Genomic DNA, 57108 nt, shown 5'->3' on the forward strand with positions numbered 1-57108 from the left:
ATTGAAGACTTGCATTGCTCGTATTGGCAAGATTTTGGTGGCGGTCTTCACAATGAAAAATCAGCTCAGTCGTTTCTAAAACTATTGGCTGATATTATTAATTTTGAGCATTGGGGCGTCGCTAAAACGCGACGTCAATTTATAGACGAGGCTTTCCCCGGGGTTTTGTCTGACGACGCGGAAGAGTGGCTCGCGTCTATTTATTCTGTTCAGTTTTTCAATTCAGTTTGCGTGATCAGAAAGGCCGAAACGAGTCGAGTGACTCTGGGCGAGCGCATAATAGCGGGGGCCGACGAGGCTATTACTAAAGATTTCAAAAAATATAATGGGACTGGGCCACTATCTTTTGCTCAGGATGGCAATCCTTTCGCGCGTTTTCATGCATGGCGCGACGAACTTGGTGCCGTGGAAAAGAAGTTGGAGGAGGTCGAGCACGCCAGGCGCAATGAGCTAGGCGCGGCAGAGAAGAAGTTAGAGGAAGCGCAGCATGCTTGGCGTGACGAGCTTAGTGCTGTGGATAAAAAGTTGGAGGAGGTGCAGCATAAGTTGAAGAAGTCGATGGACGAATTGGCTTCATCTGAGCAAGAGTGCGAGAAGCTCCAAGGCTATGTATCTGGTTTTCGCCGTCGGCTCATTGCTAGAGATCAAGAGGTGATCTCGCGATTTAAGGTGTTCGATAAGGAATTGGAAGACAAGGACCAGCTCGTGGTCGATCTGTGCCGTCGCGCCATGGATATTCCGCCTCCGGCTGCTCATTGGTGGGAAGCGGTACTGAGCCGTCTCGGATTAAAGCGCTTGTCTCGGGCTATGTTTCCAGCTGGGCGGACAAGGCTGCTGGAGGAAATTCAGTTGATCCGTAAAAGTGGTCGGTTTGATCCCGTTTATTATTTGACTAAACATCCGGAGGCGCTCGAGGAACGTGGCAATCCGATAGCCCATTATTTAACCGTGGGTTGGCGATCCGGATATGACCCAAGTGCAGATTTCGACGGTGCCGGTTACACCCGCACTCAAGCAATTCCAATTCATCAGGCGCCGCTCCTTCATGCTTTGCTTTCTGACAAGGCTTAAATTGCTGGACGGCTTCGTCTTTTTATTCTGCTTGTTGAGGCACTCTTGATTAAGGGTAAAGAATGAAATGTGTAATTCTGGCGGGCGGCTTTGGAACACGGCTTGCTGAGGAAACATCCATCCGCCCAAAGCCTATGGTGGAAATCGGTGATCGACCTATCCTCTGGCATATTATGAAGTTCTACAGCCAATTTGGCATCAATGATTTTATTGTTTGTCTTGGCTATAAAGGCTACATTATCAAAGAATATTTTGCCAATTATTTTCTTCATAATTCCGACATAACGTTTGATTTGGCTAGTAATACAGTGAAGTATCACACGCAACGTGCAGAATCTTGGCGGTTGACGTTGGTAGATACGGGCGAAAGTAGCATGACCGGAGGGCGTCTACGACGTGTGCGAAATTATCTTGATCTGGATGAGCCATTTTGCATGACATATGGCGATGGTCTCTCCAATGTTGATATAAGGGCGGAAATTGAATTCCATCGCAGTCATGGCTTAATGGCGACTGTCGCCTCTGTGCGGCCTCCGGCGCGGTTTGGCAATCTTTTGATTGACGGTAATCGTGTGATCGAGTTCGAAGAAAAGCCACAGACAGAAAGTGGCTTTATTAATGGCGGCTTTTTTGTGCTTCAACCGTCTGTGATAGATTTAATCGCCGACGACTTCACGATATGGGAGCGTTCCCCTATGGAGGAATTGGCGCGGCGCGGTGAGTTGGCTTCGTGGAACCACGAAGATTTCTGGCAGCCCATGGATACGCTACGCGATAAAGAATTTCTCACGAAGCTCTGGGTTAGTGGCAACGCACCGTGGAAGCTTTGGCCATAATTGCCGATTAACGGATAGGGGGCGAACCTTTAGTGTCGTGACCATGTGCGCGCAAGACACGGGCGCGCAAGCGGTTCGCCTGTTATTTGCGGTAGAACGTGTATTTGGTGTGCTCCGTGTGGTAATTCGGACAAATTAGGTCGAGTGCTGGTTTTGCAATGCTCACCGAGACGTGAATTCGACGTGTCACACATCTCTGGACCTGTCACTGGGTCCAAGGTCCCGGCGACATGCCGGAAAGTGTCAAGCGATTTTGATTGTTAACTTTATAGCTGTTAGCGTGCCTTTGTACCCCCGCGCAAGAAGGTTGACACGCCGCGCAGCGGCGCAGTGATGCGCCAGGAAGTTGATGCCTTCAGCGCATCGCGCTGGTACTCGGCCTGTGCTTTCCGCGCCTCCGCGAATTCGCGTTCGTGCGTGGCAGTCGCGAGAGCCTGCAGGAGCGCACCCAACTCGTCGCGACTGCGCGCCTGTGCGGCAAGCGCAACCTCCAAGGCCGCGCCCGTCTGCTTGAGTTCGGCAAAGAGCCGCGCACATTCCCGCCCGGCTGCCGCCAGTTCACCGCGTAATTGTTGAGCAATGTGGCTCTCGTTGTCCAAACTTGCAAGCGCAGCGGCTTGCTGCGCCTGCGCGGTATAAAGCTGCTTCTGCGCGTCGTGCGTTGCGGCGCGAGCCTTTTCAAGTTCGCGCAAGAGCGCAATGCGATCAAGCGTATCGTGCGACGGAAAAGCGTCGCTCGCCAGGACGCGCGGCACCGAAGTCCTGGCCTTCCCGCTCGACACGTTCGCAAGCTCTCGCCCGATCCGTACCTTGCCGGGCGCGGCGAGTCGTGCATGCTCTGCAAGCGCGCGCTTCCTATCGACTTTGTCGCCGAGCACCGGATGGAGGCTCCTGTAGAGGTACTGCGCATCTTCTACGAGGCGCGGAAAATCTAAAAACACTACCGGCACTTCGTGCCGCACGAGGGCATGCAGTAGATGGTGAAAACCCATCGCAAGCACGCGCGCTTGATCGATCGGATTGAGTGAATACACCACACCGCCGGGCACCGTAGCCCAAGTACTCCAGTACAAGGCGTCTTCGGCCATGCCATTGGCAGCATAGCGCCCCCGCATCTCGTTGACTACGCGGCTCGTGGCGGCCTCGACCAAGCTGCGCATAGGAATAATCACTGCATCAATAGCGATATTTCGATCCCCGAGTAGCCGTTCGACAAACTCGAACAGCCAAGGCGACTTGCACACGTAAGGCGCGTTCGCTTGGCCGAGCAGTATGTCCTCCAGGCCAGCCTGAGCGTTCTCATCGTAGAGGTGGCTGTCCCCGCAGGACAGTTGCGTCTCCAAGCCGCAGGCCGCTAGATATTGCACAAGAAAAGTGGTGCCTGCACGACCTGTGCCGGCAATGAGCAAATGGTGCTTCATGTCTGCGTTTCCTGCTGTGTCGCTGATTCGCTCACCGGAGGTTCGACTAATGACAGCAGTCGCTCGATGCGTGCATAGACGTAAACCTCGCGGTATGCAGTGCCGATGATTGCGCGCGCCAACGCCCCATGGCTACGGTGCGGCGAGATGACCGACACGGTTGCCATGAGCTCCTGGCGACTCAAAACGCGCGCGCTCTCAGCAATGCGTCGGATGTTCTTGCGGCGGTCTGCTTCACCATAACCCGGGTCGCGGCTCAGCCCCCGTTAGAACTCGACCTCATCGAGTACGGCGGCCGCAACATCAAAGCCTGCCAAGCGTGCTCGTATGCTTCCCGCAAGGGTGAAACTGCCGCAATTAGAAAGTCTGGTCAACCAGATTACATGTGCTTCCATGATTGAATCCGCTAGCAACCGCGTTCGGCGGCAGCTTTGGAGTGCCGTGCTTCCAAACTGCCGACCGGATGCACCTCGTCACAAAGTTTGCGATATGTCACATGCGATTTGAGGGGCAGTGCGGGGCAGGCGCTAGCCTCCCGTACGCCAACTATGCCATGGACGTATGGCAACACAAATAGGTTGATCATGAGAGGCAGACCAAAGCAAACTTGTTCTCAGCGACGCCGAGCCCGAGCAGCTCACGCTAGAGAGCCAGCAGCGTAAGACCGCGCAGGCGAAGGCGCAGGCAATGCGTCAGATCAAGTCACTGGGTCGCGGCGACCAGCAACGGCCAGCATTCGCTCCAGCGTCTCTTCCAGCGGCGGCACATCCAGGCGAACACCGGACCTCGTCAGCAGGGCCACCAACCTCGACGGGTCGCCGCAGAGGCGATGGACTTCATTGGGCCGCACGAATTCCGGATCGACCGACACGCGTATCGCATGGCCCGTCAGCCGTGCGAAGAGATCGACCACATGCTGCAGGTTGTACGGCCGGCCTGAGCAAACGTTGTAGGTCTGTCCTGGCTCACCATGCGCCAGCAGCGAAAGATAGGCGTCGCACACCGTGCGCACGTCGTTGAACTCGCGCTCCACATGCAGGTTTCCGAGCGAGATGGCCGGCGCGTGGTGCGCAAAGTGCTTCGCCAGCTTGGGAATCAGGAAGTTCACGTCCTGACCGGGCCCGGTGTAGTTGAACGGGCGGGCGATCACCACGCGCAAGCGGTCCATGTAGGTGCGGGCCATGTACTCCATGGCCAGCTTGCTCATGCCGTAGTGGTTCACCGGCGCAGGCGCTTGCGTCTCACCGATGGGCGACTGCTTGCAGTTGCCGTAGACGTTCGCGCTACTGGCCAGCAGGACCATGGTCGGCGCCACCGGGAGCCGCGCCAGCGCATCGAGCAGGTTGGTGGTGCCCACGACGTTGACCGCGTAGAACGCGTCGTCGCTGGCATGCGCCACGAAGGCGATGCCCGCCAGGTGCACCACGGCGTCGGGATGGATCGTCCCGACCTCGCGTCTCAACCCCTCTAGATCCTTGAGGTTGCTGCGAAGGGGAACCACCTCGTGACCGGCCTCGCGCGCACGGGCGCCGAATGTGCGTCCGGTGAATCCGTCGGCGCCGGTGACGAGGATTCTCAAAACGAGAAACCTTGCGTGTTGCGCCGCAAGTCGGCCTCCACCATCATCTGGCAGAGTTGCTCCAGCGTGGTCTTGGGCTCCCAGCCCAGCTTGGCCTTGGCCCGGGCCGGGTTGCCGATCAGCAGTTCCACCTCGGCCGGACGGTAGAACTTGGGGTTGATGCGCATGACGGTCTTGCCGGTGGCCGTGTCGACCGCCGACTCGGCTTCGCCCGAGCCTTTGAAGTCGATCGCGATGCCCGCGCCCTTGAACGCCATCCGCACGAAGTCGCGCACGGTCTCGGTCCGGTTGGTGGCCAGCACGAAAGTGTCGGGCTCGGCGGCCTGCAGCATCAGCCACATGCCTTCGACGTATTCCTTGGCAAAGCCCCAGTCACGCTTGGCGTCGAGGTTGCCCAACTCCAGCACGTCGAGCTTGCCGAGTTTGATCTTGGCCACGCTGTCGGTGATCTTGCGGGTGACGAACTCGCGGCCGCGCAGCGGGCTCTCGTGGTTGAACAGGATGCCGCTGCTGCCGAAGATGCCGTAGCTCTCGCGGTAGTTGACGGTGATCCAGTGCGCGTACAGCTTGGCCACGCCGTACGGACTGCGCGGATAGAAGGGCGTCTCCTCGACCTGCGGAATCGCCTGCACCTTGCCGAACATCTCCGAGGTGCTGGCTTGGTAGAACTTGATCTTCGGGTTGATCAAGCGAATGGCTTCAAGCAGATGCAGCGCACCGATGGCCGTGATCTGGGCCGTGGTCGTCGGCTGGTCGAAGCTGACGCCGACGAAGCTCTGGGCCGCGAGGTTGTAGACCTCGTCCGGTTCGGCGGTCTTGATGAGGCCGAGCGAACTGCCCAGGTCGGTCAGGTCGTATTCGACGAGGTGCAGGTCGGGATTGTTCTGGATGCCGACTTCCTCGATGCGCCAGAAGTTGACTGAACTCGTCCGGCGATAGGTGCCGTAGACCACGTAGCCCTTGTCCAGCAGGAGTGCGGCCAGATAGGCGCCATCCTGGCCCGTAATCCCCGTCACTACAGCGCGTTTCTTCATTGTTGTCCTTTGATAACTGTGGCGAGTGAAGTCATAGACCAATTGGCCTATGAACCCTGCTCGGAATCAATCGATTTTGCCGCAAAGAATGCTTGGCGCGGCTGTGGGGGCAGTGCGAAACGCCGCATCGTGCCGCCCTCCGGCGACTGCGTTCACCATCTTCCGTAAACTCTCAAATCACAAATGTCGAAAGATGCACGGCGATTGTTTCTGGCATCCGGACCCGATGAGCCCGCCGACATTTGCTGCGACGAGCGTCGGCGCGGCGCAGTTCGCCACAATAGATGCGGCACGCCGCGGATCAGCCGAAAGGACGCGCCGGATCGACACGAAGGCCAAGCAAGTGCGGGGATCTTGCGACCCGGCGGGGATGACCCCCCGGGCCAACGAATGAATTGGATTGATTGAAAACGATGAGTGAATCGAACCCGCGCCTGGCCCTTGACATGTACGTACTGGCCCAAGGCGTGAAGACAGGGGTCTATCGAGTTTGTGATGAGGTCTTTCCGTTGCTGGCCTCCTCCGGGCGATTCGATACGCGGCTGTTCTATCGGGATGGCGATGAAGCACGCGCTGCGACCTATCCGAACGCGAGTCGATTGCCCGGCCCGAGCCATCAGGCCCCCGATCACCAACCCTCCGACGACGCCGACATCCTCCTCTCGCCGTTCGGCGTGGCGCCCAAGGCCTGGCTGACCGATCACCGCGTCCTGCACGCGCACATCGTCTACGACCTGATCGGCATCAATCGGCCGGAGTACTTCCCGGAAGTCGCCGCGGCCGAGGTGCGTGCCATCGTCGACAGCCTGCACGATCACACCGTCATCTTCGCGATCTCGGAGTCCACCAAGAACGACCTGCTGGCGGCCCGGCCGGACCTCAGCCCGCGGCAGGTCACGGTGATTCCGCTGGCGGCAGGCACCGCCTTCCGGCCCTGCGAAGACGAGGAAAAGAAGGTGGCGATGCGCGCCCGATACGGCATTCCCGCCGGCGTGCCCTACGTCCTGAGCCTGGCCACGCTCGAGATTCGCAAGAACCTGGAGCAGGTCGTCAATGCCTTCGTCCGCCACCTGGAGGCGGATGATGCGAGCGAGATGCACCTGGTGCTGTCGGGCATGTCGGGCTGGAAGCTGGAGCGGATGAACGAGGCGCTCTCGGCCGCTGCCAAATGGCGGCACCGCATCGTCCTGACGGGCTTTGTGGACGACGAGGATCTTTCCGCGCTCTACAGCGACGCCAACTGCTTCGTCTATCTCTCCCGCTACGAGGGCTTTGGCCTGCCGCCCCTGGAAGCCATGGCATGCGGCACGCCGGTCATCTGCTCCGACAACTCATCCTTGCCCGAGGTCGTCGGCGAGGCGGGCCTGATGTTCGATGCGGACGACGTTGCCGGCGTGGCAGACGCCATCGGCCAGATCGCGGCTTCGGATACGTACCGGCGCGAGTTGTCGCAGGCCGGCATCCAGCGTGCGCGGCTGTTCAGCTGGGCGCGCTGCGCGGACATCATGGCGGAGACCTTGAGCCTGGCCTACGCGCGTCACACGGAACGCCCCTCGAACCGGCGCCGCCACGTGCTCGCGCCCGGCGCGCTGGCCGCGCGCTATGCCCGGCCCGATGGCATCGTGGAGGCGAACATCGTCGACTATCGCAATGGCAGCCACGGCCCGCATTTCCGGCGCGTCGATCCCATGCCCGCCGCCGTAGCGGGCGGGATGTGGCCCACGTGGATCGACGCGCTGCCGGCTTCGAGCACGAAGGCGCGCGTCGAAGGCGGGCTGCGCACGCGCGGCGTGCTCAAGTCGGCCAGCGAGGATGCGCCGCTGGTGTCCTATATCACCGTGGTGCGCAACAACCCGCGCACATTGGCCAGAACCATCGAGAGCGTGCAGGCCCAGACCTATGCCAACGTGGAGCACATCGTCCTCGATGGCGCCTCGACCGACGACACGATGGAAGTCGTGCTTCGATACGCCGACAAGCTCGACTACTACGCCTCCGAACCCGACAAGGGCCTGTACGACGCCGTCAACAAGGCCATCCCGCTGGCGCGCGGCCAATTGATCTGCGTCCTCAATTCCGACGACTGGCTGGAACCCGATGCAGCCGAGATCGTGGTTCGGCGCATGGGCGACGGCTCGGGCGCGGCCATGCTGTTCACGGCGGCGCTGGTCCAGGTCGAGGACGAAGTGCGCGAATGGCACCCCGCCTTCGTCCACCCCGGCTCCTATTTCATGTGCGCGAACGATTGCCATAACGGCATCTATGCGACGCGCGGCGCCTACGAGAAATCCGGTCCCTACGACACCTCCTACAAGATTGCGGCCGACTTCAAGTGGATCATGACCTGCATGGAGGCCGCCGTGACCTTCATCTACACGCGCGAAGCGACGGTCAACTACTCGCTGGGTGGAACCTCGAGCGATGCGCGCGGGCACAGCATGGAATGCATGCGGGTGGTGGCGGAACGTTTTCCGCTGCTCTCGCCGACCGATGTGGCCGGGCTCTACCACTGCTTCTACCTGTTTGCCGGCGTGCCGGAGCTGCGGGATTATCCGACCCACCGCACCGAGTTCCTGCGCGATGTGTTTGCAAGGCATGTGTCGGATCCCGATCTCATGCAGGCCCTGGGGTGGGTGTCCTTCGAAACGCTCTGGCATCCGGCGGACCTGCAGCCCGCCACCCCCGACGCGGCCGCGCCCGCTCCCGGCGCCCGTCAACTCGTGAAGACCGCACTCAAGGACGTCCTGCGCCGCCATCCCACGGCCTTCGCATTGGCCAAGCGGCTCCATGCCTCGGTGCGAAAGTAGGCGCCATGGCCCGCGTCGCCTACGTTGACCATTCCTTCCATCGCACCACGCGCTCGACCGCGTTCCTGCCGGAGATCCTGGCCCGGCATGGCCACCAGGTCGATCTCCTGTGGGATGACGCCTGGCGCGGCGGCGCGGCCGTGGCCTGGTCGGAAGTGCAGGCGCATGACGTGGTCATCATGTTCCAGTCATATTGCCCGCCGCCGGACGCGTACTTCCGGCGGGTGCATCCCAACGTCATCTACATCCCGATGCTCGACCAGTTCGGGCTCAGCCAGGGGCCGCTGTTCAACCTGTCGAGCTTCTGGGAGCCGTTCCAGGGTTGCAAGGTGCTGAACTTCTCGAACGCGACGCACTGCATGACGACCGCATTCGGCATCGCGAGCCACCTCATCCGCTATTACCAGCCGGTCCAGGAGACCGCTGCGCCGCCGCAGCAGGGGCTGCATGGCTTCTTCTGGTTGCGTCGCGAGCAGCAATTGCCCTGGGAGACCATCCGGGCGCTCGTTTCGGGCACGGCCTTCGACAGTTTCCACATCCACCTCGCGACCGATCCGGGCACGGCGCCGCCGCAGTCGCCCTCCGCCGGGGATGTCGCCCGGCACCACATCACCACCTCGACCTGGTTCGAGGACAAGGCCGATCTGAATGCCGTGATGGCGCGGGCCAACGTCTACTTTGCGCCGCGCCTGGAGGAGGGCATCGGCCAGTCCTTCCTGGAGGCCATGGGGCGCGGCCAATGCGTGGTCGCACCGGACTTCGGGACGATGAACGAATACATCGTGCCGGGCGTCAACGGGCTGCTGTACGACCCGCGCAACCCCGGGCCGCTGGACTTCTCGGATGCGGTGGCGCTGGGTGCGCAGGCCCGACGCGGGACCGTCGAGGGACGTGCCCGCTGGGAGGCAGCCGAAGCCGATCTCGTGCGCTTCATCCTGACGCCGAGCGAGGCGCTGTATGCCGGCAAGTATCAGCACCCTCCGCTGGCACCGGCTCCGGACGGCGGCGGGAAAGGTGGCGTTCGCGCGATGGCCCAGCAGTTTGCGATCTTTCGCGCGACCCGGTTCCTTTGGCATCCTTTGCTCAGGCTGGCCCGCAAGGTGCGCGGGAACTGAGTCACTGAGTCGCTGGTCATGCTTCCATCGCAACCATTTCAAGAATCAACGGACCTCATGCAAAGAACCAAGGTATTCGTCGCGGGGCACAACGGGCTCGTAGGCTCGGCCACCCTGCTGGCGCTGCGCGCGAATCCGCGCTACGAGATATTGACCCGCAACCATGCGGAACTGGACCTGGAAGATCGTGACGCCACGCGTGCCTTCTTCCTGGAGCACCGGCCCGACCATGTCGTCATGTGCGCGGCCAAGGTCGGAGGCATCCTGGCCAACTCTACCTATCCGGTCGACTTCCTTCACAACAACCTGCGCATCCAGCTCAATGTGTTCGATGCGGCCCATGAGGCGGGGATCGATCGCATGATCTTCCTGGGCTCGTCATGCATCTATCCGCGCGACTGCCCGCAACCGATCAAGGAGGAGTACCTGTTGACCGGCCCGCTGGAGGCGACCAACCGGCCGTATGCGCTGGCCAAGATCGCGGGCGTGGAATCATGCTGGGCCTTCAACCGCCAGTACGGCACGCACTATCTCGCGGTGATGCCCACCAACATGTATGGCCCGGGCGACAGCTACCACCCCGAGAACTCGCATGTGCTGCCCGCGCTGATCCGCCGCTTTCACGAGGCCAAGATCAAGTCGGACCCATCGGTCGTGGTGTGGGGCTCGGGCAAGCCCAAGCGGGAATTCATGTACTCGCAGGATCTGGGTGACGCGGTGCGTTTCCTGCTGGAGCTGTCCGACGAGCGCTTTGCCGAACTGACGCGGCCCGATGTCACGCCGCTCATCAACATCGGCGTCGGCACGGACGTGACGATCCGCGAGGTCGCCGAACTGGTGAAGGCCACCGTCGGCTACCAGGGCGAACTCAAGCTCGATGCCACCAAGCCCGATGGCACGCCACGCAAACTGCTGGACGTGAGCCGCCTCGCGGCACTGGGATGGAAGGCGCATACCCCGTTCGATACGGGCCTGCGCCATGCCTACGAGGATTTCGTCGCGCGCCATGGTTGATAACGTATTCGCACGCTATGCGCGCCGGGCCGCCAAGGGCGCGTGGTGGCTGGCAACACCTTGGCGCATGCCCCAGCGCGTGGCCTTCCTGCGCGACCGCGCGGCCATGGAGACGCAGGCGGACGAATTGGCGGTCCTTGCCGCTCAGGAGCGCTCGCGCGCCGAACTGCGCGCAAGCGGCGCCGAGCTTCCAGCCCCCGCCGTGCTGGACCTCTTCGACGACACGGAACTGGCGCAAGGAGCCGACGTGCCTGTGGATCGCGTCGCGTGCCCACCCTGCGCGCCGGACGAGATCACCGACGCATCGAGCGCCGCGCGCTTCTGCATCGACCTCTGGCGTCGCCGCGCCGATCTCCGGCAGCGCTTTCCCGATGGCCCGGCCGGTGGTGCGAAGGGTGCGTGGGGCGATTGGGTGCTGCATGCGGGTGCAGCGGAACTTGGCCTCGACGCAGCGGCGCTGGCGCATGTCGCCAGCGTGCTGGCGAGCGATTTCTCTGCTTGCGCTCGGCAGGCTTTCCTGGGAAGCGCGGCGCTTCGCGCCGTGTTGCCTCACGGCCTGACACCGGTCGGCATGCCTGCGTTGTTCCGATGGTTCATGCGGACCGGACTGCGCCAGACCGGACTTCCACTGGAGCAACTCTGGTGGCTGCTGCTGGAAGCTGCGCACGACCCTGCGCGAGAGTTGCGACTGGCGCATGCATTCACGCCGGCTTGGCAAGCCCTGCACCCCGACGGCGGCACCCTGTTCGGCCGGGATGACCTGGCCACACGGTTCGCGGCGGAATACGGCGCCACCGGGGCCTGGCTCGACGCGCGCCATTGGCCGGAGCCTGGCGTTGCGCCCGCCGAGCAAATCCGCACGAGCTACCAGGTTCGCGAATCCTGGCGCGCGGCCCACCCCCGCGCCCTCGACGATGCGCAGGCGGCGCAGAGCCTGGTGGCATGGCTGGCCTCGCCGAAGGCGGGCCTGCCCAAGCATGTCCGCGCGTGGTGTGCGGCGCTCGACGCGCAGGCCGTCGCGGAGGCACTCGTGCAGCCGGGCGTCAACGTGATCGGCCACTTCTGCTATCCGTCCGGACTCCGCGTGTCCGTGGAATCGATGGTGCATGCGATGGAGAGCGTCGGCCTCTGCGCGTCCTTGCGCGACGTGCGCACCGACGCCAAGGACGACCCGCACCATGTCGACTTCCGCGGCATGGAGTCGCACGTCATCACGATCATCCACACGCAGCCCGAACCGTTCTTCGACGATGCCTACGCGCGTGCCGACCTGTTCGAGCGCACGCCACGTACCTACCGCATCGCCTACTGGTACTGGGAGTTCGACTCGGTGCCCGAGTCCTGGAGCGTGCAGGCGCGGCAGGTCGACGAGATCTGGGCCGCCACCGAGTTCGTGGCGCACGGCTTGCGCGAACGCTTTTCGCTTCCCGTGCGTACGTTGTTCCCCGGCGTCAAGCTGGCCCCATTCGAGCGGCGCGAGCGCACCCACTTCGGGCTGGACCCGTCGCGCTACACCTTCCTCTTCACCTTCCACATGATGAGCGTGATGGAGCGCAAGAACCCGCTGGGGCTGATCCGTGCGTTCAAGGCCGCCTTCCGGCCCGACGAAGCAGTTTGCCTGGTGCTCAAGACCTCGTTTGGTGAGCGGCATCCGCAGCAGCTCCAGGAACTGCACGACGCCGCGGCAGGCGCAAACATCCAGGTGATCAACGCGGTCTACAGCCCGGATGAAGTGCTCTCGCTCATGGAGGCGTGCGACGCGTATGTGTCGCTCCATCGCAGCGAGGGCCTGGGCCTGACCATGGCCGAGGCGATGCTGATGGGCAAGCCGGTGATCGCCACCGGCTTCTCGGGCAACGTGGACTTCATGGACGAGAGCAACAGCCTGCTGGTGCGCCATGAACTCGTGAAGCTCGGCCGCGACATCCCGCCCTACCATGCCGACCTGGAATGGGCCGAGCCTTCGACGGAGCATGCGGCCGAACTGATGCGGCGCGTGTTCGACGACCAGGAGGCGGCGCGGGCGCTCGGTGCGCGCGCCAAGGCCAGCGCCGAGGCGAACCTGTCGATCGAAGCCGCGGGCCGGCGGATCGCCCGGCGGCTGGCCGAGATCAGGGGCTGAGCCACCCCCGATGCGCCTGCAGTCCGACGAACGGGTTCCGCAGCGCACGTCCCGACGACCGCCGGTGGCGCTTGCGAAAACTCAGGCTATGCCGCGCTCAGGCTGTGTGCGCTTCGCGGCGGCGGCCTGAGCCTTGACGAAGGCCTCGACCTGCGCCTCGGTGGGCTCCACGATGCGCCCGTGCTCCAGGTAGATCACGCGATTGCACTCCTTGGCGATCAGGTCCATCGAGTGCGAGGCCAGCACCAAGATACCCGACTTGGCCACGACGTTCTTCATGCGCGTCTCGGCCTTCTCGGTGAATTCCGCATCGCCGACCGACAGCCATTCGTCCATCAGAAGGATGTCGGCCTCGATGCTGGTCGAGATCGAGAATGCCAGGCGCATCAACATGCCGGTGGAGTAGGTGCGTACCGGCATGTTGACGTAGTCTCCGAGGCCGCTGAACTCGCAGATGCCGGGCGTCAGCTCGTCGAGTTGCCGCTTGCTCATGCCCATCACCAGGCCGCGCAACATGATGTTCTCCAAGCCCGTCGCGTCGGCCTCGATGCCCAGCGCCGGGTCGATCAGGCTGGCGACGGTGCCCGTGCGGGCGAATTCGCCGGACGACGGCTCGTAGACGCCTGCCAACGTGCGCAGCAGCGTCGACTTGCCCGCGCCGTTGTGGCCGATCAGGCCGAGGCGGTCGCCGCTCTTCAATTCGAGGTTGATATTGCCCAACGCCTGGACCACGCGCACGCCCGTGTCCTGGCCGAAGCGGCCGCCCGTGACGGAGGACGCCAGCGTTTTCTTCAGCGATGCCGAGCCGGCGCCATAGATCGGAAAGTTGACCGAGGCGTCTCGGAGTGAAATGGAGGCCATGGTTCCTTACAGCCAGTAAACCACGCGACGGCGGTATTTCGAGAAAAGCAAGCTGCTGGCGACCAGGCTAACGGCGGTCCAGCCAAGAATGCCCCACCAGTTGTGCGCTTCGGCCACGCCACCCATCAGCGGTGCACGCAGCAACTCCAGCATTTGCGCGAAGGGGTTGTAGAGCACGTACTTGGCGCGCCCCGGCAAGCTCTCCGGCAGCCAGAACACGGGCGTGAGGAACATCAGCATCTGCATCAGGCTGGTCACGATCTGGGTGACGTCGCGGTAGCGTGTGCAAATGAGTCCAAGCAACAGTCCCAGCGCGTGCGCATTGATCAGCAGGATCAGGAATGCAGGCACGAACAACAGGGCTGACCAAGACAAGGAGATGCCCGCCCAGATCGCCACCGGCAGGTACAGCACGATCTGGTGCCCGAACACGATCATGTTGCGCGCCATGCCGCGCCATACGAAAAGACTGATCGGGAAGTAGCCCTGCTTGAGGTAGTTGGCCGACCCGACGAAGGTATTGCAGGCGTCCGTCACCATGCTGGAGAAGAAGCCCCAGAAGATGATGCCCAACGCCAGGTGCGGAAAGAACTTGCTCAGCTCGGTGCCGAACAGCGAGCTGTACAGCGGCCCCATGCCACCGATCATCGCGCCCATGCTCAGCGTCAGCCACAAGGGCCCGAGCATTGAGCGTCGGTAGCGCAGCACGATGTCGAACCATGCCAGCGTCCACCAGATATCGGTGCGGCGCGTGCCCTCCCACCAGTCAGCCCACGCGCTGCGATGCAAATTCGAATGTGCCTGACTCATACCCGTCCGTAAGTGTCGGCGAGACGAACGATGTCGTCCTCGCCGAGATAGCTCCCGCATTGAACTTCGACGAGGACCAGTTCGTCGTCGCCTACGTTGGTGAGGCGATGTGTTTCACCGAGAGGGATGTAGCGATACTCCCCCGGCATGGTCTTGTGTTCGACGTCGCCGACCTGCACGATGGCCGTCCCCTTGACCACCACCCAGTGCTCGGCGCGCTGGTGATGATATTGCAGGGAGAGCGATGCGCCGGGCCGCACGGTGATCCGTTTCACCTTGTAGCCGTCTTCTTCCTTGAGCGAGGCATAGGTGCCCCACGGCCGGTGCACCACCGCGGGCAGGTGCACGGTCTCATGGTGGCGCGCCTTGAGCGTGTCGACCACCTTCTTCACCTGCTGCGCACTGTCCTTGTGCGCGACCAGCAGCGCATCGGGCGTGTCCACGATCACCAGGTCCGACACGCCGACGGTGGCGACCACCTTGGGGCCATGGCTCTGCACATGAACATGGGTGCCCGTGGTGTCGATGGCGACCACGTCGGCCGGCATCGTGTTTCCGCTCGCATCGGGCGTCTGCGCCTTGGCAACAGACGGCCAGGAGCCCACGTCGCTCCAGCCGAACTTGGCCGGCACCACGTGGACGTTGTCGGCGCGTTCCATCACCGCGTAGTCGATGCTGATGTCGGGTTGCAGGCCGAAGGTATGCATGTCGAACTGCATCACGTCCTCGCTGGTCTTGGCCGAGGCCAGCGCGTTGCGCGCCGCGTTGAGGACTTGGGGCGCATGCCGCTCGAAGGCGCCGATGATCGCGTCCGCCGTGAAGCAGAACATGCCGCTGTTCCAGTAGTAGCGCCCGGTGGCGAGGTACTCCTGCGCCGTCTCGAGGTCGGGCTTCTCGACGAAGCGCTTGACCCGCTGGCTCTGGCGCGACACGTTCTCGACTTCCACATAGCCGAAGCCGGTGTCGGGGCTGGTCGGGCTGATGCCGAAGAGCACCAGGTTGCCGGCCTCCGCCAGGCGAAAGGCCTCGCTGGCGCTGGCGACGAAGGCCTCGACGTCAGGGACCAGGTGGTCGGCCGACAGCACCAGCATCACGGTGTCGCCGCCGAATTGCGCGGTGCATTGCAGTGCTGCCAGTGCAATCGCCGGTGCGGTGTTGCGGCCCTTGGGCTCCAGCAGCAGCGTGGTCTCTGGCGGGTCGGACATCTGGCGCAGCACGTCGCGGGTGAGGAACAGATGGTCCTTGTTGGTGACGATCATGAGCTTGCCGGTGCCGCAAGCCTGGCCGCGCTCGATCGCCTGCTGCAACAGCGTGGCGCCCCCCAGTTTCATGAACGGCTTTGGATAAGCCTGACGAGAAAGCGGCCAGAGTCTCGAACCTGCTCCTCCCGAGAGCACCACTGAAAGCAAACGCATTATTGTCCTTAGGATTTCATAGTTAACAATTTTACCGTCCCCCCTTTTTTGCGGGCCGGCGCTTGTGATCTCCGATTTGACCTGTGTTTCGCAGGGCTCGCCGCCTGCGCATTGCGAAGATAATCACGATCCGCTCCGCAACACTGCGGCGCCGACCGGGCCAATCCCTCCCGACCCGCCCCAGCATGCCGCCACACAAAGAAGCGCCCCACCTCCTGCATCCGAAATACCGCCCCGACATCGATGGCCTGCGGGCGGTCGCCGTGGTCTCCGTCGTCGGGTTCCATGCGTTTCCGACGGTGGTGCTCGGCGGCTTCATCGGGGTGGATATCTTCTTCGTGATTTCGGGTTTCCTGATCTCCACGATCATCTTCGGCAGCCTGGGCGGCGAGGGCTTCAGCTACCGCGAGTTCTACGAGCGCCGCATCCGCCGCATCTTCCCGGCGCTGCTGCCCGTCATGGCGGCCACCCTGGCGTTCGGCTGGTACGTGTTGCTGTCGGACGAGTTCCGGCAACTGGGCAAGCAGCTCATGGCGAGCGCGGGCTTCGTCCAGAACCTCGTGCTGTGGGGGGAGGCCGGCTACTTCGATACGGCGGCCGAGACCAAGCCCTTGCTGCACCTGTGGTCCTTGGCCGTGGAGGAGCAGTTCTACATCTTCTGGCCAGTACTCCTCGGACTGGTCTGGCGCTGGAAGGGGCCGCGCGGGCTGGTGTTCTGGATGAGCGTGGCCGCGGGGCTGTCCTTCGTGCTGAACGTGGCCGGGGTGCACCGGCATGCCGATGCGACTTTCTACTCGCCGCTGTCGCGCATCTGGGAACTGGCCGCGGGCGCCCTGCTCGCGCACGCTGGCCTGCGCCGCTTGCCGGGCACGCGGGTGCGGGGCGCGGGGCTGCGCAGCCTTGCCGGGCTGGTGCTGATCGGGCTGGGGCTGGCCATGGTCCAGAAGGGCAAGGCCTTCCCGGGCTGGTGGGCGCTGCTGCCGATCCTGGGCGCCTGCCTCTGCATCTCGGCGGGCATGGGCGCGTGGCTCAACCGCAATCTGCTGGGGTCCAAGCCTCTCGTCTGGATCGGGCTCATCAGCTATCCGCTGTACCTGTGGCACTGGCCCTTGCTGGCGTTTGCGCGCGTGGTGGAGGGTGGTGCACCGCATCTCGCGGTGCGCATCGCGGCCGTGGCGGCTTCCGTGGCGCTGGCCTGGCTGACCTATCGCTTCATCGAGCAACCCATCCGCAAGAGCAAGGGTACGGCGGCCGTGCGTGGGTTGGTGATCGGCATGCTGGTGCTGGCTGCGATGGGTGCGATCGCCTGGTCACGCCTCCTGCCGCCGCGCAACAGCGACCCGGCGCTGCAGGCGATCATCTCGGCCGGCACCGACTGGGACTATCCTGCCAGCATGAAGGAGATCGCGGTCGACGGCCAGCCGGTCTACCGCATCGGCGAGGGCAAAGGCAACGTGCTGCTGCTGGGCGACAGCCACGTCGAGCAATACGGCCCGCGCGCCCTGGAGATCGCGCGCACCGACCCGGGCCGTTTGCAGAGCCTGTACTTCGCCACGCGCGGCGCATGCCCGCCGATACCGAATCTCGTGGAAGATCGCGACCCGGGCTGCCCCGAGCGTGTGCAGATCATGCTGCGCTTCGCGCTCAGCCCGCAGATCGACACGGTGGTGCTGGGCGGCTGCTGGGCCTGCTACTTCGACGTCGGCCCGCAACCGCCGCCGCCGGATGTGCCCGCGCCCGACCATTACTACCTGCGCGAAGGCGGCTCCCGCCACATGCTGCGCGGCGGCGATGGCGTGGACCGTGCGTTCGAGGCGTTGGGCGCCAACATCCGCACGCTGAAGGCCGCCGGCAAGAAGGTGTACCTGGTGCTCAACATACCGGTCGATGGTGAGTTCGAGCCCAAGGCGCTGATCAGCGGCAGCCGCCTGGGCACCATGTCGGCCGCGCGCAAGTCGCCGACCGCGCAGGTCACCCCGTCGCAGCAGGCCATCCACGACCGGCTCAAGCGCGTGGCCGAGGACAACGGCGCCACCGTGATCGACCCGATGGCGACGCTGTGCACGCCGCAGGGCCAATGCACGCGCACCGATGCCGACGGCGTGACGATCTACAAGGACGCATCGCACCTGCGGGCGCGCTACGTGAGGCAGTCCGCTACCTTCCTCGACCCTGCCATCACGCAGCCCGCGAAATAGCCGCGTCCATCAGAGAGAACCATGGCGATGAAACGTCTAGCCCAACTGTTCCGCATTGCCGGCAAGGCCGTGCAGCATGGGCCGCGCCTCATGGGCCGCGTGCCACAGGCATGGCGGGTCTATCGCAAGGCGGGCCGCCAGGGCGTGATGTGGGAGTTGCGCCGGCGCACGCGGCCGGGCAACGACTATGCAGCCTGGGTGCAGGCGCATGACGTGCTGGACGCCGGGCAGCGTGCCGCCATCGTCGCGCGCGTGGCCGCGATGACCTCGACGCCGCTGATCTCGGTGCTGATGCCGACCTACAACCCTGACCCGGTGTGGCTGCGCGCGGCCATCGATTCGGTGCGCTCGCAGCTCTATCCGCATTGGGAACTGTGCATCGCCGACGACGCCTCGCCCAACGAGGCGGTGCGTGACGTGCTGCGCCAGTACAGCCAGGACGATGCGCGGATCAAGGTCGTGTTTCGTCCAAAGAACGGGCACATCTCGGCCGCGTCCAACAGCGCGCTGGAGGTGGTCAGCGGGCCCTGGATCGCGCTCATGGACCATGACGATCTGCTGGCCGAGCATGCGCTGTTCTGGGTCGCCGACTGCATCGCCAGCCATCCCGATGCGCGCCTGATCTATTCCGACGAAGACAAGATCGACGAGAAGGACCAGCGCTCCGACCCGTACTTCAAACCCGACTGGAACCCGGACCTGTTCCGCTCGCAGAACGTGTTCAGCCATCTCGGCGTGCTGTCCACCGAACTCGTGCGCGAGGTGGGCGGCTTCCGCCAGGGTATGGAGGGCTCGCAGGATTGGGACCTGGTGCTGCGCTGCATGGAGCGCATCGGCCCGCAGCAGGTGCGGCACGTGCCGCGCGTGCTCTACCACTGGCGCATCCATTCGGAGAGCACGGCCCGATCGATGAATGCCAAGCCCTATGCAGCCGTGGCCGGCGAGCGCGCGTTGAACGAGCACTTCGAGCGCACCGGCGTGCGCGCGACGGCCGAGTACGTGGGCTTCGGCTATCGCGCCCACTACGCCTTGCCCGAGCCACCGCCGCTGGTGTCGCTGGTCATCCCCACGCGCAACGGGCTGGCGCTGACGCGGCAATGCATCGATTCGATCGCGCGCAAGACCACCTATCCGAACTACGAGATCCTCATCGTCGACAACGGCTCCGACGATCCGGCGGTGCTGGCGTATTTCAGGGAACTGGCGGCGCGGCCCAATATCCGCGTGTTGCGCGACGACAGCCCGTTCAACTACTCGGCGTTGAACAACATGGCCGTGGCGCAGGCTCGCGGCGAGGTCGTCGCGCTGGTCAACAACGACATCGAGGTCCGTTCACCCGACTGGCTCTCCGAGATGGTGAGCCTGGCCCTGCAGCCGGGCGTCGGCGCGGTCGGCGCGCGGCTCTGGTATCCGGACATGACGCTGCAGCATGGCGGCGTGGTGCTGGGCCTGGGCGGTGGCGTTGCGGGCCATGCGAACAAGGGGCTGCCCAAGGGCTTGAACGGCTACGCCGGGCGCGCTGCGCTGATCCAGTCGTTCTCCGCGGTGACGGCCGCCTGCCTGGTGGTGCGCAAGTCGGTCTATGAAGAGGTGGGTGGGCTGGATGAAGAGCGGCTCAAGGTGGCCTTCAACGACATCGACTTCTGCCTTCGCCTGCGCGAGGCCGGTTATCGCAACGTGTGGACGCCGTATGCCGACCTGCTGCACCACGAGTCCGCCACGCGGGGCGAAGACATCGCGCCCGAGAAGCGCGAGCGCTTCCTGCGCGAAGAGAACTACATGAAGGCGCGCTGGGCCGAACTGCTTCGGCACGATCCGGCCTACAACCCGAACCTCACCGCTGACGCCGAAGACTTCAGCTACGCGTGGCCGCCGCGCGTCGAGGCGCCGTGAACCCGGCGTCGAGGCACTCATGAGCACCCCGTCGGTGTCGGTGGCCCTGTGCACCCGCAACGGCGCACGCTACCTCGCGGCGCAAGTCGAGAGCATCTGCGCACAGGTGCCTGCGCCCGACGAGATCGTGGTGTCCGACGACGAATCGCGCGACGACAGCGTGGCCATCGTCCGCGCCACGCTCGCTCGACATGGCGCAGCGGCCCCCGCACTGACCGTGCTGGAGAACCGGCCCGCCCTCGGCGTCACGCGCAACTTCGAGCAGGCCGTGCGCGCCTGCCGCTCGGAACTGATCGCCCTGTGCGACCAGGACGATGCCTGGCATGCGGGTCGGCTGGCGCGCATGGTCGATGCATTCCGCACGCGCCCGGAGTTGCTGCTGCTGCATTCCGATGCCCGCCTGGTCGACGGCGAACTGGCGCCGCTGGGCTCGACCCTTTTCGAGGCGCTGGAGGTCAAGCCCTCGGAACTGGAAGGTATCGCGTCTGGGCAGGCCTTCGCCGTCCTGCAGCGGCGCAATCTCGTCACTGGCGCCACCACCGTGTTTCGCCGGGACTTGCTGGAAGCCGCGCTGCCGTTCCCACCGGAGTGGGTGCATGACGAATGGCTCGCCGCCATCGCCGCTGCCACGGGACGCATGGACGTGCTGCCCGAGCCGCTGATCGACTACCGCCAGCACGCCAGCAACCAGATCGGCGCACGCCGGCCCACGCTTCGCGAGAAGCTGGCCAAGGCTGTCGCGCCGCGCGGCACCAAGCATGCAGAGCGCCTGCGTCGCGCCGAGGTGCTGCTCGATCGCCTCACCTCGCTGGGCCATCGGGTCACGCCGGCTTGGCTGCAGGCGCAGCGCGAAAAGGTGGCGCACCAACGATTTAGAACGGAACTGCCGGCCTCGCGACTGATTCGTTGGGCGCCGGTGCTGCTGGCCGCCGCACGCGGGCGCTACGAGCGCTTCGACCGTGGCTGGCAGTCGGTTGCGCAGGACCTGCTGGAGTCCGGCTGAGCTATGCCGGCGGCAACGCGCGATAGCGCCAGAACGCCGACGAGCTCCAGACCCTCAGCAAGCTGCCGACATGCCACTTCAGGTGCTGGCGACTGGCATGGCTTGCCCGCTGGGCTTCGTGGCGCGCGAGCAGGTTCTCGCCGACCTGCAGCTTCCAGCCTGCGAGCCGCACGCGCGCGCAGATGTCGAAGTCCTCGCCATACATGAAGAAGCGCTCGTCGAAGCCCTTGATCTGCGCGTAGGCCTGGCTGCGCAACAGCATGAAGAGGCCCGGCACCCACGCCGGGACCGCGGGGATCGCGTAACCCGGCCGCCGGCGCGTGAGGATCTCCAGCGGCGTGATGATGGCCCGGTGCTGCTCGGGCGTGGTCTTGCCGGGTTCGAGGATGCGGGGCGTCAGCAAGCCGGCGTCGGGCATGGCTTGCGCGATGAGCGGCGACAGCACGTCGTTGTCGAAGCGCATGTCGGGGTTCAGCACCAGGAACCAGTCGCTGCCGCAATGCGTGAACGCCTGGTTGTGGTTGGCGCCGAAGCCCTTGGGCGCGGCGTTGTCGATGCGCTCGACCGGAAAGCGCCACCCCATGCCCGCGGCCAGGTCCGGCTCGGGGATGTTGATCGTGAGCACGACCTTCTCGACCACGGCCGCGCTGTGGCGGTCCAATTGATCGAGCAGCGGCAGGATCAATGCCATCTGTCCGTGGCTCACGATCGACACCGTGATGGGCTTGGCTGGGCTGGAAGATGGCGTGGGCATGGTCTAATTTCGGTTGGGAATTCTAGGTTCCCCACCCACCCCAATGATTGCCCTGATCGTCATCAGCTTCTTCGTCTCGGCGATTGCCGTGCTCGCCTTCATGCGCCGGGGGCGTCGTCATGCGCGGCGCTACGGGCACGACATGCCGCAGCGCTTTCACAAGGGGCATGTGCCGCGTCTGGGCGGGGCCGGCATTTTCATCGGCACCGGCTTCGCATGGCTCGCGGCCGGATGGCCGGGAGATCCGTTCAACGTGTACTGGCCGGTGACGGGCTCCGGCCTGATGTTGCTGTGCATCGCGCCAGCGGTGATCGGCGGCATCGCGGAGGATGTGACGCAGAAGGTGCCGGTCCGCGTCCGGCTGGCCCTCACGATCGGGTCGGCGCTGCTGCTGTGCTGGCTGCTCGACCTGGGGGTCTACCGCACCGGCTTCTCCACGCTCGACGGCTGGATGCGGGCCGTGCCCTACGCCGGCATGCTGCTGGCGGCGCTGGCCATCGGCGGCTTGCCGCATGCGTTCAACATCATCGACGGCTACAACGGCCTGGCGGGCACGGTGGCGGTGCTGGTGTGCCTGGCCATCTCGCATGTGTCGCTGCAGGTCGGGGACCGGCAGCTCGCCGCCATGGTCATCTGCATGGTCGGCGCCACCCTGGGCTTCCTGATGTGGAACTACCCGCGCGGCAAGATCTTCGCGGGCGATGGCGGCGCCTACGTCTGGGGCATCGTGATCGCGGTGGCCTGCGTCTCGCTGGTGAAGCGCAACCCCACCGTCTCGCCCTGGTTCCCGATGCTGCTGCTGATCTATCCGGTGTGGGAGACGCTTTTCTCGATCTACCGCAAGCTGGCGCGCGGCCAGTCGCCCGGCACGGCGGACGCGCTGCACTTCCACCAATTGATCTTCCGCCGGATCGTGCGCGTGGCCTTTGCCGACGACGAGGCCCGCCAGCTGCTGGCGCGCAACAACCGCACGTCGCCGTACCTGTGGATGTTCGCCGCGCTGTCGGTGGTGCCGGCGGTGCTGTTCCGTAACAACACGGTCGCGTTGATGCTGTTCTGCCTGCTGTTCGTCGCGACCTACGTTTCAGCCTACCTGATGATCGTGCGCTTCAAGGTGCCGCGCTGGCTGCGGCCGTAAAGGCTGTCGCTCCTCCCCAGGTTGGCCTCACTTCGTGTAGGCCGCCCTCCCCACCGGGGGCAACGCCAGCGGCTCGGCAAAGCCGGTTCCGCGGCGTTTCACGAAATGGCTGCAAAATCCGCGCACTCCGTTTTTCAGCGAACCTCCATGACCGATCACGTCCAGAACATCCCCCCGCGCGACAAGGCCGAGATCCTGGCCCAGGCGCTGCCCTATATCCGCAAGTTCCACGGCAAGACCATCGTCATCAAGTACGGTGGCAATGCCATGACCGATCCGGAACTCCAGGCCGACTTCGCCGAGGACGTGGTGCTGCTCAAGCTGGTCGGGATGAACCCGGTGGTGGTGCACGGCGGAGGTCCGCAGATCGAGGCGGCGCTCAACAAGCTCGGCAAGAAGGGGCACTTCATCCAGGGCATGCGCGTCACCGATTCCGAAACCATGGAGGTGGTCGAATGGGTGCTGGCCGGCGAAGTGCAGCAGGACATTGTGGGCCTGATCAATCAAGCCGGCGGCAAGGCGGTCGGCCTGACCGGGCGTGACGGCGGGCTGATCCGGGCGCAGAAACTCCGGATGCCCGACCGCAACGACCCCGACCTGCATCACGACGTGGGCCAGGTGGGTGAGATCGTCGCCATCGACCCGAGCGTGGTGAAGGCGCTGCAGGACGACGCCTTCATCCCGGTGGTCAGCCCGCTGGGCTTCGGCGCGGACAACGAGAGCTACAACATCAACGCCGACGTGGTCGCCGGCAAGCTGGCCACGGTGCTCAAGGCAGAAAAGCTGATGATGCTGACCAACACGCCGGGCGTGCTCGACAAGGAAGGCAAGCTGCTGACCAACCTGAGCGCCCGCGAGATCGACGAGTTGTTTGCCGACGGCACGATCTCGGGCGGGATGCTGCCCAAGATCGAGGGCGCGCTCGATGCGGCCAAGAGCGGGGTCAACGCGGTCCACATCATCGATGGCCGGGTGCCGCACGCCATGCTGCTGGAAATCCTCACGGACCAGGCCTACGGCACGATGATTCGGGCGCGCTGAAGCACCTTTCGGGTCCAGCGCGCGAGCCGCGGTCGCGCAACGGCTCCGGATAAACCCGAAATCGGTTCTCGGTTGTGTGCAAATGTTGCAGATTGCGCACGCGGCGGTACGTTTCCAGTAGGCGCGTACTAACTACCGTGTGCGAGAATCATTTCATTACATCTTTGCTCGGCACACATGCAGCACGAAGAGTCAGGCGATCCCGGCGACACCGTTCCGGCTGAAGTCCATTCGGCCGGTCCGCGCAAGCGTCCCAAACCGGGCGAACGTCGCGTGCAGATCCTGCAGGCGCTGGCCACCATGCTGGAACAGCCCGGCGCGGACCGGGTCACAACGGCTTCGCTGGCCGCCAAGCTCGATGTGAGCGAGGCTGCCCTGTATCGGCACTTTGCCAGCAAGGCCCAGATGTTCGAAGGACTCATCGAGTTCATCGAGCAAAGCGTGTTCACCCTGGTCAACCAGGTCACCGAGCGAGACGGGACAGGGCACGAGCAGGCGGCCCGCATCATTACGCTGCTGGTCCAGTTCGCTGAAAAGAATCCCGGCATGACCCGCGTGATGGTCGGCGACGCGCTCGTCTACGAGAACGAGCGCCTGCAAAGCCGCATGAACCAGTTCTTCGACAAGATCGAATCCACCTTGCGCCAGGCCTTGCGGGGCGCGGCCGCGGCCGAAGGCTCGGCCACGCCCACCGTCGATGCGCAAGTGCGTGCGGCGGCGCTGACGGCCTTCGTGGTGGGGCGCCTGCAGCGCTACACGCGCTCGGGCTTCCGGCGCATGCCCTCCGAACACCTGGAAGCCAGCGTCGGCCTGATGCTCTGAGACTGGGAAAGTCCGCCTGCGCCACGCGGCGGCAGCCTTGAGCCCGCACGCCCTGCAGTTCGTCTCTTCACTGCCCCGCGGGGTGTTGGCGCGTTTTGGGCGGCGATGCGTTTTTCACACGCGTCGCGCGAAATTCCCGCCCGCGCGTTGAACGATCCGGACACCGGTGCTATCGTGGCTGCAAGCGCGAGTTGATCGCGCCCTTTTTGGGGGATTCCCAAGTGAGCACACGCAAGTACCCGTACGCGGTCGTCATCGGCCGTTTCCAGCCCGTCCATTTCGGTCACCAACGCCTCATCGAGGAAGCTGCGCGCGCGGCCGATCGCGTCATTGTGGTGGTGGGTTCCGACCGCACGCCGCGCAGTGCGAAAAACCCCTTCACCTTCGATGAGCGTGAGCGCATGGTGCGCGCCTGCCTGCGCAGCGCGGACCAGATGCGCGTGAGCGTCGTCGGCGTGGGCGATTCGCCCTACAACGACCAGCTCTGGATCGCATCGATCCAGTCCGCCGTCGACCGGCTCATCGTGCAGGACGGCCACAAGCCCGCGAAAGCCAGGGTTGCATTGGTCGGCCATCTCAAGGATGCGTCGAGCTACTACCTGAAGCTGTTCCCGTCCTGGGAGTTCGTCGGCCTGCATGCGGTCGAGAGCATCCACGCGACCGACGTGCGCAAGCTCTACTTCGACCCGGAGATGCGCGGGCAGCTCTCGCCGTCCGACCTGCCCGACGGCACCGCGGCGTTCCTGGAGCGGTTCACGCGGACCGAGGACTACGCGGCACTGTGCGAGGAGCGCGCTTTCCTCATCGACTACCGCGACAAGTATCGCTATGCGGGCAGCGAATTCCCGCCGATCTACACGACGGTCGATGCGGTGGTGGTCGAGGCCGGGCACATCCTGCTGGTGCAGCGCAAGTTCCACCCCGGCAAGGGGACGTGGGCCTTGCCCGGCGGCTTCGTCGGCCAACACGAGCGCTTGCAGGATGCTGCGGTGCGCGAGTTGCGAGAAGAGACGCGGCTCAAGGTGCCGGTTCCAGTGCTCAACGGCAGCATGAAGGCCAGTCACGTGTTCGATGCGCCGGACCGCTCGCAGCGCGGACGCACCATCACGCACGGCTTTTTCTTCGAGCTGTCGCACAACCAGTGGGCGGGGCTTTCGGATGTGCGTGCCGACGACGACGCGGCCGCCGTGCGCTGGTTGCCGATCGCGGAGTTCCTCGACATGCAGGAGTGCATGTACGAAGACCATTTCTTCATCGCGAACCATTTTTTGGGCGGCCTGGGCAAGAACTGAAGCCTCGGCCATTTCGTAGAAACGGCGCCTGGTTGACGGGCGCCACAGTGAAAGGAGCTTTCACATGTCTCGCAGCAGCTTCTCCCCTTCGTCGCTCGGCAGCAACCTGCTGCTGCGCACCGACTCCTACAAGGCTTCGCACTGGATGCAGTACCCGCCCGGTACGCAGACGGTGTTCAGCTACATCGAGTCGCGCGGCGGCGCCTTCAGCCATTCCCTGTTCTTCGGCTTGCAGGCCTACCTGCGCGAATACCTGTCGACGCCCGTGACGGTCGACGATGTCGACGAGGCCACTGCGATCATGGCCGCGCACGGCGAGCCCTTCAATCGCGCGGGCTGGCTGCGCCTCGTCGAGAAGCATGGCGGCCGCATGCCGGTGCGCATCCGCGCCGTCCCCGAGGGCAGCGTGGTGCCCGTCCACAACGTGCTCGCCACCATCGAGAACACCGACCCGGAGTTCTTCTGGCTCACGAGCTATCTCGAAACCGAATTGCTGCGCGCCATCTGGTATCCGACCACCGTGGCGACGCTGTCGGCCGCGGCCAAGGCCACGCTGCTGCGCTATCTCGAGGCGACCTGCGACGATCCGCACGGGCAGATTCCGTTCAAGCTGCATGACTTCGGCGCACGCGGCGTGTCGAGCCTGGAATCGGCGGCCCTGGGCGGCCTGGCGCATCTGGTGAACTTCATGGGCACCGACACCGCCATCGCCCTGGTCGCGGGGCGCCGCTACTATGACTGCGACATGGCCGGCTTTTCGATTCCCGCGGCGGAGCACAGCACCATCACGGGCTGGGGCCGCGACCGCGAATCGGACGCGTACCGCAACATGGTCACGCAGTTCGGCAAGCCCGGCGCGCTGTTCGCCGTGGTCAGCGACAGCTACGACATCTTCAACGCGTGCGATCGTATCTGGGGCACGGAGTTGAAGGAGCTGGTGGTGCAGTCCGGCGCGACGCTGGTGGTACGGCCGGACAGCGGCGACCCGGCGGAGACGGTGCTGAAGGTGGCCGACATCCTGGCGGCGCGTTTCGGCACCGCGACCAACAGCAAGGGATTCCGCGTGCTGAACAACGTGCGGATCATCCAGGGCGACGGCATCAACCTGGACTCGCTGCGCCTGTGCCTGTCGAACCTGTACCACAACGGCTTCTCGGCCGAGAACATCGCCTTCGGCATGGGCGGGGGACTGTTGCAGCAAGTCAATCGCGACACGATGCAGTGGGCGATGAAGTGCTCGGCGATGCAGGTGGATGGTGAATGGCGGGATGTGTGGAAGTCGCCCGTCGGGGACCTGGGGAAGGCTTCGAAGAAAGGACGGCTCACGCTGGTGCATGACGCGCAGGGGAACGTGCAGACGCGTCGGATCGACGAAGTGGCCGAAGGCCAGCCTGAGCTTCTTGAAACCGTGTTCGAGAACGGCGAGATCCTGCGCCAGACCACCTTCGACGCCGTCCGGGCGCGTGCGGCTGCGGGTGTCGGGCAGGTGATCACCTCGCGCGCTCCGCTGTAACTGTGTCTCTTCCCCTCTCCCTCCGGGAGAGGGCAGGGTGAGGGCTCCGGGCCTTTGCCTATGCATGTGCCGTTGCAATCGCCGCTGGCCCTCACCCCAACCCTCTCCCGGAGGGAGAGGGAGTGAAATTCAGGCGACTGCTACGCCGACCTTCGCGCCAGACGCCACGATCTCGCTCCAGGTCGCGTCGTCGAGCCAGATGCCTTCGACCTCGCGCGCCACGCGGGCCGCCCTCTCGGGTTCGCCGGCGATCTGCACATGGTCGTAGCCGGCGCCGGGTGGGCTTTGGCGCAGCCAGTCGACGAAGGCCGTCGCCTCCTGCTCGAAGGTCGCCTGCGTGCCCAGTTTCGAAGGGTCGATCAACACCGTCAGCATCCCGTTGAGCACGGTGCGCGCCGTGTCGGCCGGACGGTGCCAGGTGCCGCCGCCCGTGAGCGCGCCGCCGAGCAGTTCGCAGGCCATCGCCATGCCGTAGCCCTTGTGCTCGCCGAAGGTCATCAGCGCCCCGAACAGGCCATTGCCCTGCGGCACGACCACCACGCCGGGGTCGTTGGTCGGCGCGCCGTTCTCGTCGATGAGATAGCCATCGGGCACGCGCTCGCCCTTGTTGTGGGCCACGCGCATCTTGCCCTGCGCGACGCGGCTGGTGGCGAAGTCGAGCAGGAAGGGCTCGGCGCCCGCGAGCGGAATGCCGATGCAGCACGGGTTGGTGCCGAAGCGCCCATCGCCACCGCCCCAGGGCGCGACGACCGGCCGCGACAGCACGTTGACGAAATGCATCGACACCAGCCCCTGCGCCGTCGCCATCTCCGCGAAGTGACCGATGCGGCCGAGATGGTGCGCGCTGGCCAGCGTGAAGATGCAGCTGCCATGCTGCTTCGCTCGCGCAATGCCCAGTTCGATCGCCTGCACGCCGACGACCTGGCCGAAGCCGTGTTGGCCGTCGAGCGACATCATGGTGCCGATGTCGATGTTGACCTTGACGTCCGCATTCGGCGTGAGGCCACCTTCGGCGATCGCGTCGACATAGCGCGGCAGCATGCCCACGCCATGCGAGTCATGGCCGCTGAGGTTGGCGAGCACGAGGTTGTCCGCGACCTGTTGCGCTTCCGCGGGCGTGCTGCCGGCCGCCTTCAGGATGTTGGCGCAGTGGGTGCGCAGGACGGCGGCTGCAAGGGTTTGGGGCATGGGGATTCAGAGTCCTCTGGCGTTCAGATAGATGGAATACAGCGACGTGGTCGCGGTGATGAAAAGGCGGTTGCGACTGACGCCGCCGAAGCAGACGTTCGACACGACCTCGGGCACGAGGATCTTGCCGATCAGCGTGCCGTCGGGGTCGTAGGCATGCACGCCGTCGGCCGCGCTGGTCCACAGGCGGCCCCTGGTGTCGATGCGGAAGCCGTCGAACAGGCCATTGGTGCAGTCGGCGAACAGGGTGTTGGCGCCGAGGCTCTTGCCGTCCGCGTTGACCTGGAAGCGGCGGATGTGCTTGGGCGCCGCGTCGTCATGGCTGGCGCCGGTGTCGGCGATGTAGAGCTGGGATTCGTCGGGCGTGAAGGCGAGACCGTTGGGCTTGACGAAGTCGTCGGCCACCTTCTCGACTGCGCCTGTGGCCGGGTCGATGCGGTAGACGTAGCAGCCGGCGACTTCCTGCTCGGCGGCGAGGCCTTCATAGTCCGACAGGATGCCGTAGCTCGGGTCGGTGAACCAGACGCCGCCATCGGAATGCACGACCACGTCGTTCGGTGAATTCAGCCGCTTGCCTTGGTAGTGCGAGGCCAGCACGGTCTGCGTGCCGTCAGGCTCATTGCGCACCACGCGCCGGCCCAGGTGCTCGCAACTGATCTGGCGGCCCTGCCTGTCGACCGTGTTGCCGTTGGTGTTGTTGGAGGGTTGCCTGAACAGGCCGACGGTGTTGTTGAGTTCGTCGTACCGCATCAAGCGGTTGTTGGGAATGTCCGACCACACCAGCGTGCGGTGCGCGGCGAACCAGGCCGGGCCCTCGCACCAGCGCGCGCCGGTCCACAGGCGCACGAGGCGCTCGGGGCCGGGGATGCAGGTGTTGAAGCGCGGATCCAGGCGCTCGAAGCCGGTGCCGTCAAGGATGCCGAAAGCTGTGGTGGCCATTCAATGTCTCCTTCTTCGTGTGAGGTTGCGCTACATCACCGCGCCGACTTGCCAGGGCACGAACTCGTTCTGCCCGTAGCCGTGTTTCTCGCTCTTGCTGTGCTCGCCCGACGCGGTGGCCAGCACGAGTCGGAAGATGCGCTCGCCCATCTCCTGGATCGACGACGTGCCGTCGACGATCTCGCCGCAGTTGATGTCCATGTCTTCCTCCTGCCGCTTCCACAGCGTGGAGTTGGTCGCGAGCTTGAGCGAAGGCGAGGGCGCGCAGCCGTAGGCCGAGCCGCGGCCGGTGGTGAAGCAGATCATGTTCGCGCCGCCGGCCACCTGGCCCGTGGCGCTGACCGGGTCGTAGCCGGGCGTGTCCATGTAGACGAAACCATGTGCGGTCACCGGCTCGGCGTATTCATACACGGCCTCGAGGTTGCTGGTGCCGCCCTTGGCGACCGCGCCGAGCGATTTCTCGAGAATGGTGGTGAGCCCGCCCGCCTTGTTGCCCGGCGAGGGGTTGTTGTTCATCTCGCCTTCATTGATTTCGGTGTAGTGCTCCCACCAGGCGATGCGGTCGACCAGCTTCTGGCCCACTTCGCGCTTCACGGCGCGTCGCGTCAGCAAATGCTCGGCGCCGTACACCTCGGGTGTCTCGCTGAGGATGGCGGTGCCGCCATGCGCCACGAGCAAGTCGACCGCATGCCCAAGCGCTGGGTTGGCGCTGATGCCGGAGTAGCCATCCGAGCCGCCGCATTGCAGCCCGATCGTGATGTGCGCCGCGCTGCAGGGCTCGCGCTTCACCGCGTTGGCGCGCGGCAGCATCTCGTTGATGAGGGCGATGCCTTTCTCGACCGTCTTGCGCGTGCCGCCGGTGTCCTGGATATTGAAGGTGCGGAAGTTCTCGCCCTCCGAGAGCGACCCGGTCGCCAGCCAGGCATTGATCTGGTTGGCCTCGCAACCGAGCCCCACCACAAGCACGCCCGCGAAGTTCGGATGCGTGGCATAGCCGGTGAGCGTGCGCTCCAGGATCTGCATGCCGAAGCCCTGCGTGTCCATGCCGCAGCCCGTGCCGTGCGTGAGCGCGACGATGCCGTCGACATTGGGATAGGCCGCCAGCGCCGCCGGGTTGGTCTTGCGCGAGAAGTGGTCGGAGATGGCGCGCGCCGCCGTGGCCGAGCAGTTCACGCTGGTCAGCACGCCGATGTAGTTGCGCGTCGCCACGCGGCCGTCGGCGCGCTTGATGCCAAGGAAAGTGGCTTCGCGCAGCGGCTGCACCGGCTTCACGTCGGCGCCGAAAGCGTAGTCACGCGCGAAGTGGCCCTTGTCCGGCCCCATGTCGAGGTTCTGCGTGTGCACGTGCTCGCCCGCTGCGATCGGTCGGCTGGCAAAGCCGATGATCTGGTTGTAGCGGCGCACCGGCTCGCCGGGTGCGATGTCGCGCATCGCCACCTTGTGGCCGGCGGGGATCAGGCCGCGCACGGCCACGCCTTCGACGGTGGTGCCGCCCACGAGTTGCGCGCGTGCGATCACCACGTCGTCGGCGGGATGGAGTCGGATAAAGGGATTCATCGTGTACCTCTCTTCTTGCCCGGGGCGGGCATCAGAAAAACATTTTCGGCAGCCACAGTACCAATGACGGTACGTAGGTGATCACCACCAGGGCGATCAGCAAGGGCACCAGCCACGGCAGGATCGCCATGGTCGTGCGCTCGAAGCTCAGGCCGGCGACGCGCGCCAGCACGAACAGCACCATGCCCATGGGCGGGTGCAACAGGCCGATCATCAGGTTCAGCACCATCACCAGGCCGAAGTGGATCGGGTCGATGCCCAGCTGCGTGGCGATCGGCAGCAGGATCGGCACCAGGATCGTGATGGCCGCGGTCGGCTCCAGGAAGCAGCCGACGAAGAGCATCAGCAGGTTGGCCAGCAGCAGGAACACCCAGGCCTGCTTGGTGAAGCCGAGCACCCAGGCCGCGATGTCGGCGGTGACGCCGGTGGCGGTCAGCATCCATCCGAAGATCGAAGCGGCCGCGACGATGAACAGCACGGTCGAGGTGGTTTCCACGGTGTCGAGGCAGACCTTGACGAACATCTTCCACGACAGCGTGCGGTACCAGGCGAAGCCCAGGATCATGGCCCACACGCAGGCGGCGATGGCGCCTTCGGTGGGCGTGAAGAGCCCGGTGGTCATGCCGCCGATCAGCAGCACCGGCGTCATGATCGGCAGCAGCGCCTCGAAGTCGAAGATCTTGTCCAGCACGAACAGCGAGGCCAGCGCGCCAAAGACGGTGAGCTGCGCCGGCGCGCCGAACCTGTCGACCAGCACCCAGATGATCAGCGGCCAGCCGATCACCACCGCCAGTTCGCTGAGCGCCTTGAACAGCCGCGTGCCCGAGAACTTGACGTCGGCGCCCCACTTGTTCTTGTGCGCGAAGTAAGCCACCGTCATCATCATCAGGATGGCCATCATCGCGCCGGGCAGGATGCCCGCGAGGAATAGCGCGCCGACCGACACATTGGCCATCATCCCGTAGATCACGAAGGGCAGGCTCGGCGGGATGATCGGGCCGAGCGTGGCCGAGGCGGCCGTGACGCCGACGGCGAACTCGGTCTCGTAGCCATGCTCCTGCATCGCCTTGATCTCGATCGTGCCGAGGCCGGCCGCATCGGCGATGGCGGTGCCGCTCATGCCCGCGAAGATCACCGAGCCCAGCACGTTGACGTGCCCGAGCCCGCCCTTCATCCACCCGACCAGCGCCAGCGCGAAGTTGTAGATGCGCGTGGTGATGCCGGCGTTGTTCATCAGGTTGCCGGCCAGGATGAAGAAGGGCACGGCCAGCAGCGGAAAGCTGTCGATGCCGCTCACCATGCGATGGATGACCACGAAGGGCGGCAGCGTACTGTCGGACAGCAGGATGTACGCGAGCGACGCACTGGCCATCGCGATCGCGACTGGGATGCCGCCCGACATGAACAGCAGGAAGTAGATCTTGAGCATGTTGTTCTTGTTGTCTTGAGTCGGTGGTTCAGTGGTCGGCCAGCGTGGACTCGGGCCGCTCCAGCACGCTGTAGCCGCGTCGCCAGTGGATGCGCGCCGTCTGCACCGAGCGGAAGGCCATTGCCGCGAAGCCGAACAGGCAGACGCCGTAGACGATGTTCATCGGCGCATCGACGATGGTCATGCGCGTGCGGTCCCCGATCTTCAGCATCATCTGGATGGTCATCACCACCGCCGCGACGAAGAAGGCTATGCGCACCACGTCCACCGCGCGCGACATCCAGCGGCCCATCGCCGCCGGCATGTGCCGGTAGAAGAAGTCGACCTGGATCTGGTTGTTCTTCGCGACGCCGATGGTCGCGCCGATGAACACCACGCCGATGAGCATGTAGCGCGCCACCTCCTCTGTCCACGCCGCCGAGTCGTTCATCACGTAGCGCGTGATGAACTGGTAGAACACCGTGAGCCCCAGCGCCCAGAAGATCGCCAGCGCAAGCCAGCCTTCGAAGATGGTGTCGGACAGGTCGACGACCTCGTCCTCGGCGTGGAAGTGGCCCTCGTCATCGATGATTTTCTGGTTGGTCATGAACGTCCGTCCGGGCCGAGCTACTTGATCGCGAGGATCTTGTCGTAGTCCTGCTGCCGATAGCCCTGGTCCGTCGGCTTGGTCGCCTTCAGCACGGCCTCGCGGAACGCGTTCTTGTCGACCGTGATCACGTTGTTGCCCTTCTTCCTGAACTCCTCGGTCAGCCGCGCTTCGGACGCGATGATCTCGCGGCCCGTCTTCTCGGCGGCCTCCTGCATCACGTCCGAGAAGATCTTCTTCTCATCCGCGCTGAGCTTGCCCCACACCTGGCCCGAAGTCACCGTCAGCAGCGAGTCGACGATGTGCCCGGTCAGCGAGATGTTCTTCTGCACCTCGAAGAATTTCTTCGCCTCGATGGTCGGCAGCGGGTTCTCCTGGGCGTCGACCGTGCCGTTCTGCAGGGCGAGATACACCTCGGCAAACGCGATCGGTGTCGGGTTGGCGCCCAGCGACTTCGGGAAGGCGAGATAGGCCGGTGCATCGGGCACGCGGATCTTCAGGCCCTTCATGTCCTCCGGCTTGGTGACCGGATGCGCCGCGTTCGATGTGACATGGCGGGCGCCGTAGTAGTTGAGCGCCGTGATGTGGTTGCCGCTCTTCTCGTCGTAGCCCTTGGCCAGTTCCTTGAACACATCGCTCTGCGCGTACTTCAGCAAATGTTCCGAGTCGCGGAAGATGAACGGGAAGTACGTGACAGCCAGCGGCTTGTAGGTGTTGGCTGCAAAGCTCGCGCCGGTCAGGATGATGTCGACCGTGCCAAGCGTCAGCCCCTGGTTGATATCGCTTTCCTTGCCCAGGCTGGAGGCCGGGAACACCTGGATCTCGTACTTGCCGTTGGTGCGCTTCTTGATCTCCTCCGCGGCCCAGAGCGAGTACTTGTGGAAGGGCTCGGACGTCTCGTACACATGCGCCCACTTCAGCTTGACGGTCTGCGCACTGGCCAGGCCCATGGCGCCCAGCGCGCTCCATGCGATGGCGCAGACGGCCAGGGTCTTGAAGGCGAATCGTTTGTTCATGCGTCTCTCTCCAGGGTGGTTGAAAGGTCTGTCACGGGAAAACGATGGATCAGCGGCTCATGCCGCCTTGGCGCGGCGCCAGCTGGCGCTGTAGCGCTGGTGGGACTTGTCCATGTGCGCATGCATGGCGGCACGCGCGGCATCGGGATTGCGCGCGACGATGGCGGCCACGATAGCCTCGTGCTCGGCGATCGCATGGCGCCACGACACCGCGTTCTCGAAGTAGCCGCCGAGCCGCGTGAACAGCGGGCCGTAGCGCGAGTCCCAGAATCCCTGCACCGTCTCGACCAGCACCGCGTTGCCGCTGGCCTCGACGATGGCGACGTGGAAAGCGCGGTCGCCCTCCAGCGGCATCACGCTCTGGTCGGCCTGGGCGCGCATGGCGTCGACCGCCCGGCGCATGGCGTCGAAGTCGCGCTTCTTGCCGTGGATCGCCGCCAGCGCGGCCGTCTCGCCCTCCACGACGCGCCGCGCGCGGATGAGTTCGAGCGGGCCCCATTCGGTGACCTCGACGGCGGGACTCGATCGCTTCGAGCGATCGAGCACGTACACGCCGGAGCCGGTGCGCACCTCGACCCAGCCCTCGACTTCCAGCGCGATCAGCGCCTCGCGCACCGAGGGGCGGCTCACGCCCAGCTGTCGCGCCAGGTCGCGCTCCGCAGGCAGCCGCGCACCCGTCGCGAACTCGCCCTTCGCGATCAGCGCGCGCAGCTGGTCGGCGATCTGGCGGTACAGGCGCTTGGGTTCGATGGATTGCAGCGGCACGGGGATGCGCGTAAGGTCGCGGGGCGTTTCAGGCGGGATCTTAAGGGTTGTCCTGAATTGGACAAGTGGTAAGGCCAATTCAGAATACGATCCCCGCCGCGCCGCAGCCATCGGGCGAAACCCTCGGCGGCACCCTCTCGGCACATCGCCACCTCATTCCACTCCAGGAGACAGCATGCGACTCAAAGGCAAGACGGCCCTCATCACGGCGGCCGGGCAGGGCATTGGCCGGGCCACCGCGTTGGCCATGGCGGCCGAAGGCGCGCAGGTGTGGGCGACCGACGTCAACCCGAAGCTGCTGGACGCCTATGCGGGCACGGCCAACGTGCAGACCGCGGTACTGGACGTGCTCGACAAGGGCGCCATCCAGGCGCTGGTCGCGCGCATGCCTGCCATCGACGTGCTGTTCAACTGCGCCGGCGTGGTGCACAACGGCCCGATCCTCGAGGCCACCGACGCCGACCTGGAGTTCGCCTTCAACCTCAATGTGCGCGCCCAGTTCTGGACCATCCAGGCCGTGCTGCCGCGCATGCTCGCCGCAGGCGCGGGCAGCATCATCAACATGGCCAGCGTCTGCTCCAGCATCAAGGGCCTGCCGAACCGCAACGTCTACGGCACCACCAAGGCGGCCGTGCTGGGCCTGACCAAGAGCGTCGCCGCCGACTACGTCGCGCAGGGCATCCGCTGCAACGCGGTGTGCCCGGGCACGGTCGACACGCCCTCGCTGGGCGAGCGCATCAATGCCAACGAAGACCCGGTGGCTGCACGCAAGGCCTTCATTGCACGGCAACCGATGGGCCGCCTGGCGCAGGCGGAGGAGATCGCACCGGTGGTGGTGTTCCTCGCGAGCGACGAGGCCGTCTTCGCGACCGGCCAGGCCTTCTCGGTCGACGGCGGCATCACGATATGAACCGCCTCGATTTCGACGGCCGCCACGCGGTCATCACCGGCGGCGCGACCGGTCTCGGCTTTGCGATTGCGCAGCGCCTTCTCGATTCGGGCGGCAGCGTCACGCTGTGGGACCGCGACCCGGCTGCAGCGGATGCGGCGGCGAGACGACTCGGCGCAAATGCCAAGGCCGTCGCGGTCGACGTCTCCGATGCGGCCGGCGTGGCCAAGGCCGTGCAGGCCACGCTCGCGCTGCGCGATGCGGGCGGCGTGGTCGATGCGCTGGTCAACTCTGCCGGCATCACCGGGCCCAACACCAGCGTGGACAGCTACCCCGTCGACGCCTGGCGCCAGGTCATCGACGTAAATCTGACCGGCACCTTCCTCTGCTGCCGCGAATGGGTGCCGCACCTGCGCGAACGGGCCTGGTCGCGCATCGTCAACATCGCGTCGGTGGCCGGCAAGGAGGGCAATCCGAATGCCAGCGCCTACAGCGCCAGCAAGGCCGGCGTCATCGCGCTGACCAAGTCGCTCGGCAAGGAACTGTCCGGCACCGGCGTGCGCGTGAACTGCGTGACGCCGGCGGCGGTGAAGACCGCGATCTTCGACCAGATGTCGAAGGAGCACATCGCCTTCATGCTCTCGAAGATCCCGATGGGCCGCTTCGGCACGCCGGAGGAAATCGCATCGATGGTCGCCTGGCTCTGCACCGAGGACTGCGCGTTCTCCACCGGCGCGACCTTCGACCTGTCAGGCGGCCGGGCCACCTATTGATTCGCGGCGCGAGCGCGCTGACTACACTTCCCATCCCTCTCTGAAAGGACTATCGACATGAAACTCGTGCGCTACGGCAATCCGGGCAAGGAAAAGCCAGGCCTGATCGACGACAACGGCCAACTGCGCGACCTCAGCGCCGTGGTGCCGGACCTGGGCGGCGCCCAGCTCGGCGACGCTACGCTGGCCAAGATCCGCAAGATCAAGACCGACAAGCTGCCGCTGGTCCGTGGCAAGCCGCGCCTGGGTTGCCCGGTGGCGAACACCAGCAAGTTCATCGCCATCGGCCTGAACTACGCCGACCATGCGGCCGAGTCCGGCATGCCGATTCCCAAGGAGCCCGTGGTGTTCACCAAGGCCGTGAGCTGCATCCAGGGTCCGAACGATCCGGTGATGTTGCCCAAGGGCTCGGTCAAGGGCGACTGGGAAGTCGAACTGGGCGTGGTCATCGGCAAGCGCGCGCGCTGGGTGTCGCAAAAGGAGGCACTCGATTTCGTCGCCGGCTATGTCCTCATCAACGACGTGAGCGAGCGCGAATGGCAGCTCGAGCGCGGGCTGACCTGGGACAAGGGCAAGGGCTTCGACACCTTCGGCCCGATCGGCCCATGGCTCGTCACGCGCGACGAGGTGCCCAACCCGCAGAAGCTCGGCATGTGGCTCGACGTCAACGGCAAGCGCATGCAGACCGGCAACACCAAGACCATGATCTTCAATGTCGCCAAGCTGGTGAGCTACGTGAGCCAGCTCAACACGCTGGAGCCCGGCGACATCATCACCACCGGCACGCCGCCGGGCGTCGGCATGGGCATGAAGCCCTCGGCCGTGTTCCTGAAGAAGGGCGACGTGATGACGCTCGGGATCGATGGCTTGGGCGAGCAGCGGCAGGAAGTTGTGCCGTTCAAGCTCTGAGTCGCTGACCTGCGGAAGCGGGTTCTGAATACGGGAACCGGACGCAGAGGACGCGAAGGTTCCGCGAAGGACGCAAAAGGAATACGGAAATTTTCTGAATCCTTTGCGTCCTTTTGCGTTTCTTCGCGACCTTCGCGTGCGTTCAAGTCCGCATTCGGCGGCTCATTTCTGGAATGCGAAGTCGACTTCCGGCGCCAATCCACTCACGATGTGCGCGATCGACTTGCCGGACCCGCAGGCATGCGTCCAACCCAGCGTGCCATGCCCCGTGTTGAGGAAGAAGTTGGGCAGCTTCGTCTTGCCGATCATCGGCACGTTGCTCGGCGTCGCCGGGCGCAGGCCGGTCCAGAACTGGGCCTTGGACGTGTCGCCCGCACCTGGAAACAGTTGCTCTACGCGCCGCACGATCGCCTCGCAGCGAACGCGGTTGAGGTCGCGGTCGTAGCCGTTGAGTTCGGCCGTTCCGGCGATGCGCATGCGGTCGCCGCGGCCATCCTCCGATGTGTAGCGCGAGAACACCAGCTTGAACTCGTCGTCCGTCAGGGAGACCTGGTAGGCCTTGGACGCATCCTTCACCGGCAGCGTCACCGAATAGCCCTTGGCCGGGTAGATCGGCAACTCGATGCCCAGCGGCTTGGCATAGATCGGGCTCAGCGAACCCATCGCCATCACATAGGCATCGGCCTGCAGGCGCTGGAAGCGGCCTTCGATGTCGGTGGCTTCGACGTGCTCGACCTTGCCGCCTGCCTCGCGGATCGCCGTCACGGTGTGGCTCATGAGGAACTTGACGCCAGCCGCTTCGCAGAGCTTGACCAGTTCGCGTGCGAATCGGTTTGCATCGCCCGACTCGTCTTCGGCGGTGTAGGTCGCGCCGGCCAGTTGCGGACGGATGTGGGCCAGCGCGGGTTCGAGCTTCACCGCCTCGTCGGCGGAAATGACGAGGCGCTCGCAGCCCAGCGCGCGCATCTGCTCGGCCGGCTTCAGTGCACCGTCGAACTCCTTCTGCGTCGTGTAGAAGTGCAGGATGCCCTGCGTGCGCTGGTCGTAGCCGAGGCCGGTTTCGCTGCGCAGCGCCTGCAGCATGCTGCGGCTGTAGGTGCCCAGTCGCACGATCTGCTCGATGTTGTGTTTCGTCCGCGCCGGTGTGCATTCGCGCAGGAACTGCAGGCCCCACATCCACTGGCGCATGTCGGCGCGGATGCGGAACAGGAGCGGCGCGTCTTCCTTGCCCAGCCATTGCAGCACCTTGATCGGGGCGCTTGGATTGGCCCAGGGTTCGGCATGGCTGACGGAGATCTGCCCGCCGTTGGCAAAGCTGGTTTCGGCGGCCGGCGTGGCCTGCCGGTCGACCACGGTGACTTCATGGCCGAGTTTCTGAAGGTAATAGGCCGAGGTGACGCCGAGCAAGCCGGCGCCCAACACGATCACGCGCATGGGAGGTCCTTTGAATGGATTTCAAAAGCCGCTCCCCCTGTCCTTGTTACCTGAGAGTTTCGACCTCCGCGCCCGCGGGGGTGTTGCTCCTTCGGTGCATCGGGCATGTGCCCGATGGCTCTCCAGACGGCGATATCGATGGGTGCAGTACACGACCCCGTGAAAGGTCGACCTGAGCGTTCATGGGAGTTTGCGCCTTCGGTGGAGCGGTCGCATGACCGCTCGCTCTCCTGCGGGCTGGATTCTAGGTTTGGCGCTTCGAATCGCCAACAGGGTGGCAAAGAATGACCCGACATATCGACCTGGATGTGGCCCTGCGACATCACGCGCGCGCACTTGGCATCCCCGCCCCGGAGGAGTGCAGCGTGTAGCCATCGGGCGTGGCATGCACCGCCTTTTCCGTGCCGATCACGCCGCCCTGAAAAGACGTCACTCACGTAATAGTCCACCAGAAGTCGGGGGCTTTGCACTTCTGCGTGACGCGGTTTCACTGCAAAATAGCACGACCGTTCGTTTTATTGAATAAGCACTCATGTCCGTCACCGCCGCGTCCGCAAAAGCCTCGCGTACCGCCCAGAAGGGCCAGCAGACCAAGGCCGCCATCGTCGATGCGGCGCTCAATCTTGCCGCACAGATCGGGCTCGAGGGCCTGTCGATAGGGGCCGTGGCCGAACTCACGCAGATGAGCAAGTCGGGTGTGTTCGCGCACTTCGGCTCGCGCGAGGAACTGCAGATCTCCGTGGTCCGCGAATACCACGCCCGCTTCGAGCAGGAAGTGTTCTACGCCGCCATGTCGGCGCCGCGCGGACTGCCGCGCCTGTGCGCCTTGTTCGACAACTGGATGAAGCGCACCTCGGTCGAGATCGACTCTGGCTGCATCTACATCAGCGGCGCCACCGAATTCGACGACCGCCCGGGGCCGGTGCGCGACGCGCTGGTCGAGTCGGTCAACATCTGGCAGGGCGCCATGTTCCGCGCGGTGCAGCAGGCCACGGCCGAAGGCCACTTCCGCGACGACGCCGACGAGCGCCAGATCGCCTTCGAGATCCACGGACTCATCCTTGCGTCTCACTACGAAGCGCGCTTCCTGCACGTGCCCGGTTCGATCGAGCGCGCCAGGCGAGGCTTCGGAAACATCATCCAGCGCTCGGCTACGCCGTCAGCCCCGCGCCCCGCGTCCATGCAGTCCTCGCCATCGCGCGAAGGCTGATTCACTTTTTACCCAAGAAACTGCTCAGGAGCTTTCGTCCATGCCTTCCTACACCCCGCCGCTGCGTGACATGCAATTCGTGCTGCATGAAGTCTTCCATGTCGCCGATGAATTCAAGGCCATGCCCAAGCATGCGGAAACCGACGTCGACACCATCAACGCCGTCATCGAAGAAGCAGGCAAGTTCGCTGCCGAAGTGACCTTCCCGCTGAACATCTCCGGCGACGCGGAAGGCTGCACGCTCGACAAGGCCACGCACGAAGTCACCGCGCCTAAGGGCTTCAAGGAAGCCTACGCACAGTTCGTCGAAGGCGGCTGGCCGGCGCTCTCGTGCAGCACCGAGTTCGGCGGCCAGGGCCTGCCGTACGTGCTGAACCAGTGCCTCTACGAAATGCTCAACAGCGCGAACCAGGCCTGGACCATGTACCCCGGCCTCTCCCACGGCGCCTACGAAGCCCTGCAGGCGCACGGCACCGACGCGCAGAAGAAGACCTACCTGCCCAAGCTCACCACCGGCGAATGGACCGGCACCATGTGCCTGACCGAGCCGCATTGCGGCACCGACCTCGGCATGCTGCGCACCAAGGCCGAGCCGCAGGCCGACGGCAGCTACAAGATCACCGGCAACAAGATCTTCATCTCGGCCGGCGAACACGACATGGCCGAGAACATCATCCACCTGGTGCTCGCTCGCCTGCCGGACGCGCCCAAGGGCAGCAAGGGCATCAGCCTGTTCGCGGTGCCGAAGTTCCACGTCAAGGCGGACGGTTCGCTGGGTGACCGCAACCCGATCTTCTGCGCCGGCCTCGAGCACAAGATGGGCATCCACGGCAACGCCACCGCGCAGATCGCCATCGACGGCGCTACCGGCACCATGGTCGGCGAGCCCAACAAGGGCCTGGCCGCGATGTTCGTGATGATGAACGCCGCACGCCTGGGCGTGGGCAACCAGTCGCTGGGCCTGACCGAAGTGGCCTACCAGAACGCGCTGGCCTATGCCAAGGACCGCATCCAGATGCGTTCGCTGACGGGCGTGAAGGCCAAGGACAAGGATGCCGATCCGATCATCGTGCACCCCGACGTGCGCAAGATGCTGCTGACCGCCAAGGCCTACGCCGAAGGCGGCCGCGCGCTGCAGGTCTTCTGCACGCTGCTGCTCGACAAGGAACACCACCACCCCGACGAAAAGGTGCGCAAGGACTCCGGCGAACTGGTCGCGCTGCTGACCCCGATCGTCAAGGCCTTCATCACCGACAACGGCCACATCGCGACCAACGCCTGCATGCAGGTCTACGGCGGCCATGGCTTCATCACGGAATGGGGCATGGAGCAGTTCGTGCGCGACAACCGCATCAACATGATCTACGAAGGCACGAACACCGTGCAGTCGCTGGACCTGCTGGGCCGCAAGGTGCTGGGCAACAACGGCGCCACGCTGAAGAAGTTCGGCAAACTGGTCGGCGCGCTGGTGGCCGAGGAAGGAGTCAACGAGAAGATGAGCGAGTTCATCACGCCCATCGCCGTGCTGGGCGACCAGCTGACCAAGTTCACGACCGAAGTCGGCTTCAAGGGCTTCCAGAACCCCGATGAAGTGGGCGCTGCCGCGGTGGACTACCTGCGCGTCGCGGGCCACTTCGTGTTTGGCTACCTGTTCGCCCGCATGGCGCAAGTGGCGCTGCGCGAAATCGCGGCGGGCAACACCGACCCGTTCTACGTCGGCAAGCTGCAGACCGCGCGCTTCTACTTCGCCAAGCTGTTCACCGAGACCGCGACGCTGATGCGCAACGCGCGCACGGGCAGCAAGGTGCTGATGGACACCGACGCGGCGCTGGCCTGATCTTCATTTCGACAAACAAAGGGGACACGACCATGAAGCTTGCACTGACGGCCATTCTTTTCGCGATGACCTCGGCCTGCGCCTTTGCGCAGATGACGCCGGTGGGCGCCTGGCACACCATCGACGACAAGACCAACGAGGTCAAGTCGCAGATCCGCATCAGCGAGTCCGGTGGCGTGGTGAGCGGCCGCATCGAGAAGCTGCTGCGCAAGGAGGCCAAGCAGGACGCGGTGTGCGACGAGTGCAGCGACGACCGCAAGGGCAAGCCGATGGTCGGCCTCGAGATCATCCGCGGTGCGAAGAAAGTTGAGGGCAAGGACGTCTGGGAAGACGGCAAGATCCTCGACCCCGAGAACGGCAAGACCTACACGCTGCGCCTGACGCCCATCGAGGGTGGCAAGAAGCTGGAAGTGCGCGGCTCGGTGCTCGGCATCGGGCGCACGCAAACCTGGACGCGAGTCCAGTAAGAAACATCAGACGGAAATTCAATGTCCCGATTCCAAGTGAAGAAAGTCGCCGTGCTCGGCGCCGGCGTGATGGGCGCGCAGATTGCTGCGCACCTGGTCAACGTCCGAGTACCGGTGGTGCTGTTCGACCTGGCCGCGAAAGACGCGACCGGCGCTGTCGCACAAGGCGCGGCGAAGAACGGCATCGTGACGCGTGCCATCGACAACCTCAAGAAGCTCAAGCCCGCGCCGCTCGGCGACGTTGCCGACGCGGGGCTGATCGAGGTCGCCAACTACGACGACCACCTCGACAAGCTCGGCGAATGCGACCTCGTGATCGAAGCGATCGCCGAGCGCATGGACTGGAAGCTCGATCTGTACAAGAAGATCGCGCCGCACGTGTCGAAGAACGCGATCCTGGCCTCGAACACTTCGGGCCTGTCGATCACCAAGCTCAGCGAAGCGCTGCCCGAAGCCATGAAGTCGCAGTTCTGCGGCATTCACTTCTTCAACCCGCCGCGCTACATGTTCCTGGTCGAGCTGATCAACACGCCGACCACCCGGCCCGAAGTGCTCGACCAGCTCGAAGCCTTCGTCACCAGCACGCTCGGCAAGGGCGTGGTGCGCGCGCACGACACGCCCAACTTCATCGCCAATCGCGTCGGCATTGCCGGCCTGCTGGCGACGCTGAAGGAAGTCGAGAAGTTCGGCCTGACGCCGGACGTGGTCGACGACCTCACCGGCAAGAAGCTGGGCCGCGCCAGTTCGGGCACCTTCCGCACGGCGGACGTGGTCGGCCTCGACACGCTGGCCCACGTGGTCAAGACCTTGCAGGACAACCTCGACGAGAAGAGCGATCCGTTCTATCCGAACTTCGCGACGCCGCCGGTGCTGGCCAAGCTGCTGGAACTCGGCAAGCTGGGCAACAAGACCAAGGGCGGCTTCTACAAGAAGGCCGGCCGCGACATCCTGCGCTTCGACTTGGCCAAGGGCGACTATGTGCCCTCGGGCGAGAAGGCCGACGAGGTCTATGGCCGCATGTTGAAGAAGCCCGCGGGCGAGCGCCTGCGGCTGCTGCGCGAGAGCGAAGGACCGCAGGGCCAGTTCCTCTGGGCCATCCTGCGCGACAGCTTCCACTACGCCGCGATCCATCTCGCGACCATTGCCGAAAGCGCGCGCGACATCGACTTCGCGATGCGCTGGGGCTTCGGCATGAAGCAGGGCCCGTTCGAGTTGTGGCAGGAAGCCGGCTGGACGCAGGTGGCTCAATGGATCCAGGAAGACATCGACGCCGGCAAGGCGCTGACGAACGCGCCGCTGCCGAAGTGGGTGTTTGAAGGTCCGGTTGCGCAAGCCGGTGGCGTGCACACGGCTGAAGGCTCGTGGAGCGCGTCGGCGAACAAGTTCGTGCCGCAACGCAGGCTGCCGGTGCACGCGCGCCAGTTGTTCCCCGAGAGCGTGCTCGGTGCGAACGCGCAGGACGCCAACAAGGCCGGCACGACGATCAGCGACGAAGGCGACGTGCGCGTCTGGACGCTGGAAGGCGAAGTGCTCATCGCCAGCATCCATTCGAAGATGCATGCGATCAGCCCGGATGTGGCGGAGGCGCTGGGCGCTGCGGTCGACCTGGCCGAAGCCGAATACAAGGGCCTGGTGATCTGGTCGCCGGACGAGATGTTCTCGGTCGGCGCCGACTTGCAAGCCATGCTGCCAGCCTTCGTGGTTGCCGGCATCGGCGCGGTCGAAGGCGCTGAAGAAGCCTTGCAGCAAGTCATGCTGAAGATCCGCCACAGCAGCGTGCCCGTGGTGTCGGCCATTCGCGGCCTGGCGCTGGGCGGCGGCTGCGAACTGGCCGTGTACTCGGCCAAGCGCGTCGCGGCGATGGAAAGCTACATCGGCCTGGTCGAAGTCGGCGTGGGCCTGATCCCCGGCGCGGGCGGCCTCACCTACATCGCTCGCCGTGCGGCGGAGAACGCGGCCGCTTCGACCGGCACCGACCTGCTGCCCTTCCTCACCGAAGGCTTCACCGCCGCCGCGATGGCCAAAGTCGGCACCGGCGCGCTCGATTCGAAGAAGCTCGGCTATTTGCTCGATAGCGACGTGATCGTGCCGAACAAGGACGAACTGCTCTACGTCGCGCAACAGCAGGTCAAGGCGATGTCGGATGCGGGCTACCGCGCGCCGCTGCGCCGCAGCTTCCGCGTCGCCGGCCGCAGCGGCGCGGCGACGATCAAGGGCCAGCTCGTGAACATGCGAGACGGCGGCTTCATCAGCGCGCACGACTTCCACATCGCCAGCCTGATCGCTGAAGTGGTGACGGGCGGCGACATCGACGCCGGCTCGCTGGTGACCGAAGAGTATTTGATGGCGCTGGAACGCAAGGCGTTCTGCTCGCTCATCGTGCATCCCAAGACGCAGGAGCGGATCATGGGAATGCTGTCGACGGGCAAGCCGGTACGCAACTGAGCGCAGGCCCCATGAGCAGCGACGACTTTTCTGGTCCCCTCTCCCGCCCGCGGGAGAGGGCTAGGGTGAGGGCAAAGGCGCTTCGCGCCGTCCCCACCGATGCCGAAACGCTGCTCTGGTACCACCTGCGCGACCGTCGCCCCTCAGGCTTCAAATTCCGCCGCCAGCGACCTATCGGCCCCTACTTCGCGGACTTCGCATGCCTCGAGGCCAGGCTCGTGATCGAGCTCGATGGCGGGCAGCATGCGGACGCAGTCGAATACGACCAGCGGCGAACGGACTTGATCCAGGCCGAAGGCTTCCGTGTCTTGCGCTTCTGGAACAACGAAGTGCTGGGGCAAACGGAAGCGGTGCTGGAAGTCATTCTCCGGGCGCTCAATGAAAACGCAGACCCTCACCCCAACCCTCTCCCGCAGGCGGGAGAGGGGGCCGATGGAGCGCAGTGGTGCTGCGCTGGACTCACTCTCCCTCACCCCAACCCTCTCCCGCAGGCGGGAGAGGGAGCAAGACAACTGGACATCCATTCATGAAGCAAATTCAAGACGCCTACATCGTCTCCGCCACGCGCACGCCGATCGGCAAGTCGCATCGCGGCTACTTCCGCAACTACCGCCCGGACGACTTGCTGGCGACCACGCTGAAGGCCGCGCTCGCCGCAGTGCCGGGCCTGGACCCGAAGGCCATCGAGGACATCATCTGCGGCTGCGCGATTCCCGAAGGCCAGCAGGGCCTCAACGTCGCGCGCATCGGCGCGGTGCTGGCCGGCCTGCCCAACAGCATCGGCGGTATCACCGTCAACCGCTTCTGCGCCTCGGGCCTGTCCGCCGTCCAGATGGCCGCTGACCGCATCCGCGTGGGCGAAGCCGACGTGATGATCGCGGCCGGTGTGGAAAGCATGAGCATGGTGCCGATGATGGGCAACTCGCCCTCGCTGTCGCCGTCGCTCTTCGAGCGTGAAGGCGACGTGGGCATCGCCTACGGCATGGGCCTGACCGCCGAGAAGGTGGCGCAGCAGTGGAAGGTGAGCCGCGATGCGCAGGACGCGTTCGCGCTCGCCTCGCACCAGAAGGCACTGGCCGCTCAAGCCGCCGGTGAGTTCGCCGACGAGATCACCCCGATCGAAGTCACCGACCGCACGCCGGATCTCGCGTCCGGCGAGCCGATTGCCAGGACCCGCACCGTGAGCCTCGACGAAGGCGCGCGCCCTGACACCACCATCGAAGGCCTGGCCAAACTGCGCACCGTGTTCGCGGCACGTGGCACGGTCACGGCGGGCAACAGCTCGCAGACCTCCGACGGCGCGGGCGCGCTGATCCTCGCGAGCGAGAAGGCGATCAAGCAATACGGCCTGACGCCGCTCGCGCGCTTCGTCAGCTTCGCCAGCAAGGGCGTGCCGCCGCACATCATGGGCATCGGCCCGATCGAGGCGATTCCGGCCGCGCTGCGCTATGCCGGCCTGAAGCACGAGGACATCGACTGGTTCGAACTGAACGAAGCCTTCGCGGCGCAGTCGCTGGCGGTGATGAACACGCTGGGCCTGGACCCGAGCAAGGTGAATCCGATGGGCGGCGCCATCGCACTGGGCCACCCGCTCGGTGCGACCGGCGCGATTCGTTCGGCGACGGTGGTGCACGCGCTGCGCCGCAAGAACCTGAAGTACGGCATGGTGACCATGTGCGTGGGGATGGGCCAAGGCGCCGCGGGCATCTTCGAAAGAGTGTGAGTTGAACAGGGCGCCGTGGGCGCCCTTTTTTTGATCCCGACACAGCCCGCCGTCACCTCCATGACCGTCTCCCAGCGCCAATCCATGCACACTGCCGACATGACCGCCATCCACAATTTCGACAAGGCTCTCGCACTCACGCCCAGCTCGCGCAAGGGCCACTTCACCGGCACGACCAGCCCCGATTACTGGAACATGGTCGGCCCGTTCGGCGGCACCACGGCGGCGATCGTATTGCAGGCGGTGCTCTCGCATCCGGACCTGCTTGGCACGCCCGTCGCGCTGACCGTCAACTACGCCGCCGCGGTGTCGGCCGGTGCGTTCGACGTGCATGCCGTGGCGGTGCGCACCAATCGCTCGACCCAACACTGGACCCTCCAGATCACCCAAGCCGACGCCAATGGCACACCGCAGGTCAACACCACGGCCACCGTCGTCACGGCGGCGCGCCGCGACACCTGGGGCGACAACGACATGCCGATGCCGCCGGTGGCGGCGCCCACGGCGGTCGAACGCATGCGCATCGGCCCGTCCGGCGTGGCATGGCTCAACCAGTACGAGATGCGGCCGGTCGGCGGCTTCGTTCCTTCGACCTGGGATGGCAGCAGCAAGCACAGCGAGACACTGATCTGGCTGCGCGACGCGCAACCGCGCGCGCTCGATTTCGCCTCGCTGGCCGCGATGAGCGACATGTTCTATCCGCGTGTCTGGCTGCGCCGCGCCAGGCATGTGCCAGCCGGAACCGTCTCGATCACCACCTACTTCCATGCCGGCGCGGCAGAGCTCGCGGCAGTCGGTACCGGCTACCTGTTGGGCCGTGCGGTCGGCCAGCAGTTCCACAATGGCTTCTTCGACCAGACCGCGCAATTGTGGAGCGAGGCGGGGGAACTGCTCGCCACGTCGAACCAGATCGTCTACTACAAGGAATGAGACAACATGGCCCAGAAGACAGCACTGATCATCGGCGCCGGTGACGCCACCGGCGGCGCCATCGCCCGCCGCTTCGCCCGCGAAGGCTACATCGCATGCGTCACGCGCCGCAGCCTCGACAAGTTGCAGCCGCTGGTCGCGCAGATCGAGGCCGACGGCGGCGCGGCCCGCGCCTTCGCCTGCGACGCACGCAAGGAAGAGGAGGTCGTCGCGCTGGTCGAAGAGATCGAGTCGACCATCGGGCCGATCGAGGTCATGGTGTTCAACATCGGCGCCAACGTGCCCGAGAGCATCCTGAACGAGACCGCCCGCAAGTACTTCAAGGTCTGGGAGATGGCCTGCTTCTCCGGCTTCCTCAACGGCCGCGAAGTCGCGAAGAAGATGGTGGCCCGCAACGTGCCGGAAGGCGCGCTCCGCGGCACGATCATCTTCACCGGCGCGACGGCGTCGCTGCGCGGCGCGGCCAACTTCGGCGCCTTCTCCGGCGCGAAGATGGCCCTGCGCGCCCTGGCGCAAGCGATGGCGCGCGAACTCGGCCCGCAAGGCATCCACGTCGCGCATGTCGTCGTCGATGGCGCCATCGACACCGAATTCATCCGCAGCAACTTCCCGGAACGCTACGCGATGAAGGCGCAGGACGGCATCCTCAACCCCGACCACATCGCCGACATGTACTGGATGCTGCACGCGCAGCCGCGCGATGCCTGGACGCATGAACTCGACCTGCGCCCCTGGTCGGAAAAATTCTGAGCCCAAAGACAACCCAAGGAGACACGATGGAAAAGACCGTAGAGTTCTATTTCGATTTCGGCAGCCCCGCCGCCTACCTGGCCGCGACGCAACTGCCGCACATCGCCGCCGACACCGGCGCGACGATCGACTGGAGACCGATGCTGCTCGGCGGCGTGTTCCAGGCCACCGGCAACCATTCGCCGGCCGAGATCAAGCCGAAGGGCCCGTACATGACGGAGGACCTGAAGCGCTTCGCCAGGCGCTATGGCGTGCCCTTTGCGCACAACGCGCACTTCCCGATCAACACGCTTCTGTTGATGCGCGCCGCGACGGGCATCCAGGCGCAGCAGCCGGAGCGCTTTGCAGCGTTCGTCAAGGCCGTCTTCGACGCGATCTGGGTCAATGGCAAGAACATGAACGACCCGGCCGTCGTCGGCGGGGTCTTGCAGGCCGCCGGCTTCGACGCGGCCGAGGTGCTCGCACTCGCGAACGCGCAGGGCACCAAGGACAAGCTCAAGGCCACCACGCAGGAGGCCGTCGAGCGCGGCGTGTTCGGCGCACCGACGATGTTCGTCGGCAAGGACATGTTCTGGGGCCAGGACCGCCTGGACTTCGTCAGGGAGTACCTGGCTGCATGAGCCAAGCCCCCTTTTTCTTCACTTCTGAATTGAGCACAGCACCATGACCGACATCCTCGTCCACACCGAAGCCGGTGTGATGACCCTGACCTTCAACCGCCTCGAGCGCAAGAACTCGATCACCGGCGCGATGTACAACGCGCTGTCCGATGCGATCGAGCAGGCTAGCGCCGACGCCGCCGTGCGCACCGTGCTGATCCAGGGCGACCCGACCATCTTCAGCGCCGGCAACGACATCGGCGACTTCATGGCCCAGTCCGCCAAGCCGGCGTCGCCGACCGAAGGCGAGTCGCCGGCCATCCGCTTCCTGCGCACCATCGCGGCTTTTCCGAAGCCTGTCGTCGCGAGCGTCTGCGGTCCGGCCGTCGGCATCGGCACCACGCTGCTGTTCCATTGCGACATCGTGGTGGCGGGCGACAACGCAGCCTTCTCGATGCCTTTCGTCAACCTCGGCCTGGTGCCCGAGGCCGCATCCAGCATGCTGGCGCCGCAGATGTTCGGCTACCACCGCGCCGCCGAGGCACTGCTGCTGGGCGAGCCCTTCATGGCCGAGGCCGCGCTCGAAGTGGGCCTGGTGAACCGCGTCGTGCCGCCGACCGAGGCCAATGGCGTCGCCCAGGCGCAGGCTCGCAAGCTGGCCGCCAAGCCGCTTTCGGTGCTGGTCGAGACCAAGCGCCTGCTCAAGATGGGCCAGCAGCCCGCCGTGCTGGAGCGCATCGGCGTGGAAAGCGTGAGCTTTGCGAATGCGATGCGTGCACCGGCTGCCAAGGAAGCCTTCTCGGCCTTCATGGAAAAGCGCAAGCCGGACTTCTCGAAGGTCTGACGAGCCGGGGGCAAGGTTTAGAGTCCCCGGCACGACAACGCCCGGAGACGACCCCATGACCCTCGACAGACGACAGGCCCTGGCCGCCGCCACGGCGCTGGCCCTGTTCGGCAGCCTTGGCCATGCACAAGCCCCCGCGCTCGAAGGCGGCACCCTCAAGATCGTCGTGCCCTATCCGCCGGGCGGCACCTCCGATCGCGCCGCGCGCCTGCTGGCCGACGCCATCGCGCCGAAGCTCGGCGTCACCGTCATCGTCGAGAACCGCGTGGGCGCTGGCGGGCGGCTGGCCGCGCAGCAGGTCTACAAGGACACGTTGGGCCAGAACCTCGTGCTGCTGGCCAACCCGGCCACCATGCTGATCGCGCCGCTGGTGTTCAAGGACAACGGCTACGACCCGGACAAGGACTATGTCGCGCTCTCGCAGGTGACGAGCTACGACTTCGGCGTGGCGGTGGGCCCGGCCGTGCCGGTGCGCGAGTTCGGCCACCTGCGTGCCTGGATGCAGGCCAACCAGGACAAGGTCGCGGCCGGCGTTCCTGCGACCGGCAGCCTGCCGCACTTCTTCGGCCTGATGCTCGGCGACAAGATGGGCGTCAAGATGCCCATCGTCGGCTACAAGGGCTCGGCGCCGCTGCTCAACGACCTGATGGGTGGGCATGTGCCCATCGCCTTCGATTCGCTCGACGCGCTGGAGCCGCTGGCCAAGTCCGGCAAGATCAGGATCCTGGCCGTCTCCGGTGTGCGCCGTTCCCCCACGCTGCCTGACGTGCCGACCTTCAAGGAGGCCGGGCTCGACCTCTCGGCCGCGGGCTGGAACGTGGTCTATGCCGCGGCCTCGCTTCCGGTTGCGCGCCAGCGCGCGATTGCCACGGCCATCCAGCAGGCGATGGCCGATCCGGCATTGCAGGCCCGCTTCAAGTCGGCGGAGATGGTGCCGGTGACCAGCAGCAGCGCGCAGACGGTGGCGATGCTGGCCGCCTACAAGGCGCAGTGGGCGCCCGTGGTGAAGAACTCGGGCTTCCAGCCTTAGCCCGGCGGCGCCAGCGGCTCGCTCCTGTCGGACACCGGACTGCGTTCAGTCCTGCTCGATCGGCCGCGGCCGTCCGTTCTCGTCGATTGCGACATAGGTAAAGGTCGCCTGCGTCACCTTGATGTATTCGCCCTGCGTGCGGAAGCGCTCGGCGAACACTTCGACCGTGACGGTAATGGAGGTGCGCCCGATCTTCACCAGCTTGGAGTAGAAGGACAGGATGTCGCCCAGCCGCACCGGCTGCTTGAAGATGAATTCATTGACTGCCACGGTCGCCATGCGGCCTTTGGCATGGCGCGCCGGAATCACCGAGCCGGCCAAATCGCATTGCGCCATGACCCAGCCGCCGAAGATGTCGCCGTTGGCATTGCAGTCGGCCGGCATCGGAATGACCTTGAGCACCAGGTCCATGTCGGTCGGCAGGCTTTTAAGGGGGGTGGCCGCGTTGGCGCTTGGAGAATTGGACATGGGCACAATCTGGTGAAAACTACAGCCACGATTGTCTTTCATGCGCCGCAGCGGCGAAACACTTCCACACCCATCCCACGCCGGCGCCCACGCCCCGGCGCGCAGCGACCGTTCCGATTGGGCGACGCTGCGCCGCCTGTTCCCCTACCTCTGGCGGTACAAGTGGCGCGTGCTCGCGGCGCTCTCCTTCATGGTGGGCGCCAAGGTCGCCAACGTCGGCGTGCCGGTGCTGCTGAAGAACCTGGTCGACACGATGACGCCGAAACCAGATATGGCGCAGGCGCTGCTGGTCGTGCCGATCGCCTTGCTCGTGGCCTACGGGCTACTGCGCTTCTCGACCTCGCTGTTCGGGGAGCTGCGCGAACTGGTGTTCGCCAAGGCGACCGAGGGCGCGGCGCGCAGCATTTCGCTGGAGGTGTTCAGGCACCTGCATGCGCTGAGCCTGCGCTTCCACCTGGAGCGGCAGACCGGCGGCATGACACGCGACATCGAACGCGGCACGCGCGGCGTGCATTCGCTGATCTCGATGTCGCTCTACAGCATCGTGCCGACGCTCATCGAACTGGTGCTGGTGCTGAGCATCCTTGGCGTGAAGTTCGACCAGTTGTTCGTCTGGATCACCGCGGTGGCGCTGGTCATCTACATCACCTTCACCGTGACGGTGACCGAGTGGCGCACCCAGTTCCGCAAGACGATGAACGAGCTCGACACGATGGCGCAGAGCCGCGCGGTCGATTCGCTGCTGAACTACGAGACCGTCAAGTACTTCAACAACGAGGAGTTCGAGGCGCAGCGCTACGACGCCAGCCTGGACCGCTACCGCAAGGCCGCCATCAAGAGCCAGCGCACCTTGAGCATGCTCAACACCGGCCAGCAGATGCTGATCGCGGTGAGCCTGGTGCTGATGCTGTGGCGCGCCACCTCGGGCGTGGTCGATGGGCGCATGACGCTGGGCGACCTGGTGATGGTCAACGCCTTCATGATCCAGCTCTACATCCCGATGAATTTCCTCGGCGTGATCTACCGCGAGATCAAGCAGAGCCTGACCGACCTCGACAAGATGTTCGTGCTCATGGAGAAGGACCGCGAGATCCGCGACGCGCCCGGGGCTTTGCCCCTGCAACTACTTCCTCTCCCGCAAGCGGGAGAGGGCGGGGGCGAGGGTGCTTCCCCCGACGCCACCGTCCGCTTCGAGGATGTCAGCTTCGCCTACGAACCTGCACGCCCCATCCTGCGCCACGTGAGCTTTGAAATCCCCGCAGGCAAGACGGTCGCGGTGGTCGGCCCCTCAGGCTCCGGCAAGTCGACGCTGGCCCGGCTCATGTATCGCTTCTATGACGTCGGGACCGGGTTCCCGCAAGCTTCACGCGGCGCCTCGCCCCCCGGGGGGGCTGCCACCAGCTCGGGCGGCGGCCGCATCACCATCGGCGGACAAGACATCCGCTCGGTCACGCAGGCCAGCGTGCGCCAGGCCATCGGTATCGTCCCGCAGGACACGGTGCTGTTCAACGACACCGTCGAATACAACATCGCCTACGGCCGGCCGGGCTCCACGCACGCGGAGGTCGTGGCCGCCGCGAAGGCCGCGCGCATCCACGACTTCATCGCCGCCACGCCCAAGGGCTATGCCACGCCGGTCGGCGAGCGCGGCCTCAAGCTGTCGGGCGGGGAGAAGCAGCGCGTCGCCATCGCGCGCACGCTGCTGAAGAACCCGCCGATCCTCATCTTCGACGAGGCCACGTCGGCACTGGATTCCGCCAACGAACGGGCCATCCAGGCCGAGCTGCAGAGCGCCGCGCAGAACAAGACCACGCTGGTCATCGCGCACCGTCTTTCCACCGTGGTGGACGCGCATGAAATCCTCGTGCTCGAAGGCGGCGTCATCGTCGAGCGCGGCACCCACGCGGGCCTGCTCGCGCAGGACGGCCGCTATGCCCGGATGTGGGCCATGCAACAAGTCGAAGCCACCCCCGTTCTGTAGTTTCCCCAGGAGCCGATGCCGAATGTCCGACAAGATTCCCCTGCTGGTTGCCCACACGCTCTCCAGTGAGCATCAGTCCCGCCTCGCCGAGCTGTACGACATGCGCTATGCGCCGACGGCCACCGATCGCGCTGCTGCCATCGCGGCGCGCGGCGCGGAGTTCCGCGCGGTGCTGACCATCGGCGTGCTTGGCGTGACCGCCGCCGAGATGGACGCGATGCGCCGGCTCGAACTGATCTGCTGCATGGGCGCCGGCTTCGAGCTGGTCGACGTCGATGCGGCCCGCGCGCGCGGCATCGTGGTCGCGAACGGGCAGGGCACCAACGACGACTGCGTGGCCGACCATGCCTTCGGCCTCGTCATCGCCGCGGTGCGCAACTTCCGCATGCTCGACCAGAAATGTCGCGAGGGCGTCTGGCGCTTGGCGATTCCGCAGCCACCCAACGTCTCCGGCAAGCGCCTCGGCATCCTCGGCATGGGCACCATCGGCCAGAAGATCGCCAGGCGCGCGGCCGGCTTCGACATGCCGGTCGGCTATCACAACCGCAAGCCGAAGGCGGAGTCGCCGCACCAGTACTTCAGCAACCTGAAGGCCCTGGCGGAATGGGCCGACGTGCTGGTGTGCGCCGCGCCCGGCGGGCCGGCGACGACGCACATCGTCAATGCCGAAGTGCTCGACGCACTGGGGCCGCAAGGCTTCCTCGTGAACATCGGGCGGGGCAGCGTGGTCGACACCGAGGCGTTGGCGGCGGCCTTGCGTGACGGGCGCATCGCTGGCGCCGGCCTGGACGTCTACGAGAGCGAGCCGAAGCCACCGGCGCAACTCATCGGCTTCGACAATCTCATCATCACGCCGCACCTGGCAGGCTGGTCGCCTGAGGCGACCGAGGCATCCTTCCTGCGCTTCCTCGCCAATGCGGAAGGCCACTTTGCCGGACGCGGCGTGGTGACTGCCGTTTGAAGGCCAACCCGAAGGCGCCTGCCCCGTAGCAGGTCCGCCTTCCCTGGGTTGGTACCCCTGGGCGGGCGTGCCCCGCAAAGCCTCACAGCGTGGACCGAACGGCGGGGCCGGGCCATCGGTGCATTCGCGGATGACGGCTAGCCACAGATGCTGCTAATGTGCCCCGGGGACGGTTGCAATCCGCAGTTGTTTCCGATTGCAATCAGGGAGAGCCGGGATGTCGCGTGCCGCCATTGACTTCCTCACGTACCGTGTGGACGTGTTCAGCCACCAGGCCAAGGTGCTCGCATCCGGTATCTATGAAGCGTCCTGCGGCGTGAGCTTGCGCGAACTGCGTGTGCTTCGCCTCGCCGCCCACCACCCCGGCATCACCCAAGGCGAGACGTCGGGCCAGGCGCAATTCGACAAATCAACCACTTCCAGGATCGTCAAGACGCTCGCCGAGCGCGGCCTGCTGGTGCGCGAAAGTGGCGCACAGGACGCCCGTTCGGGTCACCTGTTCCTGACGGAACACGGTCAGGACGTAGTCCAGCGCGCTGGCCGCGTGGGCCGGAAGCTGGAGAAATCCATGCTGTCCGTATTGACCGATGCGGAACTCGAATCCTTCGAGCAGTGCCTGGCCCGGCTCACCGCCAGGGTCGAGATCGACATCGACTCCGCCCCGGAACGGTTTCCGTGAATCCCCATGTCGTCAGGCACGACGACGGCGCTCGATGCGCCAATCTGGTGTCGACTTCGGGAAATTCCGGGGGTCGCCAGGTGGCATGAATGCTGCTAACGTCCAGGACAAGTTGCAGTTGGCAACTATTGCCGTTAGCAATAACAGGAGACTTGGATGTCGCGCCCTGCCATTGATTTTCTGACCTTCAGGATGGACGTCGTCAACGACCAGGCCAAGCAGATGGCTTCCGCCATCTACGAGGAGGCCTGCGACGTGAGCCTGCGCGAGCTCCGCGTGTTGCGCCTGGCGCATCGCCAACCCGGCATCACGCAGGGAGAGGTGTCCAGCAAGGCGAGGCTCGAGAAGACGCTGGTGTCCAAGCTGGTGACCTCGTTGGCGCGGCGCGAATTGCTGGTGCGCCAGATCGGCACCGAAGACGCGCGCTGGGTGCAATTGCACCTCACGGCCAGTGGCCGCGAGATCGTCAAGCAGTGCGACCGTCTCGGCCGAAAGATGGAGAAGTCGCTGCTGTCCGTGCTCAGCAGCGAAGAAGTCGAGGTGTTCGAGGCTTGCCTGGCCAAGCTGGCCGTCCAGGTCGAATCCGGATTCGATGTATCGGCACGGAAGGTGTCCCGTTGATTGTTTTTTGTCGAGTTTGCTACCTCCCTTTACCTTAGGAACTGCCAGTCATGTCTTTGAAGAAGTCCATCCTTACCTTCCTGATCGGCGGCTTGATGTCGAGCGCTGCCGGCGTTGCGCTGGCGCAGGATGCGCCCAAGGTCCTGCGCATGGTGCCGCAGTCCGACCTGAAGATCCTCGACCCGATCTGGACCACCGCCTTCGTCACGCGCAACCACGGCTACAACGTGTACGACACGCTGTTCGGCGTCGACATCAACGGCAAGGTGAGCCCGCAGATGGTCAGCGACTACAACAGCAGCGCCGACGGCAAGACCTGGACCTTCACGCTGCGCGAAGGCCTGGCCTTCCATGACGGCAAGCCCGTGACCTCGGCGGACGTGATCCAGTCGATCAAGCGCTGGGCGCAGCGCGACGCCCTGGGCCAGAAGATGATGATGGCCATGAGCAGCATGGACGCGAAGAACGACAAGACCTTCGTCCTGACCTTCAAGGAGCCCTTCGGCATGGTGGTGGAGGCGTTGGCCAAGCCCTCGGCCAACCCGCCCTTCATCATGCCCAAGGCCGTGGCCGACACGCCGGCCGACCAGCAGATCAGCAGCACCGTCGGCTCCGGCCCCTACATCTTCAAGACCGACGAATACCGCCCTGGCGAGAAGGTCGTCTACATCAAGAACACCAAGTACGTGCCGCGCAAGGAGCCGGCCTCGGGCACCGCGGGCGGCAAGGTCGTCTACGTCGATCGCCTGGAATGGGTGGTGCTGAACGATGCGCAGACGCAGGTCAATGCGCTCACCAATGGCGAGGTCGACATGCTCGAGATCTCGCCCCCGGACCAGTACGCGACGCTCAAGGCCAACCCGAAGATCGAACTCGGCAAGCAGGTGCCGTCGGCCTCGTTCGCCTTGCACCTGAACCGCATGGTGCCGCCGTTCAACAACGCCAAGATCGCGCAGGCGGCGTTCCTGGCGGTGAACCAGGAGGCGTTGCTGCGTGCGCAGATGATCAGCAAGGACCTCTACAAGCCGAACCCGTCGATCTACCCGCTGGGCTCGACCTATTGGTCGGACAAGACCTCCTACTTCACCGGCAAGCCCCAGTTCGAGAAGGCCAAGGCGCTGCTGAAGGAGGCCGGCTACAAGAACGAGCCGATCGTGCTGATGTACCCGTCCAACTTCACCTCGCTCAACAAGCTGCCGCCGGTGATGGCGGCCTTGCTGAAGCAGGCCGGCTTCAATGTCGACATGGTGTCCATGGACTGGCCGACGCTGGTGGCGCGTCGCGCCGTCAAGAAGCCGGCGGCGGAGGGCGGCTGGAACGCCTTCATCACGGCGTGGAG

At 65.0% G+C, this 57108-nt stretch carries 49 protein-coding genes and 2 riboswitches (2 of these 51 running past the window's edge); of the genes, 33 read left to right on the forward strand and 16 right to left on the reverse strand.

Going from position 1 to position 57108, the window contains the following annotated elements; genetic code table 11:
* Both HB681_RS00805 and rfbF read left to right on the forward strand, forming a co-directional pair.
* Nucleotides 1-1071, forward strand: the 3' portion of a protein-coding gene (locus HB681_RS00805) for a class I SAM-dependent methyltransferase (RefSeq protein ID WP_213952842.1). The gene continues 348 nt to the left of window position 1, outside the view; only the last 1071 of its 1419 coding nucleotides appear in the window; the start codon falls outside the window, past its left edge; its stop codon occupies nt 1069-1071.
* 62 nt (nt 1072-1133) lie between these two features.
* Entirely contained in the window at nt 1134-1907 is a 774-nt protein-coding gene (rfbF, locus tag HB681_RS00810; protein ID WP_213952843.1) for a glucose-1-phosphate cytidylyltransferase, read from the forward strand.
* 275 nt (nt 1908-2182) lie between these two features.
* Here the strand turns inward: rfbF and HB681_RS00815 are convergent, their stop codons facing one another.
* The 3 genes from HB681_RS00815 to gmd form a co-directional block, all read right to left on the reverse strand.
* Complete coding sequence (locus tag HB681_RS00815; protein ID WP_213952844.1) at nt 2183-3328, reverse strand: hypothetical protein; 1146 nt, start codon at nt 3326-3328, stop codon at nt 2183-2185.
* A gap of 697 nt (nt 3329-4025) precedes the next feature.
* Nucleotides 4026-4907, reverse strand: coding sequence for a GDP-mannose 4,6-dehydratase (locus HB681_RS00825; RefSeq protein ID WP_213952845.1), 882 nt, complete (start codon nt 4905-4907; stop codon nt 4026-4028).
* Nucleotides 4904-5941 carry a GDP-mannose 4,6-dehydratase gene (gene gmd, locus HB681_RS00830; RefSeq protein ID WP_213952846.1) on the reverse strand — a complete coding sequence of 346 codons (1038 nt, stop codon included), beginning with the start codon at nt 5939-5941 and terminating at the stop codon, nt 4904-4906. Before gmd ends, HB681_RS00825 begins: the two co-directional genes overlap by 4 nt.
* 413 nt (nt 5942-6354) lie before the next feature.
* Between gmd and HB681_RS00835 the strand changes: the two genes are divergently transcribed.
* Genes HB681_RS00835 through HB681_RS00850 form a run of 4 tightly spaced genes read left to right on the forward strand, consistent with a single transcriptional unit; the run spans nt 6355 to nt 12999 of the window.
* Nucleotides 6355-8748, forward strand: a complete 2394-nt coding sequence (locus HB681_RS00835) for a glycosyltransferase (protein WP_213952847.1) — start codon at nt 6355-6357, stop codon at nt 8746-8748.
* A 5-nt stretch (nt 8749-8753) separates the two neighbouring features.
* A complete protein-coding gene (locus HB681_RS00840) occupies nt 8754-9863 on the forward strand; it encodes a glycosyltransferase family 4 protein (protein WP_213952848.1) in 1110 nt (369 codons plus the stop codon).
* Nucleotides 9864-9920: 57 nt separating this feature from the next.
* Nucleotides 9921-10877: a GDP-L-fucose synthase gene (locus HB681_RS00845; RefSeq protein WP_213952849.1), complete on the forward strand. Its 957-nt coding sequence runs from the start codon at nt 9921-9923 to the stop codon at nt 10875-10877.
* Nucleotides 10870-12999 carry a glycosyltransferase gene (locus HB681_RS00850; protein ID WP_256734779.1) on the forward strand — a complete coding sequence of 710 codons (2130 nt, stop codon included), beginning with the start codon at nt 10870-10872 and terminating at the stop codon, nt 12997-12999. The genes HB681_RS00845 and HB681_RS00850 overlap by 8 nt, the downstream gene beginning before the upstream one ends.
* 81 nt (nt 13000-13080) lie before the next feature.
* On the opposite strand, the gene HB681_RS00855 is transcribed toward HB681_RS00850, so the two are convergent.
* The 3 genes from HB681_RS00855 to HB681_RS00865 are packed head-to-tail and all read right to left on the reverse strand — an operon-like array spanning nt 13081 to nt 16085.
* Nucleotides 13081-13860, reverse strand: coding sequence for an ABC transporter ATP-binding protein (locus HB681_RS00855; protein WP_213952851.1), 780 nt, complete (start codon nt 13858-13860; stop codon nt 13081-13083).
* 6 nt (nt 13861-13866) lie between these two features.
* The gene (locus HB681_RS00860; protein WP_213952852.1) at nt 13867-14670 is read right to left on the reverse strand and encodes an ABC transporter permease; all 804 of its coding nucleotides are present in this window, start codon (nt 14668-14670) and stop codon (nt 13867-13869) included.
* Complete coding sequence (locus HB681_RS00865; protein ID WP_213952853.1) at nt 14667-16085, reverse strand: mannose-1-phosphate guanylyltransferase/mannose-6-phosphate isomerase; 1419 nt, start codon at nt 16083-16085, stop codon at nt 14667-14669. The genes HB681_RS00860 and HB681_RS00865 overlap by 4 nt, the downstream gene beginning before the upstream one ends.
* A 185-nt stretch (nt 16086-16270) precedes the next feature.
* Between HB681_RS00865 and HB681_RS00870 the strand changes: the two genes are divergently transcribed.
* From HB681_RS00870 to HB681_RS00880, 3 genes are read left to right on the forward strand one after another with little or no spacing between them, the layout of a single operon-like run.
* A complete protein-coding gene (locus HB681_RS00870; RefSeq protein ID WP_213952854.1) occupies nt 16271-18283 on the forward strand; it encodes an acyltransferase family protein in 2013 nt (670 codons plus the stop codon).
* A gap of 27 nt (nt 18284-18310) precedes the next feature.
* Nucleotides 18311-20176: a glycosyltransferase family 2 protein gene (locus HB681_RS00875; RefSeq protein ID WP_213952855.1), complete on the forward strand. Its 1866-nt coding sequence runs from the start codon at nt 18311-18313 to the stop codon at nt 20174-20176.
* A gap of 19 nt (nt 20177-20195) precedes the next feature.
* On the forward strand, nt 20196-21179 hold the full coding sequence (locus HB681_RS00880; protein ID WP_213952856.1) for a glycosyltransferase family 2 protein: 984 nt from the start codon (nt 20196-20198) through the stop codon (nt 21177-21179).
* Nucleotide 21180: 1 nt separating this feature from the next.
* On the opposite strand, the gene HB681_RS00885 is transcribed toward HB681_RS00880, so the two are convergent.
* Nucleotides 21181-21933, reverse strand: coding sequence for a glycosyltransferase family 2 protein (locus HB681_RS00885; protein ID WP_213952857.1), 753 nt, complete (start codon nt 21931-21933; stop codon nt 21181-21183).
* A gap of 43 nt (nt 21934-21976) precedes the next feature.
* Here HB681_RS00885 and HB681_RS00890 point away from each other — a divergent pair, with 43 nt between their 5' ends.
* The 5 genes from HB681_RS00890 (at nt 21977) to HB681_RS00910 (ending at nt 27739) form a co-directional block, all read left to right on the forward strand.
* Nucleotides 21977-23071, forward strand: a complete 1095-nt coding sequence (locus HB681_RS00890; protein ID WP_213952858.1) for a glycosyltransferase — start codon at nt 21977-21979, stop codon at nt 23069-23071.
* Nucleotides 23072-23218: 147 nt separating this feature from the next.
* On the forward strand, nt 23219-24112 hold the full coding sequence (gene argB, locus HB681_RS00895; RefSeq protein ID WP_213952859.1) for an acetylglutamate kinase: 894 nt from the start codon (nt 23219-23221) through the stop codon (nt 24110-24112).
* A 177-nt stretch (nt 24113-24289) separates the two neighbouring features.
* Entirely contained in the window at nt 24290-24934 is a 645-nt protein-coding gene (gene slmA, locus HB681_RS00900; protein WP_213952860.1) for a nucleoid occlusion factor SlmA, read from the forward strand.
* A 221-nt stretch (nt 24935-25155) separates the two neighbouring features.
* Complete coding sequence (locus HB681_RS00905) at nt 25156-26226, forward strand: bifunctional nicotinamide-nucleotide adenylyltransferase/Nudix hydroxylase (protein WP_213952861.1); 1071 nt, start codon at nt 25156-25158, stop codon at nt 26224-26226.
* Between the two features lie 64 nt (nt 26227-26290).
* Nucleotides 26291-27739 carry a nicotinate phosphoribosyltransferase gene (locus tag HB681_RS00910; RefSeq protein ID WP_213952862.1) on the forward strand — a complete coding sequence of 483 codons (1449 nt, stop codon included), beginning with the start codon at nt 26291-26293 and terminating at the stop codon, nt 27737-27739.
* A 129-nt stretch (nt 27740-27868) separates the two neighbouring features.
* On the opposite strand, the gene HB681_RS00915 is transcribed toward HB681_RS00910, so the two are convergent.
* The 7 genes from HB681_RS00915 to HB681_RS00945 are packed head-to-tail and all read right to left on the reverse strand — an operon-like array spanning nt 27869 to nt 35219.
* The gene (locus tag HB681_RS00915) at nt 27869-28927 is read right to left on the reverse strand and encodes a malate/lactate/ureidoglycolate dehydrogenase (RefSeq protein ID WP_213952863.1); all 1059 of its coding nucleotides are present in this window, start codon (nt 28925-28927) and stop codon (nt 27869-27871) included.
* Nucleotides 28928-28933: 6 nt separating this feature from the next.
* Nucleotides 28934-29866: an SMP-30/gluconolactonase/LRE family protein gene (locus HB681_RS00920; RefSeq protein ID WP_213952864.1), complete on the reverse strand. Its 933-nt coding sequence runs from the start codon at nt 29864-29866 to the stop codon at nt 28934-28936.
* 30 nt (nt 29867-29896) lie between these two features.
* A complete protein-coding gene (locus HB681_RS00925; protein WP_213952865.1) occupies nt 29897-31423 on the reverse strand; it encodes an altronate dehydratase family protein in 1527 nt (508 codons plus the stop codon).
* 31 nt (nt 31424-31454) lie between these two features.
* Nucleotides 31455-32852 (reverse strand): TRAP transporter large permease, encoded by a 1398-nt coding sequence (locus HB681_RS00930; RefSeq protein ID WP_213952866.1) that lies wholly within the window; start codon nt 32850-32852, stop codon nt 31455-31457.
* Between the two features lie 28 nt (nt 32853-32880).
* Complete coding sequence (locus HB681_RS00935) at nt 32881-33438, reverse strand: TRAP transporter small permease (RefSeq protein WP_213952867.1); 558 nt, start codon at nt 33436-33438, stop codon at nt 32881-32883.
* A gap of 20 nt (nt 33439-33458) precedes the next feature.
* Nucleotides 33459-34454 carry a sialic acid TRAP transporter substrate-binding protein SiaP gene (locus HB681_RS00940; RefSeq protein WP_213952868.1) on the reverse strand — a complete coding sequence of 332 codons (996 nt, stop codon included), beginning with the start codon at nt 34452-34454 and terminating at the stop codon, nt 33459-33461.
* 57 nt (nt 34455-34511) lie between these two features.
* Nucleotides 34512-35219: a FadR/GntR family transcriptional regulator gene (locus HB681_RS00945; protein WP_345944604.1), complete on the reverse strand. Its 708-nt coding sequence runs from the start codon at nt 35217-35219 to the stop codon at nt 34512-34514.
* A gap of 175 nt (nt 35220-35394) precedes the next feature.
* On the opposite strand from HB681_RS00945, the gene HB681_RS00950 reads away from it, so the two are divergent.
* The 3 genes from HB681_RS00950 to HB681_RS00960 are packed head-to-tail and all read left to right on the forward strand — an operon-like array spanning nt 35395 to nt 37790.
* Nucleotides 35395-36129, forward strand: a complete 735-nt coding sequence (locus HB681_RS00950) for an SDR family oxidoreductase (RefSeq protein ID WP_213952870.1) — start codon at nt 35395-35397, stop codon at nt 36127-36129.
* A complete protein-coding gene (locus HB681_RS00955) occupies nt 36126-36881 on the forward strand; it encodes an SDR family NAD(P)-dependent oxidoreductase (RefSeq protein WP_213952871.1) in 756 nt (251 codons plus the stop codon). The genes HB681_RS00950 and HB681_RS00955 overlap by 4 nt, the downstream gene beginning before the upstream one ends.
* A gap of 57 nt (nt 36882-36938) precedes the next feature.
* On the forward strand, nt 36939-37790 hold the full coding sequence (locus HB681_RS00960; RefSeq protein WP_213952872.1) for a fumarylacetoacetate hydrolase family protein: 852 nt from the start codon (nt 36939-36941) through the stop codon (nt 37788-37790).
* A 162-nt stretch (nt 37791-37952) separates the two neighbouring features.
* Here the strand turns inward: HB681_RS00960 and HB681_RS00965 are convergent, their stop codons facing one another.
* Nucleotides 37953-39224: a D-amino acid dehydrogenase gene (locus tag HB681_RS00965; RefSeq protein WP_213952873.1), complete on the reverse strand. Its 1272-nt coding sequence runs from the start codon at nt 39222-39224 to the stop codon at nt 37953-37955.
* A 27-nt stretch (nt 39225-39251) separates the two neighbouring features.
* Nucleotides 39252-39360: riboswitch (glycine riboswitch) on the reverse strand.
* 12 nt (nt 39361-39372) lie between these two features.
* Nucleotides 39373-39467: riboswitch (glycine riboswitch) on the reverse strand.
* A 289-nt stretch (nt 39468-39756) separates the two neighbouring features.
* Here HB681_RS00965 and HB681_RS00970 point away from each other — a divergent pair.
* The 11 genes from HB681_RS00970 to HB681_RS01020 all read left to right on the forward strand — a co-directional run bounded on the left by HB681_RS00970 (nt 39757) and on the right by HB681_RS01020 (nt 51059).
* On the forward strand, nt 39757-40434 hold the full coding sequence (locus tag HB681_RS00970) for a TetR/AcrR family transcriptional regulator (protein WP_213952874.1): 678 nt from the start codon (nt 39757-39759) through the stop codon (nt 40432-40434).
* A gap of 40 nt (nt 40435-40474) precedes the next feature.
* The gene (locus tag HB681_RS00975; RefSeq protein WP_213952875.1) at nt 40475-42271 is read left to right on the forward strand and encodes an acyl-CoA dehydrogenase C-terminal domain-containing protein; all 1797 of its coding nucleotides are present in this window, start codon (nt 40475-40477) and stop codon (nt 42269-42271) included.
* A 32-nt stretch (nt 42272-42303) separates the two neighbouring features.
* Entirely contained in the window at nt 42304-42738 is a 435-nt protein-coding gene (locus tag HB681_RS00980) for a DUF2147 domain-containing protein (RefSeq protein WP_213952876.1), read from the forward strand.
* Between the two features lie 21 nt (nt 42739-42759).
* Nucleotides 42760-45183 (forward strand): 3-hydroxyacyl-CoA dehydrogenase/enoyl-CoA hydratase family protein, encoded by a 2424-nt coding sequence (locus HB681_RS00985; RefSeq protein WP_213952877.1) that lies wholly within the window; start codon nt 42760-42762, stop codon nt 45181-45183.
* An 11-nt stretch (nt 45184-45194) separates the two neighbouring features.
* Nucleotides 45195-45713 carry an endonuclease domain-containing protein gene (locus HB681_RS00990; RefSeq protein WP_218628088.1) on the forward strand — a complete coding sequence of 173 codons (519 nt, stop codon included), beginning with the start codon at nt 45195-45197 and terminating at the stop codon, nt 45711-45713.
* Nucleotides 45710-46906: an acetyl-CoA C-acyltransferase gene (locus HB681_RS00995; RefSeq protein ID WP_213952878.1), complete on the forward strand. Its 1197-nt coding sequence runs from the start codon at nt 45710-45712 to the stop codon at nt 46904-46906. Before HB681_RS00990 ends, HB681_RS00995 begins: the two co-directional genes overlap by 4 nt.
* Nucleotides 46907-47005: 99 nt before the next feature.
* Nucleotides 47006-47836, forward strand: a complete 831-nt coding sequence (locus tag HB681_RS01000) for a thioesterase family protein (RefSeq protein WP_213952879.1) — start codon at nt 47006-47008, stop codon at nt 47834-47836.
* A 6-nt stretch (nt 47837-47842) separates the two neighbouring features.
* On the forward strand, nt 47843-48586 hold the full coding sequence (locus HB681_RS01005) for an SDR family oxidoreductase (RefSeq protein ID WP_213952880.1): 744 nt from the start codon (nt 47843-47845) through the stop codon (nt 48584-48586).
* A 26-nt stretch (nt 48587-48612) separates the two neighbouring features.
* Nucleotides 48613-49206, forward strand: a complete 594-nt coding sequence (locus HB681_RS01010) for a 2-hydroxychromene-2-carboxylate isomerase (RefSeq protein ID WP_213952881.1) — start codon at nt 48613-48615, stop codon at nt 49204-49206.
* 43 nt (nt 49207-49249) lie between these two features.
* Nucleotides 49250-50029: an enoyl-CoA hydratase gene (locus HB681_RS01015; RefSeq protein ID WP_213952882.1), complete on the forward strand. Its 780-nt coding sequence runs from the start codon at nt 49250-49252 to the stop codon at nt 50027-50029.
* A gap of 55 nt (nt 50030-50084) precedes the next feature.
* On the forward strand, nt 50085-51059 hold the full coding sequence (locus tag HB681_RS01020) for a tripartite tricarboxylate transporter substrate-binding protein (RefSeq protein WP_213952883.1): 975 nt from the start codon (nt 50085-50087) through the stop codon (nt 51057-51059).
* Between the two features lie 45 nt (nt 51060-51104).
* Here the strand turns inward: HB681_RS01020 and HB681_RS01025 are convergent, their stop codons facing one another.
* Nucleotides 51105-51527: an acyl-CoA thioesterase gene (locus tag HB681_RS01025; RefSeq protein ID WP_213952884.1), complete on the reverse strand. Its 423-nt coding sequence runs from the start codon at nt 51525-51527 to the stop codon at nt 51105-51107.
* 40 nt (nt 51528-51567) lie between these two features.
* On the opposite strand from HB681_RS01025, the gene HB681_RS01030 reads away from it, so the two are divergent.
* The 5 genes from HB681_RS01030 to HB681_RS01050 all read left to right on the forward strand — a co-directional run.
* Complete coding sequence (locus HB681_RS01030; RefSeq protein ID WP_213952885.1) at nt 51568-53508, forward strand: ABC transporter ATP-binding protein/permease; 1941 nt, start codon at nt 51568-51570, stop codon at nt 53506-53508.
* A 22-nt stretch (nt 53509-53530) separates the two neighbouring features.
* Nucleotides 53531-54469 (forward strand): 2-hydroxyacid dehydrogenase, encoded by a 939-nt coding sequence (locus HB681_RS01035; protein ID WP_213952886.1) that lies wholly within the window; start codon nt 53531-53533, stop codon nt 54467-54469.
* A gap of 217 nt (nt 54470-54686) precedes the next feature.
* Nucleotides 54687-55148 (forward strand): MarR family transcriptional regulator, encoded by a 462-nt coding sequence (locus HB681_RS01040; protein ID WP_213952887.1) that lies wholly within the window; start codon nt 54687-54689, stop codon nt 55146-55148.
* Nucleotides 55149-55304: 156 nt separating this feature from the next.
* Nucleotides 55305-55769 carry a MarR family transcriptional regulator gene (locus HB681_RS01045; RefSeq protein ID WP_213952888.1) on the forward strand — a complete coding sequence of 155 codons (465 nt, stop codon included), beginning with the start codon at nt 55305-55307 and terminating at the stop codon, nt 55767-55769.
* A 50-nt stretch (nt 55770-55819) separates the two neighbouring features.
* Nucleotides 55820-57108: the 5' portion of an ABC transporter substrate-binding protein gene (locus HB681_RS01050; RefSeq protein ID WP_213952889.1), read on the forward strand. It continues 295 nt past the right edge of the window; only the first 1289 of its 1584 coding nucleotides appear in the window; the start codon lies at nt 55820-55822; its stop codon lies beyond the right edge, outside the window.

The organism is Variovorax sp. dw_954 (genome assembly GCF_018449755.1).
Taxonomy (GTDB): Bacteria; Pseudomonadota; Gammaproteobacteria; order Burkholderiales; family Burkholderiaceae_C; genus Variovorax.

Excerpts from the sequence above, each read along its gene's own strand:
- HB681_RS00935 (WP_213952867.1), bottom strand. The coding sequence starts at position 33,438 with ATGACCAACCAGAAAATCATCGATGACGAGGGCCACTTCCACGCCGAG.
- HB681_RS00840 (WP_213952848.1), top strand. The coding sequence starts at position 8,754 with ATGGCCCGCGTCGCCTACGTTGACCATTCCTTCCATCGCACCACGCGC.
- rfbF (WP_213952843.1), top strand. The coding sequence starts at position 1,134 with ATGAAATGTGTAATTCTGGCGGGCGGCTTTGGAACACGGCTTGCTGAG.
- HB681_RS00955 (WP_213952871.1), top strand. The coding sequence starts at position 36,126 with ATGAACCGCCTCGATTTCGACGGCCGCCACGCGGTCATCACCGGCGGC.
- HB681_RS00985 (WP_213952877.1), top strand. The coding sequence starts at position 42,760 with ATGTCCCGATTCCAAGTGAAGAAAGTCGCCGTGCTCGGCGCCGGCGTG.
- HB681_RS00950 (WP_213952870.1), top strand. The coding sequence starts at position 35,395 with ATGCGACTCAAAGGCAAGACGGCCCTCATCACGGCGGCCGGGCAGGGC.
- HB681_RS01025 (WP_213952884.1), bottom strand. The coding sequence starts at position 51,527 with ATGTCCAATTCTCCAAGCGCCAACGCGGCCACCCCCCTTAAAAGCCTG.
- HB681_RS01000 (WP_213952879.1), top strand. The coding sequence starts at position 47,006 with ATGACCGCCATCCACAATTTCGACAAGGCTCTCGCACTCACGCCCAGC.
- HB681_RS00990 (WP_218628088.1), top strand. The coding sequence starts at position 45,195 with ATGAGCAGCGACGACTTTTCTGGTCCCCTCTCCCGCCCGCGGGAGAGG.
- HB681_RS00995 (WP_213952878.1), top strand. The coding sequence starts at position 45,710 with ATGAAGCAAATTCAAGACGCCTACATCGTCTCCGCCACGCGCACGCCG.
- HB681_RS00980 (WP_213952876.1), top strand. The coding sequence starts at position 42,304 with ATGAAGCTTGCACTGACGGCCATTCTTTTCGCGATGACCTCGGCCTGC.
- HB681_RS00915 (WP_213952863.1), bottom strand. The coding sequence starts at position 28,927 with ATGCCCCAAACCCTTGCAGCCGCCGTCCTGCGCACCCACTGCGCCAAC.
- HB681_RS01040 (WP_213952887.1), top strand. The coding sequence starts at position 54,687 with ATGTCGCGTGCCGCCATTGACTTCCTCACGTACCGTGTGGACGTGTTC.
- HB681_RS01015 (WP_213952882.1), top strand. The coding sequence starts at position 49,250 with ATGACCGACATCCTCGTCCACACCGAAGCCGGTGTGATGACCCTGACC.
- HB681_RS01030 (WP_213952885.1), top strand. The coding sequence starts at position 51,568 with ATGCGCCGCAGCGGCGAAACACTTCCACACCCATCCCACGCCGGCGCC.
- HB681_RS00925 (WP_213952865.1), bottom strand. The coding sequence starts at position 31,423 with ATGAATCCCTTTATCCGACTCCATCCCGCCGACGACGTGGTGATCGCA.
- HB681_RS01010 (WP_213952881.1), top strand. The coding sequence starts at position 48,613 with ATGGAAAAGACCGTAGAGTTCTATTTCGATTTCGGCAGCCCCGCCGCC.
- HB681_RS00940 (WP_213952868.1), bottom strand. The coding sequence starts at position 34,454 with ATGAACAAACGATTCGCCTTCAAGACCCTGGCCGTCTGCGCCATCGCA.
- HB681_RS00845 (WP_213952849.1), top strand. The coding sequence starts at position 9,921 with ATGCAAAGAACCAAGGTATTCGTCGCGGGGCACAACGGGCTCGTAGGC.
- HB681_RS00855 (WP_213952851.1), bottom strand. The coding sequence starts at position 13,860 with ATGGCCTCCATTTCACTCCGAGACGCCTCGGTCAACTTTCCGATCTAT.
- HB681_RS01005 (WP_213952880.1), top strand. The coding sequence starts at position 47,843 with ATGGCCCAGAAGACAGCACTGATCATCGGCGCCGGTGACGCCACCGGC.
- argB (WP_213952859.1), top strand. The coding sequence starts at position 23,219 with ATGACCGATCACGTCCAGAACATCCCCCCGCGCGACAAGGCCGAGATC.
- HB681_RS00960 (WP_213952872.1), top strand. The coding sequence starts at position 36,939 with ATGAAACTCGTGCGCTACGGCAATCCGGGCAAGGAAAAGCCAGGCCTG.
- HB681_RS00910 (WP_213952862.1), top strand. The coding sequence starts at position 26,291 with ATGTCTCGCAGCAGCTTCTCCCCTTCGTCGCTCGGCAGCAACCTGCTG.
- HB681_RS00835 (WP_213952847.1), top strand. The coding sequence starts at position 6,355 with ATGAGTGAATCGAACCCGCGCCTGGCCCTTGACATGTACGTACTGGCC.
- HB681_RS01035 (WP_213952886.1), top strand. The coding sequence starts at position 53,531 with ATGTCCGACAAGATTCCCCTGCTGGTTGCCCACACGCTCTCCAGTGAG.
- HB681_RS00815 (WP_213952844.1), bottom strand. The coding sequence starts at position 3,328 with ATGAAGCACCATTTGCTCATTGCCGGCACAGGTCGTGCAGGCACCACT.
- HB681_RS00865 (WP_213952853.1), bottom strand. The coding sequence starts at position 16,085 with ATGCGTTTGCTTTCAGTGGTGCTCTCGGGAGGAGCAGGTTCGAGACTC.
- HB681_RS01045 (WP_213952888.1), top strand. The coding sequence starts at position 55,305 with ATGTCGCGCCCTGCCATTGATTTTCTGACCTTCAGGATGGACGTCGTC.
- HB681_RS00890 (WP_213952858.1), top strand. The coding sequence starts at position 21,977 with ATGATTGCCCTGATCGTCATCAGCTTCTTCGTCTCGGCGATTGCCGTG.
- HB681_RS00965 (WP_213952873.1), bottom strand. The coding sequence starts at position 39,224 with ATGCGCGTGATCGTGTTGGGCGCCGGCTTGCTCGGCGTCACCTCGGCC.
- HB681_RS00975 (WP_213952875.1), top strand. The coding sequence starts at position 40,475 with ATGCCTTCCTACACCCCGCCGCTGCGTGACATGCAATTCGTGCTGCAT.
- HB681_RS00850 (WP_256734779.1), top strand. The coding sequence starts at position 10,870 with ATGGTTGATAACGTATTCGCACGCTATGCGCGCCGGGCCGCCAAGGGC.
- HB681_RS00860 (WP_213952852.1), bottom strand. The coding sequence starts at position 14,670 with ATGAGTCAGGCACATTCGAATTTGCATCGCAGCGCGTGGGCTGACTGG.
- HB681_RS00875 (WP_213952855.1), top strand. The coding sequence starts at position 18,311 with ATGAAACGTCTAGCCCAACTGTTCCGCATTGCCGGCAAGGCCGTGCAG.
- slmA (WP_213952860.1), top strand. The coding sequence starts at position 24,290 with ATGCAGCACGAAGAGTCAGGCGATCCCGGCGACACCGTTCCGGCTGAA.
- HB681_RS00885 (WP_213952857.1), bottom strand. The coding sequence starts at position 21,933 with ATGCCCACGCCATCTTCCAGCCCAGCCAAGCCCATCACGGTGTCGATC.
- HB681_RS01020 (WP_213952883.1), top strand. The coding sequence starts at position 50,085 with ATGACCCTCGACAGACGACAGGCCCTGGCCGCCGCCACGGCGCTGGCC.
- HB681_RS00930 (WP_213952866.1), bottom strand. The coding sequence starts at position 32,852 with ATGCTCAAGATCTACTTCCTGCTGTTCATGTCGGGCGGCATCCCAGTC.
- HB681_RS00920 (WP_213952864.1), bottom strand. The coding sequence starts at position 29,866 with ATGGCCACCACAGCTTTCGGCATCCTTGACGGCACCGGCTTCGAGCGC.
- HB681_RS00970 (WP_213952874.1), top strand. The coding sequence starts at position 39,757 with ATGTCCGTCACCGCCGCGTCCGCAAAAGCCTCGCGTACCGCCCAGAAG.
- HB681_RS00870 (WP_213952854.1), top strand. The coding sequence starts at position 16,271 with ATGCCGCCACACAAAGAAGCGCCCCACCTCCTGCATCCGAAATACCGC.
- gmd (WP_213952846.1), bottom strand. The coding sequence starts at position 5,941 with ATGAAGAAACGCGCTGTAGTGACGGGGATTACGGGCCAGGATGGCGCC.
- HB681_RS00880 (WP_213952856.1), top strand. The coding sequence starts at position 20,196 with ATGAGCACCCCGTCGGTGTCGGTGGCCCTGTGCACCCGCAACGGCGCA.